Source organism: Halococcus thailandensis JCM 13552 (assembly GCF_000336715.1).
Lineage (GTDB): Archaea > Halobacteriota > Halobacteria > Halobacteriales > Halococcaceae > Halococcus > Halococcus thailandensis.
On record NZ_AOMF01000119.1, the window covers coordinates 1 to 57,403 of the forward strand.

50 protein-coding genes and 5 pseudogenes are annotated in these 57,403 nt (G+C 55.6%); 25 read left to right on the forward strand and 30 right to left on the reverse strand.

Translation table 11 applies throughout. The features are described 5' to 3' along the window. Window positions 1–297: 297 nt before the first annotated feature. The 3 genes from C451_RS05380 to C451_RS23130 all read right to left on the reverse strand — a co-directional run bounded on the left by C451_RS05380 (window position 298) and on the right by C451_RS23130 (window position 3,935). The gene (locus C451_RS05380; protein WP_007738526.1) at window positions 298–3,105 is read right to left on the reverse strand and encodes a Hachiman antiphage defense system protein HamA; all 2,808 of its coding nucleotides are present in this window, start codon (window positions 3,103–3,105) and stop codon (window positions 298–300) included. 73 nt (window positions 3,106–3,178) lie between these two features. Then, the gene (locus C451_RS05385) at window positions 3,179–3,649 is read right to left on the reverse strand and encodes an HVO_A0114 family putative DNA-binding protein (protein WP_007738528.1); all 471 of its coding nucleotides are present in this window, start codon (window positions 3,647–3,649) and stop codon (window positions 3,179–3,181) included. Beyond that, on the reverse strand, window positions 3,642–3,935 hold the full coding sequence (locus C451_RS23130) for a toxin-antitoxin system TumE family protein (protein ID WP_007738530.1): 294 nt from the start codon (window positions 3,933–3,935) through the stop codon (window positions 3,642–3,644). The genes C451_RS05385 and C451_RS23130 overlap by 8 nt, the downstream gene beginning before the upstream one ends. 140 nt (window positions 3,936–4,075) lie before the next feature. Here C451_RS23130 and C451_RS05395 point away from each other — a divergent pair, with 140 nt between their 5' ends. Next, entirely contained in the window at window positions 4,076–4,918 is an 843-nt protein-coding gene (locus C451_RS05395; RefSeq protein WP_007738532.1) for an ABC transporter permease subunit, read from the forward strand. A gap of 74 nt (window positions 4,919–4,992) precedes the next feature. Here the strand turns inward: C451_RS05395 and C451_RS05400 are convergent, their stop codons facing one another. Beyond that, a complete protein-coding gene (locus C451_RS05400) occupies window positions 4,993–5,229 on the reverse strand; it encodes an ATP synthase subunit K (protein WP_049912988.1) in 237 nt (78 codons plus the stop codon). A 175-nt stretch (window positions 5,230–5,404) separates the two neighbouring features. On the opposite strand from C451_RS05400, the gene C451_RS05405 reads away from it, so the two are divergent. Next, the gene (locus C451_RS05405; protein WP_007738536.1) at window positions 5,405–6,244 is read left to right on the forward strand and encodes an ABC transporter permease subunit; all 840 of its coding nucleotides are present in this window, start codon (window positions 5,405–5,407) and stop codon (window positions 6,242–6,244) included. A gap of 92 nt (window positions 6,245–6,336) precedes the next feature. Here the strand turns inward: C451_RS05405 and C451_RS05410 are convergent, their stop codons facing one another. From C451_RS05410 to C451_RS05470, 15 genes are all read right to left on the reverse strand, one after another. Beyond that, window positions 6,337–7,167 carry an IS5 family transposase gene (locus C451_RS05410; protein WP_007738541.1) on the reverse strand — a complete coding sequence of 277 codons (831 nt, stop codon included), beginning with the start codon at window positions 7,165–7,167 and terminating at the stop codon, window positions 6,337–6,339. A 428-nt stretch (window positions 7,168–7,595) separates the two neighbouring features. Then, window positions 7,596–8,813: an IS701 family transposase gene (locus C451_RS05415; RefSeq protein ID WP_007738543.1), complete on the reverse strand. Its 1,218-nt coding sequence runs from the start codon at window positions 8,811–8,813 to the stop codon at window positions 7,596–7,598. A gap of 107 nt (window positions 8,814–8,920) precedes the next feature. Next, complete coding sequence (locus C451_RS05420) at window positions 8,921–10,822, reverse strand: transposase (RefSeq protein WP_049912989.1); 1,902 nt, start codon at window positions 10,820–10,822, stop codon at window positions 8,921–8,923. Window positions 10,823–11,152: 330 nt separating this feature from the next. Continuing rightward, window positions 11,153–11,908 carry a recombinase family protein gene (locus C451_RS20950; RefSeq protein WP_080503512.1) on the reverse strand — a complete coding sequence of 252 codons (756 nt, stop codon included), beginning with the start codon at window positions 11,906–11,908 and terminating at the stop codon, window positions 11,153–11,155. A 135-nt stretch (window positions 11,909–12,043) separates the two neighbouring features. Continuing rightward, entirely contained in the window at window positions 12,044–13,129 is a 1,086-nt protein-coding gene (locus tag C451_RS05430) for a DHH family phosphoesterase (RefSeq protein ID WP_193788303.1), read from the reverse strand. Then, window positions 13,126–13,602: an Lrp/AsnC family transcriptional regulator gene (locus tag C451_RS05435; RefSeq protein WP_007738553.1), complete on the reverse strand. Its 477-nt coding sequence runs from the start codon at window positions 13,600–13,602 to the stop codon at window positions 13,126–13,128. The genes C451_RS05430 and C451_RS05435 overlap by 4 nt, the downstream gene beginning before the upstream one ends. 301 nt (window positions 13,603–13,903) lie before the next feature. Continuing rightward, window positions 13,904–14,563: a potassium channel family protein gene (locus C451_RS05440; RefSeq protein ID WP_007738556.1), complete on the reverse strand. Its 660-nt coding sequence runs from the start codon at window positions 14,561–14,563 to the stop codon at window positions 13,904–13,906. An 8-nt stretch (window positions 14,564–14,571) separates the two neighbouring features. Next, complete coding sequence (locus tag C451_RS24585) at window positions 14,572–14,733, reverse strand: DUF7563 family protein (protein ID WP_449271508.1); 162 nt, start codon at window positions 14,731–14,733, stop codon at window positions 14,572–14,574. Window positions 14,734–14,740: 7 nt separating this feature from the next. Next, complete coding sequence (locus tag C451_RS05445; RefSeq protein WP_007738557.1) at window positions 14,741–15,559, reverse strand: universal stress protein; 819 nt, start codon at window positions 15,557–15,559, stop codon at window positions 14,741–14,743. Further along, entirely contained in the window at window positions 15,559–16,209 is a 651-nt protein-coding gene (kdpC, locus tag C451_RS05450; RefSeq protein WP_007738558.1) for a K(+)-transporting ATPase subunit C, read from the reverse strand. The genes C451_RS05445 and kdpC overlap by 1 nt, the downstream gene beginning before the upstream one ends. After that, on the reverse strand, window positions 16,209–18,479 hold the full coding sequence (gene kdpB, locus C451_RS05455; RefSeq protein ID WP_007738559.1) for a potassium-transporting ATPase subunit KdpB: 2,271 nt from the start codon (window positions 18,477–18,479) through the stop codon (window positions 16,209–16,211). The genes kdpC and kdpB overlap by 1 nt, the downstream gene beginning before the upstream one ends. Before the next feature lies 1 nt (window position 18,480). Then, window positions 18,481–20,241: a potassium-transporting ATPase subunit KdpA gene (locus C451_RS05460; RefSeq protein WP_007738560.1), complete on the reverse strand. Its 1,761-nt coding sequence runs from the start codon at window positions 20,239–20,241 to the stop codon at window positions 18,481–18,483. 3 nt (window positions 20,242–20,244) lie between these two features. Then, a complete protein-coding gene (locus C451_RS24355) occupies window positions 20,245–20,334 on the reverse strand; it encodes a potassium-transporting ATPase subunit F (RefSeq protein ID WP_080503513.1) in 90 nt (29 codons plus the stop codon). 389 nt (window positions 20,335–20,723) lie between these two features. Continuing rightward, entirely contained in the window at window positions 20,724–21,779 is a 1,056-nt protein-coding gene (locus tag C451_RS05465) for a universal stress protein (protein WP_007738561.1), read from the reverse strand. A 441-nt stretch (window positions 21,780–22,220) separates the two neighbouring features. Continuing rightward, window positions 22,221–22,442: a hypothetical protein gene (locus C451_RS05470; protein WP_007738562.1), complete on the reverse strand. Its 222-nt coding sequence runs from the start codon at window positions 22,440–22,442 to the stop codon at window positions 22,221–22,223. A gap of 169 nt (window positions 22,443–22,611) precedes the next feature. Here C451_RS05470 and C451_RS05475 point away from each other — a divergent pair, with 169 nt between their 5' ends. Further along, a complete protein-coding gene (locus tag C451_RS05475; RefSeq protein WP_007738563.1) occupies window positions 22,612–23,406 on the forward strand; it encodes a MarR family transcriptional regulator in 795 nt (264 codons plus the stop codon). Between the two features lie 54 nt (window positions 23,407–23,460). Here the strand turns inward: C451_RS05475 and C451_RS05480 are convergent, their stop codons facing one another. Beyond that, window positions 23,461–24,129 (reverse strand): potassium channel family protein, encoded by a 669-nt coding sequence (locus tag C451_RS05480; protein WP_007738565.1) that lies wholly within the window; start codon window positions 24,127–24,129, stop codon window positions 23,461–23,463. A gap of 252 nt (window positions 24,130–24,381) precedes the next feature. Here C451_RS05480 and C451_RS05485 point away from each other — a divergent pair, with 252 nt between their 5' ends. From C451_RS05485 to C451_RS05520, 7 genes and pseudogenes are all read left to right on the forward strand, one after another. Next, the gene (locus tag C451_RS05485) at window positions 24,382–25,383 is read left to right on the forward strand and encodes a universal stress protein (RefSeq protein ID WP_007738567.1); all 1,002 of its coding nucleotides are present in this window, start codon (window positions 24,382–24,384) and stop codon (window positions 25,381–25,383) included. An 876-nt stretch (window positions 25,384–26,259) separates the two neighbouring features. Beyond that, window positions 26,260–28,671, forward strand: a complete 2,412-nt coding sequence (locus C451_RS05495; protein ID WP_049912985.1) for an amino acid permease — start codon at window positions 26,260–26,262, stop codon at window positions 28,669–28,671. Window positions 28,672–28,695: 24 nt separating this feature from the next. Continuing rightward, window positions 28,696–29,052, forward strand: a complete 357-nt coding sequence (locus C451_RS05500; RefSeq protein WP_007738570.1) for a hypothetical protein — start codon at window positions 28,696–28,698, stop codon at window positions 29,050–29,052. Then, a complete protein-coding gene (locus tag C451_RS05505) occupies window positions 29,040–29,750 on the forward strand; it encodes a potassium channel family protein (protein ID WP_007738571.1) in 711 nt (236 codons plus the stop codon). Before C451_RS05500 ends, C451_RS05505 begins: the two co-directional genes overlap by 13 nt. A 1-nt stretch (window position 29,751) precedes the next feature. Further along, window positions 29,752–31,496: pseudogene (locus C451_RS05510) on the forward strand (TrkH family potassium uptake protein). A gap of 125 nt (window positions 31,497–31,621) precedes the next feature. Further along, window positions 31,622–32,778 (forward strand): annotated as a pseudogene (locus tag C451_RS05515) (site-specific integrase); the annotation flags it as partial. A gap of 1,428 nt (window positions 32,779–34,206) precedes the next feature. After that, complete coding sequence (locus C451_RS05520; RefSeq protein ID WP_007738573.1) at window positions 34,207–35,964, forward strand: DUF262 domain-containing protein; 1,758 nt, start codon at window positions 34,207–34,209, stop codon at window positions 35,962–35,964. 18 nt (window positions 35,965–35,982) lie between these two features. Here the strand turns inward: C451_RS05520 and C451_RS05525 are convergent, their stop codons facing one another. Together C451_RS05525 and C451_RS05530 are read right to left on the reverse strand one after the other, a co-directional pair. Then, a complete protein-coding gene (locus C451_RS05525) occupies window positions 35,983–36,675 on the reverse strand; it encodes a DUF6338 family protein (protein ID WP_007738575.1) in 693 nt (230 codons plus the stop codon). A gap of 17 nt (window positions 36,676–36,692) precedes the next feature. Continuing rightward, window positions 36,693–37,286, reverse strand: coding sequence for a hypothetical protein (locus C451_RS05530; RefSeq protein ID WP_007738577.1), 594 nt, complete (start codon window positions 37,284–37,286; stop codon window positions 36,693–36,695). Between the two features lie 49 nt (window positions 37,287–37,335). Between C451_RS05530 and C451_RS20960 the strand changes: the two genes are divergently transcribed. After that, a complete protein-coding gene (locus C451_RS20960; RefSeq protein ID WP_080503514.1) occupies window positions 37,336–37,650 on the forward strand; it encodes a hypothetical protein in 315 nt (104 codons plus the stop codon). 22 nt (window positions 37,651–37,672) lie between these two features. On the opposite strand, the gene C451_RS20965 is transcribed toward C451_RS20960, so the two are convergent. Then, complete coding sequence (locus C451_RS20965; RefSeq protein WP_080503515.1) at window positions 37,673–38,635, reverse strand: DUF2971 domain-containing protein; 963 nt, start codon at window positions 38,633–38,635, stop codon at window positions 37,673–37,675. A gap of 54 nt (window positions 38,636–38,689) precedes the next feature. Further along, window positions 38,690–38,786: pseudogene (locus tag C451_RS21950) on the reverse strand (IS6 family transposase); the annotation flags it as partial. A 135-nt stretch (window positions 38,787–38,921) separates the two neighbouring features. On the opposite strand from C451_RS21950, the gene C451_RS05540 reads away from it, so the two are divergent. Beyond that, window positions 38,922–40,028 carry an IS630 family transposase gene (locus C451_RS05540; RefSeq protein WP_007738580.1) on the forward strand — a complete coding sequence of 369 codons (1,107 nt, stop codon included), beginning with the start codon at window positions 38,922–38,924 and terminating at the stop codon, window positions 40,026–40,028. Between the two features lie 78 nt (window positions 40,029–40,106). On the opposite strand, the pseudogene C451_RS05545 reads toward C451_RS05540, so the two are convergent. Beyond that, a pseudogene (locus tag C451_RS05545) lies at window positions 40,107–40,768 on the reverse strand (IS6 family transposase); the annotation flags it as partial. Window positions 40,769–40,864: 96 nt separating this feature from the next. On the opposite strand from C451_RS05545, the gene C451_RS05550 reads away from it, so the two are divergent. The 3 genes from C451_RS05550 to arcD all read left to right on the forward strand — a co-directional run bounded on the left by C451_RS05550 (window position 40,865) and on the right by arcD (window position 45,030). Continuing rightward, complete coding sequence (locus C451_RS05550; RefSeq protein WP_007738581.1) at window positions 40,865–41,632, forward strand: SDR family NAD(P)-dependent oxidoreductase; 768 nt, start codon at window positions 40,865–40,867, stop codon at window positions 41,630–41,632. 301 nt (window positions 41,633–41,933) lie between these two features. After that, complete coding sequence (locus C451_RS05555; RefSeq protein WP_049912992.1) at window positions 41,934–43,172, forward strand: site-specific integrase; 1,239 nt, start codon at window positions 41,934–41,936, stop codon at window positions 43,170–43,172. A gap of 337 nt (window positions 43,173–43,509) precedes the next feature. Beyond that, on the forward strand, window positions 43,510–45,030 hold the full coding sequence (gene arcD / locus C451_RS05560) for an arginine/ornithine antiporter ArcD (protein WP_275039320.1): 1,521 nt from the start codon (window positions 43,510–43,512) through the stop codon (window positions 45,028–45,030). An 88-nt stretch (window positions 45,031–45,118) separates the two neighbouring features. On the opposite strand, the gene C451_RS05565 is transcribed toward arcD, so the two are convergent. Further along, entirely contained in the window at window positions 45,119–45,763 is a 645-nt protein-coding gene (locus C451_RS05565; RefSeq protein ID WP_007738584.1) for a helix-turn-helix domain-containing protein, read from the reverse strand. Between the two features lie 206 nt (window positions 45,764–45,969). On the opposite strand from C451_RS05565, the gene C451_RS05570 reads away from it, so the two are divergent. The 4 genes from C451_RS05570 to C451_RS05585 all read left to right on the forward strand — a co-directional run bounded on the left by C451_RS05570 (window position 45,970) and on the right by C451_RS05585 (window position 48,850). After that, window positions 45,970–47,355 (forward strand): aromatic ring-hydroxylating oxygenase subunit alpha, encoded by a 1,386-nt coding sequence (locus C451_RS05570; protein ID WP_007738586.1) that lies wholly within the window; start codon window positions 45,970–45,972, stop codon window positions 47,353–47,355. A gap of 1 nt (window position 47,356) precedes the next feature. After that, window positions 47,357–47,869 (forward strand): aromatic-ring-hydroxylating dioxygenase subunit beta, encoded by a 513-nt coding sequence (locus C451_RS05575; protein ID WP_007738588.1) that lies wholly within the window; start codon window positions 47,357–47,359, stop codon window positions 47,867–47,869. Between the two features lie 17 nt (window positions 47,870–47,886). Further along, window positions 47,887–48,321, forward strand: a complete 435-nt coding sequence (locus C451_RS05580) for a hypothetical protein (protein WP_007738590.1) — start codon at window positions 47,887–47,889, stop codon at window positions 48,319–48,321. 109 nt (window positions 48,322–48,430) lie between these two features. Continuing rightward, window positions 48,431–48,850 (forward strand): GlcG/HbpS family heme-binding protein, encoded by a 420-nt coding sequence (locus tag C451_RS05585; RefSeq protein ID WP_049912993.1) that lies wholly within the window; start codon window positions 48,431–48,433, stop codon window positions 48,848–48,850. Window positions 48,851–49,197: 347 nt separating this feature from the next. On the opposite strand, the gene C451_RS05590 is transcribed toward C451_RS05585, so the two are convergent. Both C451_RS05590 and C451_RS05595 read right to left on the reverse strand, forming a co-directional pair. Further along, the gene (locus C451_RS05590; RefSeq protein WP_007738595.1) at window positions 49,198–49,656 is read right to left on the reverse strand and encodes a hypothetical protein; all 459 of its coding nucleotides are present in this window, start codon (window positions 49,654–49,656) and stop codon (window positions 49,198–49,200) included. Further along, window positions 49,653–50,657, reverse strand: a complete 1,005-nt coding sequence (locus C451_RS05595; protein WP_007738597.1) for a hypothetical protein — start codon at window positions 50,655–50,657, stop codon at window positions 49,653–49,655. The genes C451_RS05590 and C451_RS05595 overlap by 4 nt, the downstream gene beginning before the upstream one ends. Before the next feature lie 622 nt (window positions 50,658–51,279). On the opposite strand from C451_RS05595, the pseudogene C451_RS24590 reads away from it, so the two are divergent. Both C451_RS24590 and C451_RS24360 read left to right on the forward strand, forming a co-directional pair. Further along, a pseudogene (locus tag C451_RS24590) lies at window positions 51,280–51,369 on the forward strand (IS6 family transposase); the annotation flags it as partial. Continuing rightward, window positions 51,370–51,615: a hypothetical protein gene (locus C451_RS24360; protein WP_394295064.1), complete on the forward strand. Its 246-nt coding sequence runs from the start codon at window positions 51,370–51,372 to the stop codon at window positions 51,613–51,615. It abuts the pseudogene before it with no gap. Window positions 51,616–51,727: 112 nt separating this feature from the next. On the opposite strand, the gene C451_RS22870 is transcribed toward C451_RS24360, so the two are convergent. Continuing rightward, complete coding sequence (locus C451_RS22870) at window positions 51,728–51,898, reverse strand: hypothetical protein (RefSeq protein WP_007738602.1); 171 nt, start codon at window positions 51,896–51,898, stop codon at window positions 51,728–51,730. A gap of 547 nt (window positions 51,899–52,445) precedes the next feature. On the opposite strand from C451_RS22870, the gene bioB reads away from it, so the two are divergent. The 4 genes from bioB to bioD are packed head-to-tail and all read left to right on the forward strand — an operon-like array spanning window position 52,446 to window position 56,503. After that, window positions 52,446–53,561 (forward strand): biotin synthase BioB, encoded by a 1,116-nt coding sequence (bioB, locus tag C451_RS05610; RefSeq protein WP_007738604.1) that lies wholly within the window; start codon window positions 52,446–52,448, stop codon window positions 53,559–53,561. Window positions 53,562–53,582: 21 nt separating this feature from the next. Beyond that, on the forward strand, window positions 53,583–54,629 hold the full coding sequence (locus C451_RS05615; protein ID WP_007738606.1) for a hypothetical protein: 1,047 nt from the start codon (window positions 53,583–53,585) through the stop codon (window positions 54,627–54,629). Window positions 54,630–54,644: 15 nt separating this feature from the next. Then, complete coding sequence (locus C451_RS05620; RefSeq protein ID WP_007738607.1) at window positions 54,645–55,847, forward strand: aminotransferase class I/II-fold pyridoxal phosphate-dependent enzyme; 1,203 nt, start codon at window positions 54,645–54,647, stop codon at window positions 55,845–55,847. Further along, the gene (bioD, locus tag C451_RS05625; RefSeq protein ID WP_007738608.1) at window positions 55,844–56,503 is read left to right on the forward strand and encodes a dethiobiotin synthase; all 660 of its coding nucleotides are present in this window, start codon (window positions 55,844–55,846) and stop codon (window positions 56,501–56,503) included. The genes C451_RS05620 and bioD overlap by 4 nt, the downstream gene beginning before the upstream one ends. Window positions 56,504–56,739: 236 nt before the next feature. On the opposite strand, the gene C451_RS05630 is transcribed toward bioD, so the two are convergent. Next, window positions 56,740–57,403: TenA family protein (locus tag C451_RS05630; protein WP_007738610.1), on the reverse strand; the 664-nt coding region annotated here is incomplete at its 5' end.

A 57,403-nucleotide genomic window follows, 5' to 3' on the forward strand; every position in this document is an offset into this window, starting at 1 on the left:
TCACCCGCTCAACCAAAACAACCATGAGCTGTGACCTCACAGTCGAGGCTACCAGAGGCAAAGTCTAGAGGACTTTGCGACGCGACCCATGGATTGTTTGAAACAGCCTCCTGTATTAAAGTACAGCCACACGAGCACAAGATCGTGCTATAGAGACTAACACTGGCCATTGGCTTTCCATGCCACAAACACATTGTCTATTGGAATCACCGTGTAGAGAGCGTATGTCAATTATGCAATATGCTAAAACACACAATGGACGATCGAATTTTCCAGGACAATCTGAGCAAACCGTAATCAAAGGACACCTTGCGCTTCTAAATGTCGAACGTAGAAATTTGGGATCCGTCCTTTCCGACTTTGTAAGTAATCATATACATCGTCTACGTTAGGAGGAATCTTCAGCTCAAGCGCGACTGAACGATCCACTCCCTGAGACATAAGGCGCAATTCTGCAGAGTTCATTGATCCCATCTCTAACATCCGATCAAAGTTTGTCGTCCATTGTTCTGCCTCGTGATCTGACTCTTCGAGCATGTCTGAGAGCATACCATAGTACTTGACCAAAACGAACCGAACATCATCATTAATCAAATCAAGAACGCTGCGTATGGACGTTCCAATGGATTCGTCAGGCACATTAGGGGAATCACGTCGAGATTGGATCATTGAACGATACGAATTGCCACACAACCACTGATCTGCAACAACTACAATAGGGGAAATCGCACCATGTTTGGTTTCTCGATTCGCGGGGTCAATCCCGAGCTCGTTGTCCTTTGTAAATTTGAAAATCTGATTCAACCGCTGAGTAACGTCCAGAAGTCGGTTGTACGAATATTCCCCTTGGTTGTTTGCAACGACCCAATGTTCTGGTTTATCGATCACTAAACTATATAATTGATCTTGTTTGAGAGGGTCAACTGTCGGATTGCGCCTCAGTAGCCGCTCCGGAATATCCACATTTGCAAGACTCTGTTGGAGTTCAGACTTCATAGAAGTTATCTCGTCATCTGAAACACCTTTTTCATTGAGGTAAGATTCTACATCATAGTCAGATTTGAGATGTCGAGATCGCAGTAAGACAGACGTATAGCGGAGTGAATCGTCCTCCACCTGTCGAATGTCGTCACTTTCAAGCGCTCTCAAAAGTTCATCCGGACGACTTGTCGCCTTACTAGTTGATGGTTCTACAGTTTCTTCCACCTCATCCTCTAGCTTGTCATCAACCCACTCATCATCCTCAGCCTCAACACAGTAAATTGCACCATATAATCGCGAATCTATTCGGCCCACACGTCCGACTAGGTTTTGGAAATCCAGTTCTGACAACTTCTCATTCCCACGATAGGCACTAGTGAGAAAAATTTTCTCAGCAGGGAGATTCACGCCTTCAAGCAGTGTTGAAGTACAAACAATTGTGTCTAAACCTTCTTTGTCTCGGTACAATTCTTCAATCTCTTCACGTGCAATTTTTGGAACACGACCGTGATGAAATGCTACACCTTTCCTTAGATAATCAATCAAAGGATAATCCTCGTGAATAGCATTTGCCAAGAATTTACACAAATCATCAACCCGAGACGATGTCACAACTCGATCTCGATCCTCAGCAATCACTTCAGCTCGTTCTTCGGCGTGATTTGTTCGACCAGCATAGACCAAATTCTGACTGTCTTTTCCATATTCACTCAATAAAACATTCAGCGCCCGTTTCTTGCTAGTTTTGGCCACCGTATAATTGACATCATCAGGCTCTGGAATTGTGAATCGTAGTTTATCTCCAGTTGGTGAATGTAAAACAACATCTATTTTCCGTTGGCTTTGGAGTTGGTTTTCGGATTTTTTGAACCGAAGGATGACTTTCATCTGTAATATAGGGGTGAAAGCAGATTTTATTTCAGCCACTTTTCGATGAGATATCAAATTGAGCGTAGTAGAGGGGTTCTTCAAATACGGGCCAGCAGCGATGATCTGTGTGTCGTGCCATGTATCACTCAGCAATTGGATAATATCTTCAAAAAGGACACCTCGCTCGCCATCTTGAACGTTTTGAATTTCATCGAAGAAAATCAGTTTCGGATCAATTCTTGATCGATTTTCTTGTTCAATTAGTCGCAGGCATCGTTCAGGAGTTACAACAAGAAAAGTGTGACCAGTATCCTCATCATCGTCTTGACTGTCAAAATAGGCCCCTGTTTTCACAGTTACATCTTCGTGAAGGTTGCTAAGTTTTTTGCTAACTTCCGATATTAATGCGCGTGTTGGAACAACATATATAGCCTCAAAGACCTCTCCATGTTCTAATTCACTTTCGATAAATAAGACAATTGATTTCAAATCAGTCTTTGAAATGTGTTCCCGTATACGCTCTATTAGCTCTTCATCGGAGAGAGGGTCTGTCTGCAATTCGCTCAAATCTGGATCATCATAGCCTACAAAGATGGGATGTATAATCTGATAATCACGTTCCTGCGAAACGAATAAAGAAGCCAATTGTTCAATTTTCTCAGATGAAAGGTTTTCGCTCAGATTTCCTGCAGCAACTCCTAATTCATGCTGGTTTCTGATTTGGCTTCCATCGCCATGGAAACGATCCGTACTATCAAGCGATTCTTCAATACCGCTACCGAGCTCCCCATACATTTTCGCTTCTCCGATTGCAAGACTGGGATCGCCGTTAAAATTTCCGAAGAAAAGCCCATCAGAACCTTTGATTTGGGTCACTGGGTTTTGCTTCCAACCAAGCTTGTGAGATACCATTGGGATGTCAAGAACGCCGTCTACAAGTAAGAATAGAATCAGCTCCCCCCACTTACCATCATAGCGCGCGTCATCAGTATAATCAGAGAGTTTCTGTGCACGATGCATTGGACGGTCGAATTCTTCCACTTCTTCCTCCGAAAACGCGAAGTACGGATATTTCTTCCCCAAATATTGTATGAAACTACTATAATCAAGTGTACCGTAGTTTGGTTTCACGATATAGGAATTAACCTGAACCTTGCTCTCCTGCCATTGATCGCCTTCTTGAATATAGTCAATAAGCTCTTTTCCATCGATCACCGTGTGCTCTGACCAAGGTACATCAAATTCCTCCTCCATCTTTCAACTGTTGAGTTACACATCCAATAGGAGGATAATAAGCTTACCTCCGGAATGTGTGAATCAGCTCTGTTCACCCGGATGCAACCGCGGGGTCAGTCTCATCGGTTCCACCTGCGAGCTCAACATCAAGGCGGATCCTGCGGTACGGAACGTAGGGACGTTTCGTCTGACCCTCGTCGACGATGAAGATGAGACCATACTGGTCGAGCACTCCCACATCGTCGTGAACTGGACGATAGTCACGATCGAGAGCGTCCGCGAGTGCGGTGATGCTCTCGGCCGCACCGTCAATGGCGATCAGCAGGCGCAGAAGTTCGATGCGGCGCTCGGTGAGGATTTTCCGCAGATCGTCGATGCTCGCAAACGAGACGACTGCGGGCGTCGATTCATCGTCTTCGACAGTGCGTGCTGCTGCAACCGTTTCCTCACGTGCTTGCTCGAACGGTTCGACCGTGATCCGAAGTGTCTCGGGATGAGGCCGGTCACGCGGGTCGCGATATTCGGCGGGCCAGCCGTCGTCGGTGGGGTCGTTGTCAGTCATTTTGTGTCTCCTCGATGATGCGCGCTATTTCAGTGAAGAACAGGCTCACGTGCGCGACAAGGCTCTGAAATCCGAGAGCAGTATTCTCGCCGTCGGCGACGTGTCGGTGGTGATTGCCGAGTGTTTCATCGTCATGAGCGTTGTCGTAGCGCAAGATTTCGCCTTCTTCAGGGTGGTAGTACTGGAAGCGATAGAACCACCCGCCGGGATAGCCTGCGTCGAGAATCGCGAATATCTCGACACGTCCACCCGGGACAGCACGGTTGAGTTCGAGTGGTCCTGACATCTCGTGCGCCTACTATGACCTATAACCTCATAGGCCATAAAGGCTGTGAGGATCTACACTTTGTGCAGACCACTCGGACTCTGATGAATCGCAACGGTAATCAGCATCATTAAGTGGGAAATGGATCAACAGACAAAACAATGAGTTTGGTTGCCGTTACGCGAAAAGAGTATCTCGATTCAATACGTTCGTACACACTCATTGGACTCGTCGGCCTGTTCGTGACGTTCACGGTCTTCTTAGCGGGAATCCAATGGATACCCAACCTACCAGGTGTTAGTGTGAGTGGTGATACAAACACACTAGCGCTCTTGAACAGTATGAGGCAACCCTCGCTCTATCTGGTACCACTGGTCGGGATCATGGTCGGATACAAAGCGATTGCTGGCGAACGTTCCAGCGGCAGTATCAGGCTCATTCTCGGACTCCCGAACACTCGCGGAGAGATCTTCTTTGGAAAATTGCTCGGCCAGACTGCTGTGGTCTCGACAGCAATTCTGGTTGGATACGGTGCGGCTGCCCTCGTGGCGTTGATTTCGTACGACTCGTTTGCACTTGTCGAATTCGGGCTTTATACCCTGCTCACACTACTATATGCTCTGGCTTGTGTTTCCATCGCGCTCGGCTTCTCAGCAAGCACGCGATCGCGGACGCGCGCACTTGCGGGTGCAATAACTGTATACTCCGTGATTCTGATATTCTGGGACGGAATCACAGCACTCCTACAGACGGCAACAGTCGGTTATACAGTCCCGGCAGGGGAACAACCAGCTTGGCTATCAGTTGTCTATGGTCTCAATCCTTCAACAGCGTTCGCCAACGCCGCAAGAGCAGTCCTCCCTGAATACCGTGAAATTACTAGGTTTACATACATAGAAACGAATATCTGGGTCGATTGGTATGGCTTCATTGTCCTTGGTCTGTGGATCGTTATTCCGATAGCTATTGGGTATTTTTGTTTCAGCAAATCTGACATAGAATAGTCGAGAACAGCAGTTTGAAATTCCGTAATTCATCGAATATCCCCTGAGAAGACTGTAGAAGAGAATTTTCGACCCTATGCGCCGACGACGAAGACGACCACCAGCGTGATGATCGCGAGCGTCTCCGGAAGGACGGTCATCACCAGTGCTACACCAAACGAAACCGAATCTTCGGCGAGAGCGCCCAGCGCCGCAGCACCGATTCCCCGTTCAGCAATTCCTGCGCCGAGTGCTGCAATTCCGACGGCAAGTGCAGCGACAGCATCCGCGATGTTGCCCGTTATTTGAATCGGTCCACTGCTCCCGGCCATCTCGAAGCCAAGGGCCAGCATTGGGTGCATATGTTCGTTCGTGTCGGTGGGTAATAGTAACTTCGCCAAAATCTATATTAGATAGAGCCGAGAAGCTCTCTAGACCCCATATGTGGATAATCCATCACGGAGAATATCGCCATATCTAAATATCAATTAGACCGATCTTGATAGAATGAGCTTGGTTGCAGTCACCAAAAAAGAGTTTCTCGATTCGATCCGCTCATACACACTCCTCGGGCTTATCGGACTCTCGGTGGTCTTGTCGGGGTTTTGGTCAGCTATTCAGTGGATTCCTGAGATGTCTCAGCCAGTCAATGGTAATCTGGACATGCTGGCGCTCTTGAATAGTATGAGACAACCGGCGCTGTATCTCATACCTATGATTGGGATCGTGGTTGGATACAAAGCAATCGCTGGTGAGCGTGATAGTGGGAGTATCAAGCTTCTTCTTGCACTCCCGAACACACGGAGAGAGGTTTTTCTTGGAAAGGTTATCGGTCAAACTGCCGTAGTATCGGTTGCCATACTCACAGCGTACGGCACCGCTGCGACTATCGCTTTCTTCACATACGATTCGTTTTCTCTTTCAGTATTTGTAGCGTATACACTTCTTTCAGCGCTCTATGCGCTGGTTTGTGTGTCAATTGCGGTCTCGTTCTCGGCAGTTGCAGAAACGATGCAGTGGGCGCTCTTTGGAGCGATTTCAGCATATCTCGTGATATTGGTTGTTTGGGACGCGATTGGATCACTACTCACGGTAGCATTTGTCGGCTACCCAATAGAGGTGGGAGAGCTCCCGAGCTGGATCGCGGTATTTCTCTATATGAATCCTTCAACGGCATTCGCTCAAGCCACACGGGCAGCTATCCCAGTAACTCGTGAGATAACGTCGTTTGCTTTCTTGAAGGCGAATTTCTGGGTTGACTGGTATGGGTTCATTGTCATGGGATTATGGATTGTTGTCCCGCTCGCTCTTAGCTATCTGATATTCAGGCGAACAGACATAGAGTGAACATCTATCAGCAATACACTAGCGACGGTACATAACTGAGGTCAGGCATTCTCAATGCATGGCTCAATTGAAGCCGCGAATATCTGCGGTGTTCACGCATCTATCGCCCGTTCTATGTTGTGAACGCCAGCAATGAGAGCTATCTCTCTGAACTGGCGTAACCAGTCACGCGCTCGCACGGCGGAGCCGTGTGAGCGCTTGAGTGAGGAGTTCACGCTCTCGGTCGTCGAGCGCTGGTGATAGCGCTCGTCGTCGATGCGGGCGTTGTGCGCGTGGTCGTACGGTGCGAACACGCGGTGTTTGATGAGCGGTCGGACGCCGACCGCTCGAAGGGCTTCGCGGAAGCTCATGTCGTCGTAGCCCTTGTCAGCGGCGAGGCTTCGAAGGTCGCCTGCGTTCCGCAGGGCGACCTTCGGACCGATTCGCATCCCACTCGGCCACTTCGTGCTGCAGTGAAGATCCAGGATCGCTCCCTCGGTAGTGTCGACCAGAAACGTCGCTTGAATCGTTCGTATCGAGCGTCCTGTCCGCTTGAGGTAATGAGCCGATGCCTGTTGGCGATCGAAATAGGTGGCATCGATCGCAGCGTGGCCGTTCTGATCGAGCAGCTCCGCCGAGCGGCGGAGCAGCTCTCGCCAGACACTCATTGGAGCCCGCTTGAACGCCTTGCACAGCGTCGAAGGCGCGGGAAACTTCCCGCGCCGGAGACCCAACAGAAACCGAATACGCTCCATTTCCTCGGCCCAATCGATGATCTCCTCGTACTCGGCGTCCATGTGCTCGCAGAGGTAGAGCAACACGGCGTGCTTCCAGCCGGCAAACCCGTTGCCGGCTGGATCGCTGAGCTGCATGAGCACCGCGTCAGTAAGCTTTTGAGCGAGTGAAGCCACCTGCTTCACGAAGCGGAAGAGCGTCTTCTGCATAACAGCACTCTCCCGCTTCAACTCCGTGATTCTGGCGGCCTATCCCGCTGCCGTCTGCGGATTCAACTGAGCCCAATGCATAGAAAATGCAGCTGATTTGGAATGGTTGATCTCAGATTGAGATTCACCCAGATCGAACAGTAGGCATCCGCAATCCATATAGGATACACAGGAGTCCGGCGATCTGACTGACCTCTCCAAGCACGCCATAGATGAATTGGCCGACTATTGGTGCGAGATATGGGCCAATGAGAAGCAAAACTGGTGTCCAGCTGATGTCGGCTAGCTAGATTTGTCATGCATAGACTGGCCATTCATTCTAACGTGCTCTTACGTGTAGTAAATGAGCGGCAGTCTCCATCACTTTCTCATCTGAGAATCGAACCAGAACAGCATGAAATAAAGCGGCATGACTCAGCTTTGCACGTTCAGAGATACCACCCTTTTGAACCGTCTGAGCCGTCCGAGTGAAGGAAGAGATGCTCGATTTCTTCCATCAATTCGTCAAGAGCCTGTTTTGGATGGTCTCGCACCCACGAAAACAGGTTATACACAGCTTCCTTCAGAGCGTATTCCAGCTGGACTTGGATCGACGACGCTTTCGAGCACTGCGTTCCCGAGGCGCTCGATTCAGGACCAAGCCGCAGCAGACTGTAGGCCAGCATCTGGAGGTGCCAGTGCCGACTGGCACCTCCCTCATCCCGTACCTCGCAGTCTCCAAAGCCCAGATCCTGCTTCGAATCCTCGAAGAACACCTCTACCGGCCATCTGAATGAGTACGACCGGATCAAATGCTCAGACGGTGCGCCGATCTTGTTCGAGGCGAAATACCTTAGCGGATTCTCGTCGTCCTCCTCTGTGACTTTCTCCGCGATGAGGAGTCGTACCTCGCCCAATTCCGAGACAGACCGCTTCTGTGTCCAGATTTTGTAGGTTTCATCGTCGATCTCTCGCTCAACCGTGTCGATGCGCTCTGCCAGCGCATCGACGCGGATCTCCTCGCCACCGTAGGTCACTTGCCGATTGCTGCGAAGCGGGCCGATCCAGTCCTTGTCGTATGATTCGATGTGGTCGATGAGATTCGAATCGTGAGTGAACCACGAATCCATGAGGTAGGTGTCCGCCGGGACACCTACCTCGTCTTCGAGTTCCGTGATGATCTCTCTGGCAAGATCGTACTTCGTGCGGTCGTCGTCATCATCGTAGAGCCGGAAAGCGAGCGGGTAGGCGGTCTTTTCGTCAGCGTAGAAGGCGTAGACGAGATTCTGTCCCCAAACAGTCTCGCCTTCGGCGTGATCGTAGAATCTGCCGACACCGGGAAGTTCCTTCCCGGTTTTGTGGTTCACCGAGTCATCGAGGATGATGTAGCCATCCTGTGACCAGCGCGTTTCACCGTGTTTCTGCAACTCTTCGAGGCGTTCGTGATTTACCTGATCCTCGTCCCAATCGTACTCGGTGAGGAACTTGTTGACTGCTCGTTTGCCCTGTGCGGGAATGACCTCGCGTGCGATCCCAGCCACGGTCTTGTTGCTGGCGGCAACAAGACCTGTGGTGTAGGTTTTCGCGTGATGCTGTTGCTCGGGCGACAGTGACTCGAACTCGTCGATTGGCTCCGTACACGACAGAAGATCTGTGATTGGCAGCATCGTCCGCTACCCTCGCCTACAACGCGGCGCTACTTAACGTGCAAAGCTGAGGCGGCATGAAACAGCGCCGCCGCTCACGAATCGGGCGAACACGAGAGAGATCGGCGTCAGTCGGGTGGATCGAGACCGTAGAACTGCTTGGCGACGGTCAAGAACTGGTTCGCATCCACCCGTGGCTTGTACGACCGATTCTTGCCGTCGATGGCGAGCTTCACGAGGAGATCGACGAGTCGCCAGACGTTATAGAGGACGCACGCGAACGCGAAATTGAAGAACCGATAGTCGCTCTCGGTCGAAGTGGTTCTCACCATGAAGTGTTTCTGCTTCTTAAACCCGTTCTCAATACCCCAACGACGCCGATACCAGCGGATCACCCGCTCGATCATGTGGATGAATTCCTTTCCGCTCATCTGCTGACCGGCGACGTCGCGGGTGGTCACATACGGGTGGTTCGTCTCAAACACCACTGTCTCGGATGTGTCCACGTCTCCGTTCTGCGCTTTCTGCTTGCGATCTTCGACTTCCTCTTCGCGTTGGATGTCCGCGAGCAGCCGTGAGAACGACATCCGCCCGCTTGGTTCGCCCTCCACGTCCTCGAACTCCCACTCGCCGCACAGTTCCGTCCACACTTCCGAGAGACTGTCGTCTTCGTCATCGTCGTCATCGCCCGAACTCGACTGCTGCGGGAGATAGATTTGCTTGCGTGTCGGCGTGTCGTCATCGGATTCCTCTTCGGTAACGTGGAAGCGTTTGCCGTTGCGGTACATCCACGCGATGGTCTCGGCTTCGTCACTGCCTTCGAAAATGCGCGTCGGATTCAGGAAGTGGACGCCGTACTCTTCGCAGGTTTCCTTGACCGGACCGCTGTCGAACTCGCGGTCCATCATCACGAGATCGAGATTCACCATCTCGGTCGTGTGTTCGAGCAGTTTCTCCACGATCTCATCCTTCGATTGGCCTCGTTCGCGCGGGATAGCGTCGAGGACGAGCGGCACGTCCATCCCGACGATTTTGAGCACCGCCCACTGGTAGTAATCGCTGCCGTCCTTGTACCCGAGGATGTCGTCTTCGTGGTCCTCTACGTCGCCAGTAAACGGAAATCCCTTCGTCACGTCGATGGCCGCCCAGAGCTTGCCTGTGAGTTCGCCGTTCTGTCGGGCGCGGGCGATGATCATCCGCGTGGTGCTCCGCAGCATTGAGCGAATTTCACCGACCGAGTGCTTCCCGATCTGGTAGCGGTGGGTCGATCCAGTTGGAATACGTTCGCGCGTGGTATCAAGCGAAAACGAGGCCGGACCGCTGCGCGCGTACATATCCTCACGCATTCCCATGTAGGCGTGCTGTTCCCAGAAAGCGTTCTCGTGAATTTCCCAGTTTGGTCCCCGATCGAGCGCGAACGCATCGGTGACGAACGGTTTGGCTTGCTGCCACACCTCGTCGGTTTTCTGTGCGAGCAGTTGGCGTTCCGGACAATCAACGGTGTCTGGTTCGTCTTCGTCGCCGGTGTCGATTCGTTCGGGCAGGGAAACATCGCAGGCGCGTGCGGCCTTCACAATCGCCTCAGCACACTCCTGTACGGCGTCGCGGAGGGCCTCGCTGAAACGGTGATTCCATGCTCGCCAGAACGTCGATTGATTCGGCAGCGACTCGAAGCCGAGCCTGCGGAGGAGAGATGAGTTTGCTCGGAGGTGGTCGTGGAGAGCGGTCTCGTCCCAGCCGTTGATTTCCTCGACGAGAAACGCTCGCACCAGTAGCGCCATCGGGTACGGTCCCGAGTACGGCGCTAACGAATCGTGCGCGGCGAACGTGAGATAGTCAATCGGGAGCCGAGAAACCAGCATTTCGATGTCGGCGTAGTCCGTCGCGCGTTCGCATTGGGACTGCACGATAGTCGTGACATCCACGACGAATCCGTCGAGAGCATCGTCCGTCCCGTCGAGTTCGTCTTCGAAAAACCGGGTCTGTCCGTGATAATCGGTCGCGTCGGCGACGAGAGCCGCTGCAACCATCTCCGCCGTGTCGTTCAGCCGGTTCGCGGCGGGTGATTTCGCGTCGATACGCGCGGTCGTGTCGGGTGAATCCGCGTCCGACTCTGATTGTGAGTTCACTCCCATGACATCTGTCTCACCCGCCACCACGAGTCACCCAACAAGCAGACGGAAGGGCAGTGTCGCCCGTTCGATTACGTCCTGTGGTGCGGTGAGTGCTGTGCCATAGGTTTTGTCGGGTATACCGACCGTACCGCTGATGGGTAGTTAATCGGTCCGGTTTCCACCCGTGCCCTCACCGGATCTGTGCTCAAACGAACGTCGTCGGTCACTATCCGTTCATACTGCGGATCACTCCGTCGATATCCTCGCAGATGGAGGCTGTTGTTCGCTTCGAGCGTCAAGCGGCGGGAGTTCCTTCTCACCGGCGTCAACCTTCGCCCGTTCGAGTCGCCACTGGTCGTTATCGAACGGGACATCGTAGTTTGCTTCGGCCCGCGCGAGGATGCTCTGGACCGCGGAACCAGGGATCTCGAAGAACGACGCGGTGGCGTGTTTCTCACGACCCTTACGCACCTCGCGGATGAAGCTCTGCGCGCGAACGTACTCCGAGGGGATTTGCTGGAGGAATCCATCCTCAACCGTGTAGCCGAACGGTGGTCGTCCAACACGCTTGCCATCGGCAATCGCGGCGTCGATGCCCTCTTGGACGCGCGAACGAATCATCTTCCGTTCGGCGTCGGCGAACACCATCATCATGTTCAACATCATTTCGGCCATCCAGTCGTCCTCGCCGACCGTCCCGATAGGTTGGTTCACGAGGTCGATGTCGACGCCCTTCTCACGGAGATCCTCGACGAAGCCCGCGAGGTCGGCGAATGATCGCCCGAACCGGTCGAGTTCGTGTGCGACCACCACATCGTACTCCGCGACGGACTCGCGGAGGCGTTGGTACTCCTGCCGCGAGGTCGATGCCCCGCTCTCACCGAGGTCGCAATGCCACTCGATCTGGTTATCCTGCTCATCATACTTCTCGCGGATCGCGCGCATCTGTCGCTGTTCGTTCTGGTCGTCGGTCGAGATGCGGACGTAGGCGGCGATTTGCATGGTGAGTTCGGACACCCTATTCGTACCGAGATTCAATATATAAAGAACGGGGGTTTTCGTATCGATACGAAAAACACCAGTTTTTCGTATCGCTTATACGGATCTCTGTTCGAGGATCGGGCGTTCGTGACAGATTTAGCACCACTCTTGGAGCGCGTCAAATGCGCGGGAGTACACCGCCTCGGACACGATTCCCTCGACCGTCTCATCCGCCTCACTGGGCGTGAACGGGCCTAGTGGAACGACACCACCTGCCATTTCCCGATGCCCGCCGGCACTTCCGTCGTCATCGAACGCCTCCTCGATTACTTCGCCGATGTGGACGTGGGTATTGCGAGTACGTGCGCTCAGATGGATCGAATCGTCGATGAATCCGAATACAACGGTCGTGCTCACGCCTTCGAGATTCAGCAGGTAGTCCGCCGCTTGTGGCAGCGCGTCCCGCTCAGACGTCCGGCCCGCGGAAGCGACGAGACACGACCCGCGCACTCGTCGGTTGAGGACCGCCTGCCCGATTGCGTCGAGAGTGATACCGGTGAACAGCGAATCGGCAAGCGTCCGCAGAGTGTCTTTGTCGGCCTCGGCGTGGAGATACTGAGCAGCCGCGTACTCGGCTTCCGTCACTCCACGCATGAATCCGAGCGTCTCTCGTCGAATACCGAATAGTAGTGCCGTTGCAAGCTGCTCGTCAAGAGCGAGATCCAACGCACGCAGGTACTCGACCATGATCGTCGCTGTCGCGCCACTGTCCGGCTGATGATCGAGATACTGAGCGTCTACGTCATCTGCCGGGTGGTGATCAATGACGATATCAATCGGTGTTTCGGCAGACACCTCGTTATTACGGCCAGGAACCCCATGATCGACGAACGCGAGGAGATCGGATTCGCTAGGAGTCGCGTCGGCGTATGGCTCAGTGGGTATATCAAGGAGGTTGACCATCGCTCGATTTTGCTGGTGAGTGATTTCCCCGCCATGGTAGATGTCGACGTGTTCGACACCTGCCTCTTCGGCGATGTGGTCGAGAGCGAGCGCGCTCGCTAGACAGTCCGGATCGGGATTATTGTGGCAGATGATTGCGAGCGACTGGTTTGCATGAAGAATATCAAGGAGCGCATCGGCTCGTGTCGCTACGTCCACGGCATCGTTATCGACTCTCCCGGAGCCATTCCCCCGCAGTGATTGATTCATTGCGCCCGTATCGCCGGTCTCTCCTGTCATGGGCTAACCTCCTCTTCGGGACCGAACGGCTGGTACGGACGGAAGAACTCCTGCTGGATCATCCTCCCGTGCTCGATCTCGAGTCCGAGTTTCGAGAGTGCCGTGGCAATACGCATCAACTCGTTCGTATTTGTTCCGACTGCCTCCACATGGAAATTCTCTCGCCCGGGCATAAGGTCTCGTACGTTAACTACTCCTGGCACGTCGAGAGCCCGCAGAATGTGTGTTTTCGATTCGAGAACCGAAGCACTACAAACAAACAAGCAGATCAGCATTCCATCGATCTGTTCATAGTCAATATGTGCGTGGTAGCCCCTGATGATGTCCTCGTCTTCTAGGCGCTGAATGCGGTTGCGGATCGTTCCGTCCGAGACATCTGTTTCGTCAGCAATCGTCGGAGCAGACACGTTCCGTGCATCTTTCATTAGATGGTAAATGACTCGTTTGTCGATGTCGTCGATGGAGCACACCATGATTTCACCACCCTGATTTGATTTGTTTGTGATAATTCGATAAACTACGGACGTTCTTCGCGTGTGCCACAGTGAAATAGTCGGTAGAGGAACTGCTGTTGTGCGCTTCTTCTGTCGATTATCATGAGTCTGTTAATGTCCCAGTTCGGTATATGCCTTCCGGTGCAACACACGTAGCGATCACACAAAGTCAGTATACCATCGGATCGCCGGATTAGAGTGGCGACACAGGAACGACAGACAGCGGGGACGGTCTGGATCGCTGATCCACCGTCCCGACGCAGGAATGGCAACCGGAAACTCAGTCGGGGGAATGGAACCGTTCGAGCGCGTCCCTAACGGCATCGTTCCGGCCGATTAGCGTGATACGGTCTCCAATTTGAAGCTCGAAGTCTCCACCGGGAGCCGTATTCTCGCCGTCGCGGCTGACGAGCGCGATCAGGCATCCCTCGGGGATGACGGTGGCGAGGTTGGCGATGGTCCTGCCGGCGACATCCCCGGCGGTGATCTCGAATTCCTGGATGTCGCCCGATTGGCCGAGTTCGGTCATCCAGTTCCAGAGCGCCGGGCGTCCGATCTGATTGTCGATGGCCCACGAAGTGGCGTTGGTCGAAGAGATCGTCTCGACATCCAACTCCCCGAAAGCGTCGGTGTTCTTGGGCTGATCCACCCGTGAGATGACCTGCTCGGTGTCGAACGTCGTGGCAGCCAGCTGTGCCACGAGGAGGTTAACGCTGTCGTTACCGGTCGTCGCCACGATTCGCGAGGCGTTCTCAGCTCCCGCGGTGCGCAGCACGTCGCTGTCGCTTCCGTCACCGATGTGGACAGTGAATCCGGCTTCTCGGTTGGTCTTGGCAATGGATTCGTCGTTCTCGATGATGACGACGTTCTCGCCGCGGGCTTCGAACCGGGTTGCGAGATCTCTGCCGACCTTGCCACCGCCGACGATGAGTACATGCATCAATTTAATCAACCGGAGTGTCGCGGTGAACGTGCCTCTCGAACCTCGGCCCCCTCGCGCAACTTGTCTTCGCAGTAGGGGCAGACCCGAACAGTATCCATCCCATCAGGAGCGAACACGCGGACGTACTGGTCGGACACGAATGACTCACAGTTACGACAGTGTGGCATACAGGTTTCACTCCGGCGGGACTTCTCCCTGCCACTTGTGCATGAGGATCGAACACTGCGCCGTCTCGGCGATCTCGTCGGTTTTCCGGCCGAACAACGACTGACGGAGCCACCACCCACGCGACGTACCGATAACCATGATATCGTGATCCGCCGAGAGTTCACCGAGTTTCCCGATCACGTCGTTGCCGTTGACGAGTTCAGTTTCAGCCTGAACGCCGAACGCTTCCAGCCCGGTTGCGGATTTTTCGAGGACCTCCCAGCCGTCCTCTTCGGTGTTCTCGTTCCCGACCACGTACGCGAACGTGACGGGCGCTTCCGAACGCTGGCTGAGGATCGCAGTCATCCGGAGACGGTTTTCGTCCGGAGGGATGACGACTGGTACGAACAGTGATTCCGCGTTCGTCGGATCCGCGTCGCCCCTGAAGACGAGGACGTCACAGTCTGCTTTGCGGAGCAGTTGCTCGACGATCCGCGAAACAGCGTCCGTATCGGTCCATCCGATGAGGATGGCGTCGGCATCGTATTCCTCGGCCTCTTCGAGGATGCCGGCGACCGCGTTGCGCGCAGTCCGAATCGATCCCGTGCTCTCGATACCCTGTTGTCTGAGCTGGTGTTGACTCTGGGCAACGCTCTCCGAGCCCGTGCGCCACGCCTCCTGTGACCCGACGAAGCTCCGATCAGTCGTCACATGAACGAACTGCACCGCGCCGTGTCGCGGGTCAACGAGGAGACTTGCGAGCTCGGTCAGGTTGTTCGGGTCAGACTTGTCGCCGACTGGGACGAGTACCCGCTCGTAGCCGGTCTGTTGTGCTGTTTCATCCATCAATGATCACCACGCTCGAATTGGTTGTGTTCAGTCCCTATGCGCTGACTACTCGCGTTCTGCTGGTTTTGCTGGAGTTCTTCTCGCACCATGAGATTGAGTTCGAGGACGTTCACAGCTTCGTGGCCCCAGACCCCGAGCCACGGCTCCGCCGTCGCCTGCTGGATCATTCCGCGCAGTTGTTCCGCGGAGATGCCGGTTTGATTGGCGACCCGCGGCACCTGATACTGAGCGGCGGCCGGCGAGATCTCCGCGTCGTATCCCGATCCCGATTCGGCGACGAGGTTGACCGGCACAGTACTATCGGGCGTCTCGTACTGCGAAATGTTGCGTAAATCCCCCCGGACGCGCTTGGAGAGCGCGGGATTGGTCGGTCCGAGGTTTGCACTCCCCGACTGCATCGCGTCGTAGTTGATCGAGGACGGCCGTGACCAGAAGTACTGCGCGTCGCCCGGATCGTTGGGGCGGAAGTCCTGGCCGATTTCGGCTGATCCAACCACCTGCCCATCGACAGTGACGGGGCTTCCGGCCGCGTTGTTCGGGAAGACTGCCGTGCCAATGACTGCTAGCGACCCCTGGTAGAGCAGCCCGCAGATGAGCAGGCCCACGCCCAGCAGTCGCAGCGGCACGAGGACATCGCGTCGTTCCATTATTGGAACACCCCCAGAGCGACGAACAGCACGTCGATCGCCTTGATGAAGATGAACGGAGCGATGAGTCCACCACCACCGTAGACGACGAGATTTTTCCGGAGCAGTTGCGCGCCGCTCTGAGCCTCGTAGTCGACGCCGCGCAGCGCGAGCGGGATCAGTAACGGGATGATGAACGCGTTGTACATCAACGTCGCCGTGACCGCGCTCGCCGGCGTCGAGAGATTCAGGATATCGATCGCCGCCAGTCCCGGAACCGCTGCTGCGAGGATCGCGGGAAGCAGCACGAAGTACTTCGCCACGTCGTTGGCGACCGAGAACGTNTCGATCGCCGCCAGTCCCGGAACCGCTGCTGCGAGGATCGCGGGAAGCAGCACGAAGTACTTCGCCACGTCGTTGGCGACCGAGAACGTCGTCAACGAGCCACGCGTCATCAACAACTGCTTGCCGATACCGACGACTTCGATGATTTTCGACGGGTTCGAATCGAGGTCGACCATGTTCCCGGCCTCCTTGGCAGCGTTGGTCCCGGCGTTCATCGCAAGGCCGACGTTAGCTTGCGCGAGCGCGGGCGCGTCGTTCGTGCCGTCGCCGGTCATGCCGACGAGTTTGCCTTCGTTCTGGACCTCTTCGACGAGGTCGATCTTCTCTTCGGGGTCGAATTCCGCGTAGTGGCGGTCGATCCCGACCTGTTCTGCAACCCACGCGGCTGTGCGCGGATTGTCTCCCGTTGCCATGATGGTTTCGACACCCATTTCCTGAATTTGTGCGATCCGGCTTGCGATACCGGGTTTGAGTTCGTCCTGTAGCTCGATGATTCCAACAACGCGCTTGTCAACCGCGATGGCGAGCGGCGTCCCTCCGTTCTCGCTGATCTCGTTCGAAACGCTGCGAAGCTTACCGGGTACGGAGTCAGCGTACTCCTCTACCGCGTCGACCGCTCCCTTGCGGATTTCGGTGTCATCAGGCAGGTCGATACCGCTCATTCGCGTCTCCGCCGAGAACGGGACGAAGGTGTCCTCGGAGAGGTCGCCCTTCTCGTAATCGAGTTTCTCGCGGAGTGCTGCCGGGTTGGGGTTGCCCCCGAGGCGCTTTTCAGCCAGCTCGACAATGGACCGTCCCTCGGTCGTCTCATCGAAGTACGACGACTGGAGTGCTGCGGTCGTGACGGTTTCTTCGTCTGTATCGCCCAACGAGTGGAAATCCTGGACAACGCGCTCACCGGTCGTGATCGTCCCGGTTTTGTCGAGGATGAGGGCATCGAGATCGCCCGCGGCCTCGACTGCCCGGCCCGATTTGGCGATGACGTTCCGTCGGGTGACGCGGGTCATCCCGGCGACGCGGATCGCCGCGAGCAGCGCGCCGATGGTAGTCGGCATGAGCGCGACCAACAGCGCCACGAGTTCGACGATATCGAGACCCGCGAATCCAGTGACAAACGTTGCCAGATACTGGCCGAAGAAGTACATCGTCGCGACGGCCACGACGAACACCAATGTGAGACCACTCAACAGGATCGTCATGGCGATCTCATTCGGTGTCTTCTGCCGCTGGGCGTTCTCGACGAGACCGATCATCTCGTCGAGGAACGACTCGCCCGCCTCGGTCGTCACCTCGACCTTGATTTGGTCGGAGAGGACTTCGGTCCCACCGACGACCGACGTCCGATCGCCGCCGGATTGGCGGATGACCGGATCTGATTCGCCCGTGATGGCGGACTCGTCGACCGAAGCACTTCCTTCGACGACGGTTCCGTCACGGGGGATCATGTCACCCTCATCGATGAACAGGGTCTCACCCTCTTCGACCGTGTCACTCTCGACAACCTCGTAGTCGTCTTCGGTGATGTCTTCGAGCGGTGTGTCGTCGTTCAGGAGCCGTTTGCCNCTCTCGACAACCTCGTAGTCGTCTTCGGTGATGTCTTCGAGCGGTGTGTCGTCGTTCAGGAGCCGTTTGCCCTTGGTTTCGGTCTGTAACGCGCGTAGGCTGTCCGCCTGCGCCTCACCTTCGAGCTCGGCATAGGCCTCTGCGTAGTTGGCGAACAGCACCGTGAGTCCGAGCAACGCGGTGATGACTCCATAGTAGACGCGCGACCCCGCCGCGTTGAACAGTGGCGGGTAGATCGTCAACAGCAGCGCGACTACTGTCCCGAGTTCGACCACGAACAGCACTGGATTCGTGACCAGATACCGCGGGTCGAGTTTGCTGAACGAGTCGGTGATCGCCTGCTTCTGTTGGTCAGTATCGATGGTGATCTGGATTTCTGCCATGTCAGATGCCTCCACTCAGGAATTCGCCGATGGGACCGAACACCAGCGCCGGCAGGAACACCAGCGCACTCACGATGATGATGACCCCGATCAGCAGGGTGAGGAACGCGGGCGTCTCGGTATCGAGCGAGCCGCGCGATTTGGGACTGATTTCCTTGTTTGCGAGGTAGCCGGCGATGGCCAATTGTGCGGTGATCGGCACATACCGGGCCAGCAGGACCTGGAACCCGTTGACGAGATTGAAGTACAGCGTTCCGTCGCCGAGACCCTCGAACCCACTTCCGTTGTTCACCGAGGCCGAGAAGAACTCGTAGAGTACCTCGGAGAATCCGCGGAATCCGGCGTTGTTCATCGCGTTGATGGCCCCCTGGAAGATGGACGCGTGGGCCATCGGGATCAACACCAGCAGCGGGAGCACGAGAATAACGACAAAGACGTAGCGCATCTCGTGCCATTCCAGTTTCTTCCCGAGGTATTGGGGCCGTCGGCCGATCATCAACGCGCCGATGAAGGCAGTGAGGATGACGAACATCAGGATGTTCAACAGTCCTGTGCCCACGCCGTTGCTGATGTTGTTCGTGGCGAACGCGAACAGCAGGGAGAACGCCCCCAGCGCGTTCCAGCTATTGTGCATACTGTTCACACCGCCGTTCGTCGTCGCTGTCGTGGAGAGACCCCAGATGGCGCTATCAGTCGGCCCGAAGCGGGTCTCTTTACCCTCCATGTTGCCGGCTGACTGGTCAACGCTCAGGCCGCCAGCCGAGACATCCATGCCAGGGTTGGCACCCGTCTCACCGACGATCGCGACGCCAGCGAGCGCGGCAAAGATGACCAAAAACCCTGCGATGAGCACGATACCATGCGAGCGTTTGCCGACCCACGCACCANACGCCGTGGCGGCGTTCGCGCCGTTGATGCCGCCGCCGTTCGTCCCGAACATCTTGATCGCCTCGATGCCGGCGTGGGGACCGATCCGCATGTTCTGAATCCCCATGGTGAACGTGTCAGCGGTCAGTTTTCCGCTCGTGATTGTCTGGACGGAGCCCTCTGCGATCAGGATAAGTGCGATGAGGAACGCGATCGGGAGCAAGAATCGTACCAGCCCCCGCACGACGTTCTCGTAGAAGTTGCCGAGGTCCGAGTTCTCTCGGTTGGTGAACCCCCGTACGAACGCTGGCATCACGCCGAGGCCCGTCGCGGGAGTAAGGAACATTGCAACCCCGATCCCGAAGGTGTGCGCAAACACCGAGAGGTTCTCACCGATGTAGTGTTGCTGGTTCGTGTTCGAGGTGAACGAGCTCGCCGTGTGGAAGGCNCCGAAGGTGTGCGCAAACACCGAGAGGTTCTCACCGATGTAGTGTTGCTGGTTCGTGTTCGAGGTGAACGAGCTCGCCGTGTGGAAGGCGAGATCCCAGCTCTCCCCATCCACACCGGCGTAGTTCATCGGCAGCACGTCCTGGAAGGACAGAACGAGCCACAACAAGGCCCAGATGAACCCGTTGAAGATCAAGACGGCAACGGCGAACTGTTTCCAGTTCATCCGACGGGTAGGATCGATACCGCTCACCCGATAGATGGCGTTTTCGATAGACGAGAACACCCCATCCAGCCGCTCGAACCACTGAAAGTGGCGCGGCAGGCTAAAATCGCTGTTCGCTTGGTCGTGGTAGACCCATGCGAGGTACTCGCCGACCACGTAGATGAGGGGGATGAGTATGGCGAAGAACACCACGTACTCGACGAGAGGGCTTGGGTTTGCCATCGGTCAGAACCTCGTCGGATTCAGCATCACGTACGAGAGGTACGCGAGCACGGCGAGAGTGAGGATACCTAATCCAGCAGTTCCGATCAACATGTCTCAGACTCCTGTGATGCCGGTGAAGATGAGCGATCCTGCGGGTGGATGCGCAAGTCATTCTGTCTGATCACCCAGCCACTGCGTCTATTACACCGAGATGAAATTTCTATGCGTATTTTATGATGGATGGATGCTATCGGCGAACGTATCCCACCCAGTCCAGCCGAATCTTTCGTCGGTGGTTGCGACTGATGTTCCCGTCTCTCTTCGCTGCACATCATTTGTGATCCACACATGACCATCACAACTACCATAATCACACGCCGCTATAAGCATGTCGAAACGACGATTTGCGGGGATTGAGCCAGTACAGTGGTTTACGCTCGGGTATTGCAATTCATGATGCATACCTAACATAGCATTTGATCGGTAGACTACTCCAGCGATTACTCGTCAGTGGCCGTCCCGCTTTGTTCGATGGCGTGTTTCCATCGGTAGTAGACCGACGATGGAGTGCCGCCCCCTTGTCTTGCGACTAATACCGTCCCTGAGGCTCGCTGACCGACAGCGTCCGGTGTCGAACCGAACAGAAATCGCCTGAGTGTGTTCTTGGTCGGTGCCCCGAGGATAGTCACGTCGTATGCGTCTGACCGCTTGATTATCTCAGCTGCTGCGTCCTTCGCCTCGACGATCTCTGTTGTAACCCCTTCCAGATCGGCCAAAACCGGCGAAATGAAATCCAGCACTCGCCGTGCTTCTGCACGATCTTCGCCGCCAGCGTCCGGGTCGAGCACGTGGATCACGTCAATATCAGCAGTAGATTTCAGTGCAAGCGCGCGAGCGGCTACCGCTGCGAGACCGGTGTGTGGGCCGCTCCCCGCTGCGAGCAGTATGCGTCCGTGCTCGCCCACCCTTGATCTCGGATTCTCGACGAACACGTCACAATCGGCGTCGGCAAGCATGGTTTCGACGGCACCCTGATCGAACCTCCATCGAAAGCGCGACCTCGTACTTTGGGTCATCAGGACGCTGTCACAGTGGTATCGTGCAGCGGTGTGGCGGATCGCTGCGGCCATTCGGTGATCGGCGCAGAGTAGCCCGTGTGCTGTCGCATCGATGCGGGACCGTGCGATAGCTTCGAGCAACGATTCGACGTGCTCTTGTGCTCTGCTGTATGTCTGCTGCGCTTCTGTTTCGAGCCGTTCCCGACCGTCGTCATCGATCCATCGTTTGATTCGTGCAAGCGAGCGCTGTCCCGATACAGTAGTTACTCCCAAGAGGAGAACCGACCCGTGATGTTCGTGAGCGAGTGCTTCGGCACTGGCTAAAACCGGCTCGATGGGTCCCGGATCATCTTCTGTAATCACCTGTTCGGGAACCGGAACGAGGATTCGGTACCGATTCGTGAATTGATTCTGCGTGGAAACCTGAAGGTACGGCTCGGTCTCTTCGGTCGAGTCGTCGTCAAAGACATCGATAGAATATTCGACGGAGCCATTCATCGGACCATTGCCACCTTCACGCTGGTTACCAACCTCTCGATTTGCTGTACAAAGCACAGAATTCTACGACGGCGCATCACGACCTTTGTCCCACACTAGTACGGCCTTCGATTTTCCCGATGAGCTCTCGCTGTCTGTGATCGTCTCCATCATCACATATGATACGATATAGATATAATCCGTTTGGGCAATCTTCACAGTCATCGTTACAAGGAAGCGCCTCCTTCATCGCTAATCGATCATCGTTCTCGTTTCGACGGATCCGATCTTGCCTCTCGTGCAGTTCACGTCGATACTGATTGTCGTGTCGCAAACGGAGTAACGAACGGCTGTACTCGAAGGCCGCGCGAAGTTCGGCCTCATCCAAGTCCTCAAACTGTCCTGCGAGCGCACGTGGAAGTGATTCGGGTACAGCGGGGACGGCCTCCGCTTCTGTTTCCCTCATGCACTCCACTCCAGACATCCATCGCCGGGGATCCATCGTAAGTCGTAGTTCCTCTCGAACAGTGAGCGTGGAAGGCCCACTTGCCCGGCCGCTCGCTGGACGGTAATGCCGGTGCTGTCGATCACAGCCACCACGACGTGCTCCTGACACTGGTAGTCGTAGAGAGCAGTTCCGCTGTCCAGTTCGACGGGAACTGCCGACGTGCATGTCGATATCATGGGTGGACGGTTTCGGCCGGTGGACGACTTCGACGTTCCATTCGGTGTGCCGAAGTAGATGGTCCTTACCGGTCGATTACTGGCTCGGTAAACGGGTACTGTATAAACATGTGTTGATCACATATGGGGAAGAAACGTACATGGCACACATCCGGTGGACATAAGAGTAATGGAGTCGGGTGACGAAGGACTGTACATGAAACTCATCAAACCGACGGACTTCGACATTCTTCAGGAGGTGAGCGATGGTGAGCGCCACATCGCGCCGAATCTGGCCGAATTGCTCGATCGAGACCGTCAGTACATCAACAATCGACTGGCCGAATTGACCGGAAAGGGTCTCCTGGAAAAAGTGGGACCATCGGAACGTTCGAACCAGTACACGATTACGGATAAGGGGCTGATCACCTTTCAGCTCCGCTCAGAATACGACCACGTGACGGCCAGCGAGTTCGGCGAGCGAGTCATGGAGCGATTGTTGGAAGCACGACAAACGGAAGGGGAGGACCACAGCCCGATCACGCTTGATGACCTCTATATCCTCCAAGTGCTCGCCAAACACAACGGCGAAGCCGATTCGTCCACGATCACCGACGAGCTCGATTTGCGCGAACCGTACGTTCTTCAACGGCTCCATATCCTAGCGGACCTCGACTTGTTAGTGACGATACCAGCCGAACGCGGAGGCGGCTGGCGACTGAACTTCAAATCGCTTGATCTGCTCTCTGGCGAGATAGCGATCGACGACCTCCGCTCGGCACAGCTAGACGGGGACTTGCTCGATGCGGAGGAACTCCCTGACGAGCCGCTGACGAGCGAGCGACTGGTCGACGTGCTCTTGGACTCCGAGGAACTCCTCGAAGAACTCGTGGAGTCGGAACAGTTTCGTGCAGCACTTTTGCAGTCGGAACGGTTTCGCACGGCGCTTCAGGAACAAACCACTAAAGAGACGTGGGTCCAGTGACCGAACGCCCCTGATTTACGACGAAGAATCGGTGCTATGACAGCCCAATTCGGATTACTCGCCGGTGAACGGTGTTACGACCTGTGAGGTCGCTCCTTCTCGCGAGAACACCGTGACGAGATCTCCTCGCTTGATCACCGTGTCACCCTCGGGGATGAGCAACTCACCGTCGCGGTCGATCGCAACTACGATCGTCTCATCAGGGATCAACCCCCCTTCGTTGGCCTCCTGAAGCGTTTTGTCCCCGACGGGAGCATTCACTGTGATCGGAATCTCGAAGATTTCAGCACCTTCACCGAGTCTCATGAAATCCCGTATCGAGGGTCGCTGGATCGAGTGGACGAGGTACTGCGCTGTGAGACGCTGTGGATTCTGGATGACGTTGACTCCGAGCTCACGAAAGAGACTGAGATGACCGGGGTCTTGAACCGCGCTCACGAGCGAGGACGCGCCAAGCTCGCGTCCGAGCATCATCACTGTGAGATTAACTGAATCGTCGTCGGTGGTGCTGATCAACGCATCTGCCTCTGGAACGCTTGCCTCAGTGAGCACCTCCCGAGAGGTCGCATCGCCGTTGATCATAAGACAGTCATACTTCTCGCTGACCGTCTCGGCCGTCTCAGGGGCTTTTTCGATGATGATTACGTCGTGTTCCTGTTCGCGTGTGGTCAGCTCAATCGCGTGACTCCCAATACGGCCGGCACCAACAACGACGATGTTCATGAGAGCTTCTCGAAACCCAAGGACAAATGCCCTCTGCTACGATTAGAGTGGCTCGCTCGTAGCGAGTCGTCTCGACGCACGATTCGGAAACGAACGACTGAACCCGGTACAGACGCAGATGAATGAAGGCACGCTCTTCCATCGCTAATGCCATTCCGATATTATAACATCCAGGTACTGCGAATGGCATAGGTTTGTGATACCTGTGAAGCACACATTTATGTGACGCGGGGTTGTAGAGGCTGAACAACCATGTCAAGCAAACAAAACGGAGCGAGCACGGAGAGCGACGCGACCAACGCGACTGAGAGTTCGTACCGAATACTCGTCCCAATCCTCGATTCCGACATCGAGCGTCGTATGGAGGGCGATGTCGAACGGCTACTCCAGACGGCGCGGGCTATTGCTCGTAACCGTGACGGTGAGATCTTGATACGGAATATCCTTCACATTCCGGAGCAGACACCACTATCCCTCGTCGAAAACGATGCGGTAGCCGAACAAGCGCGTCAAGAAGTCGACCAATTCGTCACATATACTGAACAGTTGGGAAAGAATATTCCCGTTAGTGGGGGAATCTGCATCACCCACGACGAAGTCAGTGCGATCCTCGACTTGACCAGTCACCACGATTGTAGCGCCGTCCTATTGGGTGTGCGGGACGAATCCTCACAACGTCGTCGGCTTCTTTCGGGTGATACCGTCGAAAAACTCGCCGCACGGGCCGAAGGTGACGTCTTCGTTCAACGGTTCGGGAGAGATTCACCACAGGATAGCGTCGGTTTACCACCCGAACAGCCACAGCGAATCCTCCTCGCAGCTGCCGAAGGACCTCATTCCGGGCTCGCTTCCGAAATCGCCGAGGCACTTGCTGCGGAAGCCGACGCACAAGTGGACGTGGTTCACGGGGTGGCAGAAGATGCGACGGACGGCGAACGCGTCGACGCCGAAAACGTCGTCGAGGCAGCGGCGCACGCACTCAATATGGTAGATGATGTCGAAACCACCATCGTCGAGACGGACACCATCGCTGAAGAGATCATCGAACGCTCGGACGAGTACGATGTGACGGTCATCGGCGCACCGACACAGGGTCTGTTGGAGCAGTTCGTCTACGGATCGGATCCGGAACGGGTGAGGAGCGGTGCGGACGAGACAGTCTTGATGGCGAAAGAAAACACGCCCGCCCGTACGTCCCTCTACTATCGCTGGCTGAAAGGCGATGACGTACGAGCGAACTCTGGCTCCGAATAGTTGACTGGAAGGACCGTGAGAGATCCTATGCAGTCGGACGAGGAACTCACAGCCTACCCAGAGCGTTCGCTGAGTAGTCGAATAGTGACCTGGCTTGAGCGTGGATGTACTCTCGGTGTACGACTATCGCTCGCGCTCTTGTTTGTTCTCGTCGGCATTTTTTTGCTATACGTAGTTGGAGGACTGCTTTTCATCACTGTCGGACTTTGGAACCCACAGTATCAGTTTTTGTCATTCACGTCGGACCTGTATTTCACAACACTCGGACTCACTTTCGGTTTCACCATTTGTATTGAAACTTCTTCGTTGATTGTCCTTCACTTACTCAATGGAGTCGACGGTGTTCGGAACCAGATATCGCTGTTGGCAGCGTTTGTTGGTTTTGGCTTGGGGGCAGCTCTCGTCCGGATAACCGCACTAACAGTCTTACACGGCTACTGGTCCTAGCCATGATTCTACAGCATCCCAAATATGTTCACCACAGGTAGCGTATAAACCTCTCTTCTGCATTTGCTAATAACACAAGGCTCATGTGGATAGCTATCTGACGATGCTCATGAACCCTGTCAGTCACCATGATTGCGGCGCTCGAATTGCGGTTCGAGGGGGTATCTGTCTATGATTCACAAAATCAGCCAAGCAAGAGAGCGCGCAGCTAGCAAATTCCTCGGGCTATGAATACCGATGAAAATCACACATCCGACGAAACGTGGTGGTGATGACCCAACGCGACACCGGCAGCACGTCGGTGTACGACCGGTGGATTGCGGGCGATCCGATCGAATGACGCTCGCGGACAGTTCCGATGAGACGAATGAACTGAGTGCTGGGACAATCCACCATCTGCTTCCGAGACATAATGTCCACCGTTGAACGATGACTGACCCTACTCAAGAGACGAATTCACCCGGAGATGGGTCGGGAACTGTGGAGACGGAGCTCTCCCGAGACATGAGTCTCACCGACATTACGATGATCGGTGTCGGTGCGATGATCGGTGCTGGTGTGTTCGCACTCACCGGGTTCGCTGCTGGCATCGCCGGTCCCGCGATTACGATAGCATTCGTCCTTAATGGAATCGTTGCGTTGTTCATTGCCATCTCGTACGCCGAACTCGGCGCGGCGTTCCCCGAAGCCGGCGGCGGCTATCTCTGGGTCAAAGAGGCATTAGTCGACCCGAATGGCTTCTATGCGGGGTGGATGAGCTGGTTTGCGCACGCCGTCGCGTGTGCATTATACGCCGTGACCTTCGGTGTGTTCCTCACCGAGTTTTTCGTCGTTTTCAGTGATCTCGGGCGCGAATTCGTCTTCTTTGGTTTCATTACTCGCCACGTCCTCGAAAAGGCGATCGCAGTGGTGGTCATCGCTGCGTTTGCCTACATCAACTATCGCGGCGCGGAGGAGACCGGTAGCGCAGAACTCGTTGTCGTTGCTATTAAGCTCGTGATTCTCGGGTTGTTCATCCTCTTCGGTGCCCTCGCTACGTTCAGCAACCCGAACTGGCCGGCAACGTTCCTGTCACAGCCTTCATTTGCGCCTGCCGGCATCGCCGGTATCATCGGCGCGATGGGCTTTACGTTCATCGCGTTCGAGGGCTACGAGATCATCGTCCAATCCGGCGAGGAAGTCGTCAATCCGGGTGAAAACGTCCCCAAGGCGGTGTTCTACTCGCTGCTCATCGTCGTTCCGGTCTACGTGCTCGTCGCGTTTGCCCTGATTGGAGGGCTCAATATAACGCCGGAAATCCTCGAGATTGCGGGGATCAGTCGGCCACCGGACCAAGTATTCGTCTGGCAAGTCCTCCAGAACCTCGGTGAACTCGGGCTGATTCGTGCAGCCGAACAGTTCCTCCCGTATGGTGCTCTGCTCTTGATCGTCGCCGGACTAGCTTCGACCACGAGCGCGCTCAACGCGACGGTGTACTCCTCCAGCCGGGTGTCGTTTGCGATGGGACGCGACCGCGTGCTGCCGGGGATGTTCAACAATATCCATCCCGAGAAGAAGACGCCACACGTCGCAATCATCGTCTCGATGGTGCTCATCATGGCTATGGCGGTCGCACTACCTATCGAGAGCGTCGCCGCCGCAGCGGACATCATGTTCATTCTCCTGTTCTTGCAGGTGAACTGGACGGTCATCAAGATGCGGAGTACCCACCCGGACCTCCCGCGCACTTTCGAAATTCCGTACATGCCGTGGCCGCCGATCATCGGGATCGTTCTCCTACTCATCCTGTTGCCGTTCATCATCTACGAACTCGGGCTGGAGGCCATCGGCATCGGGACCAGCAATGAGGGACTCATCGCCCTCGGTGTGACGACGATCTGGATGGCTCTCGGACTCGTCATCTACTACGGCTATTCGGCAGAGAAAGAGGACGAAAAGCTCGAAGAGGAGACTCCGACACTCACCACCGAACAGACGCCTGCCGACCGCGACTCTCAGCTTGTCGTCCCGGTTGCCAATCCTGAGAGTGCGGAGCCGTTGATGCTGAGCGCCATCGATATCGCCCGCGATATGGACGCCGAAATTCACGTCATCAGCGTCGTGACGGTCCCCCAGCAGACGCCGCTCGATGAGGGACGGGAATTTGTTGACGACGAACGCGAGACGCTTGAGGAAGCGATGTCAATTGCGGAGGAAGCTGACGTTCCAGTAAGAGGGACGATCCGGATTGGCCACGACGTTGCTCCTGCTATTTTGAACACGGTCGAACAGCACGACAGCGATGCGATTCTCATGGGGTGGCGGGGTCGTGGCCGCCGCACCGACTTCGTTCTCGGCAGCAACGTCGATCAGGTCGTGACGCAAGCCAAATGCAACGTACTCGTCGAGCGAATCAGTCCCGCCGAAGACGTCAACTCGATACTACTGCCGACGGCAGGCGGCCCTCACGCTGAGTACGCCGCGGAGATCGCACGTGCGATCGCTCGTCCACAGGATGCGCGTATCAACGTTGTGTACGTGATCGAGCCGGAAGCCGACGAGGACGAGCGCGAGAACGCCCGCGAGCGGCTGGAGTCAGCCACCAATGTCATCGACGACTATGATCGAGTCGAAAGTTCGCTTCTCGAAGGGACGGATATTGCCGAGCGTATCGTCGAAGAGAGCGACAACCACGATCATACCGTTATCGGAGCCACGAGGGAAGGCCTACTACAGCAGATCGTCTTCGGTGGCATCCCCGAGGAAGTCGGTCGACGGGCGAAGCACACGGTGATCATGGCGAAGCGCCATCAGGGGATCACGTCCCGCCTGACGCGCTGGTTCAAAAGTCAACAGCAGTAGTGAGTGAACAGACGAGGATCTACAATGAACAACAACACCGACCCGACGCCACCGGATGCAGTGCCGCCATCGATAGCGACCGAACTCGGCCAGCTCGATGGTGAATCACTCCGCGCTGTTCTCGATTATGGGCAGGCTCTCCTGAACTCTCGCATCGATCCAGCTGCGAGAATCGAGGCCGGACCGAACGAGGAAATCGTCTCGGTCGAAGATCATGGGACCCATACAACCGTGATCAAGCGTCAGGACTGCGCCGATGGGTGCGACGAGTGCCCGCATGGCCCGTATCTGTATCACGTGCGATCGGAGAGATACGTTACTGGTGAGGAAGATCTCCACTGGGCCTATATCGGGAAGGTGGTGGATGAATGTACATCGTGATCGTCGGAGCGGGCGACATCGGCACCCCACTGATCGAGGTCGCTACCGCTGGCGGCAACGAGGTGGTCGTCATCGAACGTGACGAGTCGAAGGCCGAGGCGGCCGCTGCTGCATACGACTGTCTCGTACTCAACGATAATGCCACGATCAAGGATACGCTCGAAGACGCCGGAGCCGACCGCGCGGATGCGCTGATCTCGACGACCGAACGCGATGCGACCAACATCATGGTTTGCCTGCTCGCCCAGGAACTCGACGTTCCTAACGTCGTCTCGGTCGTCCACGATCCCGAACACCTGAACGTCTTCCGGCAGATCGGCGTCAACGGGATGGAGAACCCCCAGCGACTGATCGCCGAGTATCTCTATCGCGCCGTGAAACGGCCATCGATCGTCGATTTCATGCGTGTCGGTGAACGCGCAGAGATTTTCGAAATCACCGTTGGCGAGGAGGCCCCGATTGCCGATCAAACGGTCGCCGAGGCCGACACAGACGGATTGCTGCCTGCGGAAACGCTCATTGTCGCCATCGACCGCAACGGTGAGGAACCGATCACTCCTCGTGGTGACACGCGTATCGAGGCAGGCGACTTGCTTGTGATATACTCGGCCGAAGGCGCGGTTCCCGGCGTCACAGACGTTTTCGGCCACTACGAAGACCACGCTGGAGCCCTCCGAAACAACCACCAGCGACGCTGAAATGCGTCAAGGACATACTATCGCCGGGCTCCCGGCTGATCTCGCTACGATCGTTCGTGACGTTGGTTCATTGCTCCTGATGGAGTCGGCGCTCATGGGTGGCTCCGCGCTGGTCGGACTCGCGTTCGGGGAGTACGGCGTCGCGCTCGCGTTTTTCCTCGCCGCTATCCTTACTCTCGCGGTCGGCGGGATCGCCAGACGCGTCTTCGCCGCCGCGCCCGCTCCGCGGATGAAACACGGGATGATCATCGCCGCCGCCGGCTGGCTGCTCACCGCTGTCTTCGGTGCGCTGCCCTTCTTCCTCTCGGCGCACCTGCTCTCGCCGGCCGCCGCGGCCGCCTACGTCCCCGAGGGGGCGAGCTACACCGCATCGAGCCTCCGGTATTTCGCAAATCCGCTCCATGCGATCTTCGAGTCGATGTCGGGCTGGACCGGTAGCGGACTGACGATGGCGGTTCACGAGCCGTCGCTGCCGCGCGCGCTGCTGTGGTGGCGCTCGCTGATGCAGTGGGTCGGCGGCGTCGGCGTGATCGTGCTCACCGTGTCGATCCTTTCGCGGCCCGGCAGCGGGAGCTACACGCTCTATCGCAGCGAGGCCCGCAGGGAGCGCATCCATCCGAGCATCGTCTCCACAGTGCGGACGGTCTGGAAGATCTTCCTCGGCTACACAGTTCTGGCCGTCGTTGCCCTCTTCGGGGCGCTGCTTGTGAGCGAACCCCTCCCGCCGGCCGAGGCTGCCTGGCAAGCGCTCAACCACGCGATGACCGGACTCGCTACGGGTGGGTTCTCGGTGACGGACAACTCGATCGCGACCTACGACTCGCCGCTGGTTGAGACCGTCCTCCTTCCCATTATGACCCTCGGCGCGATCGCTTTCCCGATCCACTACGCCGTCCTCAAAAATCGCGATCTCCGTGAGCTGTTCGACGACCTCCAGACGCGCTGGCTGTTCATCCTGCTTGGAGCGGGAATCGCGGTCTTGACTCTCCAGAACCTNGACGACCTCCAGACGCGCTGGCTGTTCATCCTGCTTGGAGCGGGAATCGCGGTCTTGACTCTCCAGAACCTCCAGACGTTCGCCCCGGCGCTCTCACTGCGCGATTCGGCCTTCCAGTTCGTCAGTGCGCTCTCCTGCACGGGGTTTCAGTCCTCGCCGGTCGGTCGGTGGAGTGCAGGTGGGAAACTTATCACGTCAGGAGCGATGGTACTCGGTGGAGCGGCCGGCTCGACGGTCGGAGGTATCAAGATAATCCGCGGCTATACTATCGTACGCGGCATCCGCTGGCAGTTCTCCCGGGTGTTCCTGCCTGGAAGTGCCGTTGTAAGCACCCACATCGGTGATCGGCAACTCGACAGAGAAGGGATGGAACGCGAGTTCAGCGAGGCTGCTATTGTGAGTTTGCTCTGGGTACTTGTTCTGATTGGAGGTAGCGTGATCCTCTCGAATCTGGTTGGACCGGGATTCAGCTATGCGGATGCCCTGTTCGAGGTCGCGAGNGGGTACTTGTTCTGATTGGAGGTAGCGTGATCCTCTCGAATCTGGTTGGACCGGGATTCAGCTATGCGGATGCCCTGTTCGAGGTCGCGAGCGCACAGGGTAACGTCGGTCTCTCGACAGGGATCACTGGCCCATCGATGCACCCGATCGCGGAGGGTATGCTCGTGATCAACATGTGGATCGGGCGACTCGAAATCATTCCCGTCCTCGTGTTTGCTCGATCGCTGATCTACGGAGTCAATCCGTAGCTCATTGCTATCGAAGTATATGAGATTGGCTGGGTTGATCTCGATGAGCGTAGTTTAGCAAGCTATTCTGACAGGAGATAATTACGCGGGTAGCCGTGCATGACGAATCCACCTAGCCGACCTCAGTGACGGACAAAGGCAAAGGCCAGGGTGGCGAGAGCGGCAACTATCGCCAGGACGCGGGCCGAGAGCTCGATCGATTCGTCGGCTTCCTTTCCAGTCACGAGGACAGTCCGACGACGTTCGACGAGTTGGAATCGGGTCATCTTCGCGAATACGCCCGTCACCTGACTCGTCAAGGCTGGACTGCGGGCACAGTACGGACCTACTACGCGTATATCTCTGCGTTCTGTGGCTGGGCCGTTCGCGAAGGCCACCTCGCCGAGAACGTTGCTCAGCGCCGTAATGCGACCGAGCCCATCCCCGACGACGGCGGTCACAAGAGTGGCGACCAGCAGGCATGGTCCGCCGAAGATCGCCAGCAACTCACCACCTTCGTCGACGAGCAGGCTAGTGCTGCCATCGACAATGTTGGTGAGGACCGGGAAGCAGCGATCAAAGCTTGCCGCGATCGGGCGCTCGTCTACCTACTGTCGTACTCCGGTGTACGAGGTGCGGAGATCCTTCGAGACCGGAGCGACGAGCGACGTCAGGGGCTTCGGTGGGAAGATGTTCACCTCGAAGATCGCTATGCGACGGTCTTCGCGAAAAAGCAGCGTCTCGACGATCGGGGGCTTCCTCAGCCGGTAATTCATCCCCTGCAGATGTACCAGAAAGTGCTGGATGCACCGAGCGAGAGCTGGCCGGTGTTTCCCTCGTTTCATCGCCCGACGCTCTCTCAGCAGGTGACAGATGAGTTGGACCATCGTGGATATACCAACACGGAGATCGAGGAGATGCGTACCGACCATTCGTTGATCGAACTCTGCGTCGAGTATGACATCGAANGGAGATCGAGGAGATGCGTACCGACCATTCGTTGATCGAACTCTGCGTCGAGTATGACATCGAACCACCGTCGATAACGACCGACGCCGGCCGGCACGTCCTCAAACGTCTCTGTGAGGAAGCAGATATAGAACTCAACGACGGCGAGGAATACCTGATGCCTCATGGTGCCCGGCGCGGTGCTGGTGAAGTTCTCGTGCGGACGTCAGGGCACGCGGCTGCTGCCCGAGCGCTCGACAACTCTGAAGAAGTCGTTCGCGAGCACTACTCGCATATCGAAGCTGGTGATCTTGCCGATCAGATGACCAGCGCCTTCGAAGAAGCCGATCAGAACGCGGGACTCAGCGCAGAGCGAGTGAATCCTCTTGTGAATTGCGCAGTGGACTCGGATCGAATGACACGTTGCTTAGCACCGCTTCAATATGTTCCTGCCTCTCTGCCTGAACTCATCGACGTTACCAGGTAAGGGTGTTCTTGGGACTTCGCTCAATATCCGACCGTCGCCCGCGTCAGCGGCGCGATTGATTAAATGAACCATACAGTCAGAAAGCAATTCGCCAGATTCAACCAAACTCCGGAAAGTCTCCAGGACGTTGGATAACATACGCCGGCTGGCGAGAATAATTCTCGTCGACATGTCCCGCCCCAGAGATCTTTCGCAGCTCCGATTGGGAAAATGGGTCAGCGAGCCGCCGTCCTCCAGTCACGATGAAAGTGGTTGTATCCAGTTCATCATTGTAATCGCCNCTTTCGCAGCTCCGATTGGGAAAATGGGTCAGCGAGCCGCCGTCCTCCAGTCACGATGAAAGTGGTTGTATCCAGTTCATCATTGTAATCGCCGTAGTCGTCAGTACTACTGATGTGTTCGAGGAATTCTTTGGCCGCAGCTTCATTCTCATTTGGATTGAGAATAATTCGCGAGATGTATCCGACATGGGTAACGAGCCCATCTAATCGATAATAAATCGGCATACGACCATGTGCATCAACGCCGACCCCCGCGGACGTCCATCGTTTGCCGGATCGATGGGTTATGGCATCATTATCTACCATCTCTTGAAGTCGCTGCTCGTGGTTGCTCGCTAAGACAGCGCAATCTGTGCGTTCCCGGATTGTCCGCTGCAACGGTGTGCCACTACTTCGCGATTTTGACGACGAGCGCGCGGATCGTTCCTGATACCGTTCTTTCGCACTCTCCATATGAACAAACATATCCGGAATAGAGTTATCGGAATCAGCGGCTGATACAGGTTCATCATCCATAGATCATCTATGCAATGGTTTGTTATATTAGTTGCCCCACTTCGACCCGATAGAAGTTCTTGCTCGCTAACGTGGTTGAAATGCGTCATGTACTTCGCTCGATTTGGACTCCCCGCCCGAGAGCTAATTTCGCTCACCCGTCCTTAGTTCTCTAGCTCCGAGTACACTCGTCCTGCATCGACTCTCAATGAAAACCACAAGACAGCGGGAGGTGGATTTGAACCACCGATTTGCGGGATATGGATCCGCCGGAACGCTGGCTAACCGGGTTAAATTGGTCAGAAGGTTCCGTGAGTTCTGAGAACTCGCAGTGATGTGTGTCGTCTATAACATCAAGCGTACCGTGAAACAGCGAATCCTGTCATTTTATACTACATATATTATCAAACCCTTTGAAGATACAGGCCGAATTCTGGCGGTCTCATAGTCCCTCTCGCTGTCTGTGATCTCCACCAGCAATGAGTACAGTACTAAAGTCCCGAGAGTATACCACAGAAATATGGATGCTTCCCAGATCGATGCACAAGAAGAATATCTCACAACCCTCTTTGACGACTATCGATACCAGATCCCGAAATTCCAACGCCCGTTCTCATGGACTGAAGAACACTTTCGCGATCTGATTGACGACCTAACGGACTCCTATGACGTAGGCCGTGAAGCACACTCAGAATTACTGGATGAAAGTGGCAGCTTGCAGATGGCCACGAAAGATCAGTATGAACCCTACTTCCTCGGGAGCATCATTCTAAATGCTGGAGAGGCTTCTGGCGAACGGTATGATATCATCGACGGTCAACAACGCATCACCTCGTTATCCATCCTCATCGCTGTTCTACGCGATATGATAGAAGGTACAAACACCCTAGGTGGGATGGTTCATCAGGCAGGCGACCCTTACCACGGAAAAGAAGAAACCATCCGACTGGAAGTACGGCAGCGCGATATGGATTTCTTCCGGGAAAATGTCCTTGAGGAGGGGGCAACTATAGATGCGCCGTCACCCGAGAAGGGCGAAACAGAACCAGAGGAAAACATCCTGCAAGCAATCCACGTCTTTCGAAACGCACTACAGGAGTGGCAGGAGGAAGAGGACGGTACTTTAGCCGACTTCGGTGTATTCCTTACACTACGGGTGGTAATGGTCCGCATCACCACGAACTCCCTTAGTTCTGCATTTCGGCTCTTCAACGTCACGAACGCTCGTGGAATGCCGCTGAACAATGCCGACCTGCTGAAAAGCGAGAATCTGAGCGCGATCGAGGATGATGAGAAACGCGAGCAGTACCAGCGGACATGGGAGGACATGGAAGAAGAGGTCGGCAATGAAGGCCTAGAACGGTTTATCGGCTTTATGCGGCACCTCCTCGTAAAGGAGAAGTCACGGAAATCAGTATACGACGAGTTCAAGCAGCGTGTGTTTGGCCAAAATGACAAATTCAAAGGCGAGAAATTCGTCAAGTATCTCGAAAGGGTGTTTGAAACCCATCGGAAACGCGTTTACAATGCCGAGCTAAATACAAATAGCCAAGAAGTGAACGTGTACTATCACAACCTAGTTTCGTTGATGCGTGATTTCTATCCCTCTGACGAATGGATTGTCGCACTCATCCGGTTTGACGACAAGTTTGAAGACGAAATGGCCCTGTCCTCGTTTGTTCAACGACTCGAAAAGCGGCTAACAGTAGACTGGCTTACCGGCGGGTCGTTCAATGATCGCTATAACCGTGTCTACGACCTTCTCGATGAAATCGAAGCTGCTGATAGCCCAGATGAAGTCCTTGATCTACCAGTCCTCAACGAGGAAATTCATGGCAGGAAAGACGACTTCAAAAGCAGTCTCAACATCAACAATTTCTATCGGAAAGGGCGGTATCAGTGGCCCCGATACATCCTCATGCGGCTCAACATCGAACGGTTCGACAACCGCAACAGAAAGGTAGAATATGGGAGTAACGTATCGATCGAACACATCCTTCCTCAGACGCCGACAGACGAATACTGGACCTCTCGCTTCGATGATGAGCGGATGCGCGACGACTGGGCCGACCGAATGGGTAATTTAGTGCCTCTCGATGGCCGGAAAAACTACCAAGCCAGCAACAAGCCATTCCCAGAAAAGTACGATGACTATTTCGCCAAAAAGAGCGACTTCCCGCTTGTAACGGAGCTTGAAGATTACGGTGAATGGACTCCAGAGCATCTAAGAGACCGACATGAAAAGCTGAGGCAAGAGGCTCTCGATATCTGGATGTAACCAAGCACTTCTCGACCTCTACGCCTCCGAACGTTCGGGCTCCTGCTCAGGTTCCTCACTGTCATCTTCCCACTTATCCTGCTTCGCTTTCTCGCTGTCCTCAGAGCGCATCAACACCCGATCAATATCATCATCCATGAACAGCATATCCTCCCGGCCCACCGGCTCGTAGCCATGAGTACCGGAATCATATCGCTGTGGATTTTGAACACGGACCTCGCGGTCGCGTCCAGCGCGACTGTATTCAGCTACATCACCGGTATAGAGTTCATTATCCTGAGTCTTGATGCGAATCGACCCAGCGTCACGCATGAAATTTTGCCAAGGCTGCCGAGGATTGTACGTGATGTTCGACTGTAATTGCAGGACTCTTCGTAAGCGGCCCTGCAAGTCCAGTAGGATGCCTCCACTGTAGATAATGCCGACGAGAACAGAGAAGCCGAAGATACAGGCGATGTAGTCATATCGGAAAGCCGGGGTAAACAGGACGGACGGCAGCTCGGTGAAGGCTGTAATCGGATCGTTGAAGTGTTGGTAGATAGCGAGGAACACAGTGTCAATCAGTAAGCTGGATACAAGGCTCCACACCAACAGCACAAATTGGGAGTGATCGTCTTCAAGGGCAGCGAGGCTAATGGCGGTCATCACCGCAACGAAGCCGGGTGCGACTAAAACAGCGTAGAAGGCGATCGTTCCGCTTGGAGAGGGCATTAAGACGTATAGTCGGGTTATTCGTCGGATCCGCTGGAATCGCTGCTACTGGCGCTATCCGAGGGTGAGGCCTCAGCGTCAACGCTGTTCGGAATGCTTTCGCCCTCGGCACTGGGTGAGACGTTTCCCTGCGGGTCTTTTCCACCGCTTTTCTGTGAGGTGTCGTCACCAATCTCTTTGGTGCCAGCGTTCCCACGAATGTCGGTGGTGCGTGAACGCTTCTTCGCAGAATGTTCTGTCTCAATCCGTTTGCCTTTGGACGAACTACTTTTTGAAGATTCAGAACCGGAATCGTCGCTTGAGTCGTCTCCCATTGCACGTTGATACATATTCGGTAGCAGAAAAACACCGCGATAGCAGGGTGGAAGTGAAAGAGAAGCCTCCCTGACTAGGAGCGCGGCACATGAAATTTGGTCGCGTTGACCGGAACGCGCGAAGATCTCTATGCTGAAATCAAAGAGCGTCGGCAGATCCGTGATCGGGCACGTGAGCACTTCCGCGAAGAGGAGCGTGCTCGGGAACGTGAGCGGGAGCGAGAACACCAGCAGGAGCGTGAGAAAGAGCGTGATCGCGAGAGTGGATTCGGTCGTGGTCGGTAGATAAGCGTCCATTGGCGGGCGTCTACCGTAGTTCTATGAGTGAGTATGCAGAAGTGCGCATATGCCTCGGATCACCGCAACCGTTGATGAAGAACATGTGGCGTTGATAGAAGAATTATCGAGTGACGACGGGCGGTATGCATCGAAGTCAGAAGCTGTGCAAGAGTGCATACAAGCGTATGAGCGGGTGGCTGAGTTGGAAACGGAGAACGATCGGGTCCGCCGCGAGAAACGTGCAGTCATCAACCAGCGTGACGAGCATCGTGAGCTTGTTGAATACGTTGACGGTGAACGTGAATTGCAGCGGATGGAACGAGAACGTCGTAACGCTTCGATATGGCAACGAGCCAAATGGATGATATTGGGACGGAAATAGGGGTGATGCGCAAAGAATATTCTCAGTCTTCTGAGTCTTCTAATTCTTCTTCCGGAACTGCGTTGACTAGTCTCTCGAATTGGTATGGCCCCATGTCAAAATCTGGATCGCCCGGAATTGTTGTTGGTTCTAATCGACTACTTGAGATTGGTATGGAAGAGTCGCCATCTAATACACCTGATAAGGATTCTTTGACTGTCTTAGATGATTCTGGAGCCATGTGGATTGTTTCTATCAACTCGGCGATGTCGACAGTTGTGTTGAATCCATCTGTTGCTGGTACATCATTTGGGAAATGGTCGCTATCTTTAGTATCGTATGGGAGTGGTCCAGAAGGAGTAAAGGCGTCTTCGTCGCTCTCATCTGCTGGCTCTCCAATAATGTCTGTTGATTGGTATATTATCCTGAGTTCTTGTTCGTGACTGAAACTCTTCTCTTTTAGTTGGTACAAATCGGTCATCTTCGGTGGGCGTTGGCGTGAAAATAGCGTTTCTAATGATTCTCTTGATTGGCGGTCAAGATCGTCAGGACTTGCGTTGTAATCAGCGTAGAGAACTGGCGCAATGTATGTTGTCCCACCATTTGGCTCTTTGACAGCAGATGATAGCTTGCCAACAGTGCTCTGTATTGCGACTGATTTGTTTGACCTACCATATAAATCCCACATAGCCATAGATTCGCCTTCGTTGATGTGCCAGCAGCTCAGGAAGGTGGCTTCTCTCATTCCTTCAGCATACGCTTTCATCATTTCCTCTGGGTCTGTATCGCTACTATCTTCGGGAGTGTCTGCAAGAATTTCTCCGTAATTCTTGTCTGATATTTCCGTGAGGGCAGTGGGAACTGATCCCTCTAGTGAGTCATCAAAGCAGTCGGATCGGTGTAGGTGTATTTGGTTGGTCTGAAGAGTCCATATAAGGCTTTCATAGTCCATATACCGCCAAATCTTGGTATCGTTGGTCAGGAGATGGGATGTGAGACGTTCCATGTAAATGCCAGGACGTCAGGGCTCGATATAATACTTCTCAAATTGTGGTAGTGTCTAGTTGAGAACCTCCTCGGCGGGTGTTCGTCCATCGAGCGCCTGATTCGGTCGGTCATGGTTGTAGTGATGCTTGGAATCGTCGCAGCCAGCGCCGTAGTCCCTAGCGAAAGTTATGAAGATCGCGTGAGACAGCGATCTCATGAGTGGAGATCGTCGCAAGGAGATCGTCCGACATCTCAGTGANTAGTCCCTAGCGAAAGTTATGAAGATCGCGTGAGACAGCGATCTCATGAGTGGAGATCGTCGCAAGGAGATCGTCCGACATCTCAGTGAAGACGATCTCGATCGACTACTCGCCGAAACCGACGACGGAAAAGTTAGCAAGCGACTGACGTTCGTCAAGCGACTCTACAAAGGCGCAACTCTTGAGGACGCTGCCGACGACGTCGGCAGGTCCTCTGCGACTGCGACTCGCTGGGTACGACGATGGAATGAGGGGGGACTCGGTCTCCTCACGCCGAACTTCGGGGGCGGCAGGCCCCCGAAGCTCGGCGAGGACGAGCAGGAACAGTTGCTCGAACTCTTGCGAGAGGGTCAACCCTGGAAATCACAGGAGATCCAGTACCTCCTCAACGAAGAGTTCGACGTTGAGTACCATCCAGCTCACCTTGGAAGATTTCTCAAAAAGCTTGGTCTCTCACGTGCGATTCCACGAACACAGCGTCCCTCTCAACCTGAGAACGCCGAGGGGATCCTCGAAGAACGCGTCGGAGACGCGTTCGACGAGGACGCCGATGAGCCACACAACAAACAGGACAGTGATGATGAGGAAGGCTGGGTCGTTGACGACGATATCTGTACGGACGGCGGTACTATCCTCGGATTCTTCGATACATCCCATCCACAGCCGTGGGACAATTCACAGCGGATGTACTACGTCGATGATCCCCACATCACTCGACCGCTGGTTCGTCACGACGAACCAACGGTCGGCTTCTACGCACTCAACGGCGAGAGCGTGGTGAGCTTCCCCGAAAATCAGGAGAAAGAACAGATCTGTGCGTGTCTCGAACGGATCCGCGAGCAGAATCCGGGCAAGCGGATTCTGCTCGTCTTGGACAACTTCTCCTCGCACATCTGTCCGTACACGCGTAGGCGCGCGCATCAGCTAGGAATCGATTTGGTGTTCCTTCCGGTTGGCTCGCCGGATTTGAACCCGATCGAGCCGGTTTGGAAGAGTCTGCGCTGGGAAGCCTCGCCACTGATCGTCGAGAGCGCGGAGGAATTCCGCGCTCTCGTCACCGATCTGTTCGACCGCCTCACTGATCGGCTGAGTTTCGCCGTTTCATGGATCGAGAAATTCCTCGCTCCGTATCTTCAGAAGTTATCTAAATGACTATGNGTTCGACCGCCTCACTGATCGGCTGAGTTTCGCCGTTTCATGGATCGAGAAATTCCTCGCTCCGTATCTTCAGAAGTTATCTAAATGACTATGTGCGCTGGCTGGACTCCTCCGCCAGAACAAGTGAAAGCTGTCGATTCGAATTGTTACGGTCTGGAACAGCTTCTCGATCAGATTCCGTTCGCTGTAGTCGAGATGACCGCTCAACTCTCGCCGAGCGAGAGCGGTCAGATACCCACCGGCGTCAACGAGAAATTCGGTATCTGAGACGTTGTGTGTGGTAGTGAGTCGATGAAGGAACGCCGACGCGGGATCGGTCCCGCGTCGGCTGAATACTTCGATATCGAGGAGCAGTTTCGAATCGGTGTCGACAGCGGCATAGAGCCACTTTTTCTCGCCGTCGACGGTGATCTGTTTCTCGTCGACGGCGACCCGCGACGGCTCCGCCATCCTCAGAACGCTTCGCGTTCTGATGTGCTGCACGAGAGCTTTGCTCTCGTGAACGTCGGCGGGTCAGCCTGAGTCTCTGAGAGCGTGTGCGTCCAGTTCCAAATCGCTCCGTGGGAACGGTCAACGCCAAGCCAGTCGAGCACTGCAACGATCTCCCGCAGCGACAGCCCCATCGAATGGAGACGCACCCCGACACCCGTCAGGGTGTTCGGGGTGTGCTCATTCTGCCAAACCTCATCACAATCCACGTTCAACGTCTCTCTGAGTAGGTCCGCGAGTTTCATGGATAGTGCTCGCTACTGCCTGCTCATTCCTCAAGCCACCTTAGCTAGACACTGCCTCGTGCAGCATTTTTAAAACTTGTAACCATTAGTCAGAATATGGAATCGTTCACAGACGATGTCGCAATCGTAACGGGTGCTGGCTCCGGTATTGGAAGACAGACCGCGATTGCGTTTGCCGACCGCGGTGCACGTCTCGTCATTGCTGATCTTGATGTCGAAGGTGGGGAGGAAACCGTCGAGGAAATCGAATCCGACGGTGGTGAAGCACTCTTCATCGAAACGGATGTGACCGACGCCGAAGAGGCAGAGAAGATGGTCGAAGCGGCCGTTTCTGAGTTCGGTCGCCTGGACTACGCATTCAACAACGCCGGCATTAGTGGTGAATCGGCCCCGCTCGCTGACTACGATCCGGATCAATGGGAAGCTGTCATCAGCGTCAACCTCACTGGTGTCTTCAACTGCTTGCGGGCAGAGCTGGCACAGATGCAGGAGCAAGAAGACGGCGGTGTCGTGGTCAATAATTCGTCGGTACTCGGGAAGGTCGGTTTCGAAACCGGCGGGGCGTACTCCTCAGCTAAACACGGCGTACTCGGGATGACCAAAACCGCAGCACTCGAAAATGGTGAAACGGACGTGCGTGTGAATGCAGTGTGTCCAGGTTTCATCTCGACACCCATGATCGACGACTCAGATGATCTCGCAGAGGGGTCCGAGGCCCGTACGGAAATCGAACAACGTCACGCAATGAATCGTCTCGGAACACCTGCAGAGGTTGCAAACGCGGTTTGCTGGCTGTGCAGTGAGAACGCATCCTTCGTTACTGGCGAAGCACTCGGGGTTGAAGGTGGCTACCTGAGTCGCTAAATCGGCACGAGAGACGAACCCCGACGACGGTAACAACGCGATGCTCAACAGTGGTCGACTGAGATTCCATGATCCAGCATATAGCGTATAGACGATAATATTGGCTCTGGATAGACTGGAGTAGCTGTAATCGGCGGAATTAGCGGTTTCGCCGTTTACTCGTGCTTAGCTTAGTAAGGGCATGTAGATTTATCCACCTCCCCGCCCTCACCCATAGCGAACACGATGCCACGACCCAGAACCACGGTTACTCATCGCGAGAGCAGTGCTCGAGCCAGCGAACGCAACGGAGGCGCGTAGCGTGGTACGGATCGATGCAGTCACCGAGGACTTCCTAACGGACAAGGGCAAAGGCCAGGGTGGCGAGAGCGGTAATTACCGCCAGGACGCGGGCCGAGAGCTCGATCGATTCGTCGGCTTCCTTTCCAGTCACGAGGACAGTCCGACGACGTTCGACGAGTTGGAATCGGGTNGAGAGCTCGATCGATTCGTCGGCTTCCTTTCCAGTCACGAGGACAGTCCGACGACGTTCGACGAGTTGGAATCGGGTCATCTTCGCGAATATGCCCGTCACCTCACTCGACAGGGCTGGACTGCAGGTACGGTGCGCACGTACTACGCGTATATCTCTGCGTTCTGCGGCTGGGCTGTTCGCGAAGGCCACCTCGCCGAGAACGTTGCCCAGCGCCGTAATGCGACTGAACCGATACCCGATGACGGCGGTCATAAGAGCGGTGACCAGCAGGCATGGTCCGCCAAGGATCGTCAGCAGCTCACTACCTTCGTCGACGAACAGGCTAGCACCGCGATCGACGACATTGGTGAGGATCGAGAAGCAGCGATCAAAGCCTGCCGTGACCGCGCTCTGGTCTACTTGTTGTCGTATTCCGGCGTTCGAGGTGCTGAGATCCTTCGAGACCGGAGCGACGAGCGACGCCAGGGGCTTCGGTGGGAAGATGTTCACCTCGAAGATCGCTATGCGACAGTCTTCGCGAAAAAGCAGCGCCTCGACGATCGAGGCCTTCCCAACCCAGTGATTCATCCACTACAGATGTACCAGAAAGTGCTGGATGCACCGAGCGAGAGCTGGCCAGTGTTCCCCTCGTTTCATCGCCCGACGCTCTCTCAGCAGGTGACAGATGCGCTGGACCATCATGGATATACCAACACGGAGATCGAGGAGATACGTACCGACCATTCGTTGATCGAACTCTGCGTCGAGTACGACATCGAACCACCGTCGATAACGACCGACGCTGGCCGGCACGTTCTCAAACGTCTCTGCGAGGAAGCAGATATAGAACTCAACGATGGCGAAGAATATCTGATGCCTCACGGTGCCCGGCGCGGTGCCGGCGAGGTCCTCGTCCGTACGTCAGGGCATGCCGCTGCTGCCCGTGCACTCGATAACTCCGAGGAAGTCGTCCGCGAACACTACTCGCATATCGAAGCCGGTGATCTTGCCGACCAGATGACTAACGCTTTCGAAGAAGCTGATCAGCAAGCCGAATCCAGTAAGGATGTATCTGGCCATCATTAGATAAGAATCGGTAGTTTGGCGAGATTGGGCTCACAGCTGGTGTCAACAACGTCGAACAGACAACAGAACGGTGAATGCTCCGGATATTCATGAATTTGATTGACCCGCCCGAAGTGCGCTGAGTGAGTTGTTCGACCCTGGCGACGAGTTAGATCTCACGCTTGGGCGACGTTTTGCATCGAAAGAGCAGCGTTTGACCCGATTGCGATGCAACGCCCGACCATCCAATCGCCAACATCAGCATTGCTTATAAATGGTTGTCCACGCGGAATACACGAATATTGGCTGTTGTATATCATGGTAGTTCGTGCATGGCACAGACACCCACTGGCACGGGATCAGACCCAGGTATTCGCATGTACAGACAAAGCGGGGAAACGGACGAATGGTAGAATTCGAACCACGTTTATTTGAAGAGATTCCAGTAGTGGATCGGCCGTCGCTTGCCGAATCGCTCGTACCGATCGTTGGAATGGTTGTCTTCCTCAGCGTCGGCATCGTTGGGTTCGGACTGGGACCGCAGTTTCCGCTGCTCTGGGGGATTGCCTTCACGGGCCTGTTTGCCTGGTATCGTCTCGGCACGTCGTGGGAGGATCTGTACGACGGCATCACGGAAAGCCTTCTCATGGGGATGCAGGCGATCCTCATTATCTTCCTCGCCTACACGCTTGTCTCGACACTGATCCAAGCAGGGACGATTCCGACCCTCATGTACTACGGCGTCGAGTTGCTCACGCCGATGGTGTTCCTCCCGCTGACCGCGATTCTCGTCGCGGTCATCACGGTCGCAATCGGTTCCTCGTGGACGGCGGTCGGGGCCCTTGGCGTCGCGTTCATCGGAGTCGGTTCGGGTCTCGGAATCCCCGCGCCGATGACCGCCGGTGCGATCCTGTCGGGAGCGTACACCGGCGACAAACTTTCCCCACTGTCGGATACGACGAACCTTGCAGCCGCGGTGACGGACACCGATCTCTATACACATATCAGCGCGATGCGCCCCGGGTCGATGCTCGCGTTAGGAATATCGCTCGTGCTGTACGGTGTACTCGGACTGAGTGTTTCGGGAAACATCCCCGCCGGGCGCATCGCTGAGATTCAGACGGCTATCGAAGGATCATATTCCGTGACACCACTCGTCTTCGTGCCACTAATTGTGATCTTCGGCCTTGCCATCTACGGAATTCCGGCACTTCCCACGCTCGGGGCGGGCATCTTCGTTAGCGCTCTCACATCCATCGTCGTACAAGGAACTGGATTTGCCAGTGCGTGGTCGGCAGCTCTGTCCGGAACAGCTCCCGAGACGGGGATGAAACTCGTCAACGGGCTTCTGGAGAGTGGGGGGATGACCGACGCTGCGTGGGCCATCACCATCGTCATGGCCGCGCTCGCGCTCGGCGGACTGTTCGAGCGGACCGGCATTCTCGCGGTACTCGCCCACCACTTGGCACGCCTGTGTCACGGCACCGGCAGTACGACCGGCGTGACGGCACTTTCGGCGATTTCGATGAACGTACTTGCGGCCGAGCAGTACATCAGCATCGTCGTTCCGGGGATGTCGCTGCGAAACCTCTACAGCGAGCAAGGCCTCGAATCACAGAATCTCTCACGCGCCGTTGAGGCTGCCGGAACGACAACGAGCGCACTCGTTCCCTGGACCAGCGGTGCCGTCTACATGTCCGGCGTGCTTGGTGTCCCGACGATGCAGTACGCTCCTTTCTACTTCTTCGGCTTCCTCTCGCCGCTCGTGTTGCTGTTCATGGGCGCGACCGGCTGGCGCATTGTCTACAAGGACTCGGTCGAATCTACCGATGCTGCGCCGGCCGATGACGGACCCGTCTCGGTCGCCGGAGAAGACTGAACGAATCTCGTTTTCACTTATCAGCTCGACGAACTGCTTGCATGGTTCTCGTTGTCCACACCTCGTTCCGCTGCGGGCTAGCGGCGGATCAGAGATGGGCGGCAAACAGGTCGGCGAACTTCTCCTCGGCGCGTCTGAGATGATCTTCGACCGTTCGTCGACCGATCCCGACCGCGTCCGCGATTTCGGTCGTCGTCGTATCCCGCGGAATCTCGTAGTATCCCTGCTCGTAGGCGATGAGAAACACCTCCCGCTGGCGGTCGGTGAGCGTCGGAAACTGTGATCGCATCGAGAACACCGGCGTCTCAGACTCTACTTTCGTCAGCTTCCGTTTGGATTCGACGTCGACAGTATATTCGGATGAGATATCCCGGTAGAACGACGAGAGGTTCGCAGGATCAAGTGCGAGCACGCGCACCACTTTCGTCCCGTTTTCGTACTGCCACGGCGGGAAGAGCAGACAGTTGTTGGCGACGAGATACGGTCTGATGTAATCGCCCGCCTGTTCGGCCAGACAATCTTCAGTGATGACGAACTGGCCGCTATCGTCTTCAAGCTGTTCGTCCACCCCGACCTCGGATCGGACGTGACCGATCACGTCGTCCTGCCGTTCACCGGTCACATAGAGTAGATCGCAGTGATCGTTACACCAGAGTTTGATCTCCGTGTCGGTACCGGACGTCGACTGCGAATACGGGCTGTCCCCGTCAATCCGGAACACGGCTTTGTGCATGACGGCCAACTCGTCGCCACGAGGTTAAACCGATCGACCGTCTGGGTCCGTTTTCGTGTCATCTCACGGGACTAGACAATCGGCGAAACCCTCGTGAAACGATGACGATCCGTTGGGTATGAGCAACTGCGTGTCCCACGCAGGGTATAAATAGCGTTCCATACGGAATAAGCAATGCTACGCGACACGATACCGAACAGCAATATATGGCAACGGACCTCACTCAGGACGGTGTCTCGGAGCAGATACAGTCCGTTATCGATGAGGTTGGACAGATCTCGGAAACCGGTGAGATCCCGACCCGAATTCACAACGACCAAGAAATCTACGAGCTGGAACGAGAACGTGTGTTCGGCGGGAGTTGGGTGTTCATCGGCCACGAATCGGAGATCCCAGAACCCGGCGACTATGCCAAACGCTACATCGCCGATAGCCCCGTGATCTTCGTCCGTGATGAAGACGACGAGATCCGGGTGCTGTTCGACTCCTGTCGACATCGTGGTACGACCGTTGTGCGGGCCGAACAGGGCAATACGACCCATTTCCGCTGTCCATACCACAACTGGACATACAAAAACACTGGCGAGCTCGTCGGCGTTCCACACAAAGAACAGTGCTACCAAGAGTTGGATACCTGTGAATACGCCCTCCAATCCCCGGCGCAGGTCGATAGCTACGCAGGCCTCGTCTTCGCATGTCTCTCCGAGGAGACACCACCACTCGACGAGTATCTCGGCGATTTCGAGTGGTATCTCGACCCCGCTGTCGATTTCGCCGAAGAAGGGCTAGAGGTCGTCGGCGAGCCGATTCGCTGGGAAGCCGATACGAGCTGGAAGATCGCTGCGGATAACTTCACCGGCGATGCCTACCACGTGCCAGCGGCCCATAAATCGACGATGGATCTCGACATTTTCCCCTCGGATCTGACCGCGCTCGCGGGTAATCGGACCTCACTCGATGTGTTCGATTGTAGTGGCCATTCGTGTTCGTTCTCGTACTTCGAGGAAAGTCCCGGCGGCTACCCCGAGGAAATCTATCGCGACGACCACCTCACCGAACTCCAATCCAAGATCGCCAAAAATCACGTTTCGATCGTCGGGACCGTCTTCCCGAACCTCTCGTTCAACAACACGCTGAAAAACGCCGATCCGGACAATCGGGAGCTGACGAAGTTCCTGACGATCCGCAAATGGCAGCCGATCGGTCCGGACAGAACCCAGATCTGGAACTGGATTCTCGTCCCGAAAACTGCCTCCGAGGAGTTCAAAGAGCGAGCCTACGACACCGGCATCACCACTTTCAGCGTCTCAGGGAATTTCGAGGTCGATGATTTCGCCGTCTGGGACGGTATCACCGAGGCAGCAGGGAGTTCGTTCGTCCGCAAAACCAATCGTACGTCGAATTACCAAATGGGGATGGGAGAGATGGGCGACGCTGAAGACATCTCCGACGAATGGGATGGCCCAGGAACGGTCGTCAACTCTGCTTTCGAGGACGGCACGATGCGAACGTTCTACCAGAGCTGGTATCGCACCATGACTGGCCAGCGCATCGACGGATCGGGGGACAAGGCGGCGCAACGGAGTGATTAAGATGACGAACCACGAGCTGCGACTCGACTGTGAAGACTTCCTCCACCACGAGGCTGAGCTGTTAGACGACAAGCGTCTCCATGACTGGTTCGACCTCCTCACCGAAGATATCGAGTACAAGGTCCCGCGGCGGGTGACACGCGAGCGAAGCTCCGAACGCTCGGAGTTCAGTGGCAAGGGCTTTCTCTACCGTGACGACCACGGCACACTCGCGACCCGCGTCGAACGCTTCGATAACGACTACGCGTGGGCGGAGAACCCGCCATCCCGGACGCGCCGGTTCGTCTCGAACATTCGAGTGAACGAGCTCCCAAATGACGACAAAGACGATGTGACGGTGAAGAGTAACTTGATGTTTTACCGAAGTCAGGGCGATACCGCTGATCACGACCTCATCGTCGGCGAGCGGGAGGACCGACTTCGTCGTGTCGACGACGGATTCAAACTCGCGGACCGAACGGTGTATCTCGACCAGACAGTTCTCGCGAGCCGAAACATGTCGTTTTTCCTCTGAATCGGAGGTACATTCCCATGAACCACATCCCACTCACCGAACTGACGGCAGACAGTCACACAATCGAACTCAGTCGCGTTGAGACTCCAAAAGGCGAACGCCTCGAGATCAAAACGCCAACCTCGTCAATCCGGTTGGATGCGGTCGCGCTGGAGGCACTCACTTGGCAAGATAACGAGACGCTTGCTACTCTTCCAGATGCTGGCACTGATCAGGTGACATCTGTGCCCGATGCGCCCGAGCAGGGTGAACGAACCCAACTGACGGTCATCTCGAACGAGTTCGGCTTCGTTGTCGTCTACGAAACTTTGACGGAAATGAGCGTTCGCATCGACTTAGAAGCCGAAAAACAGGATGAATCGATTCAGTTGTGTCCAAGCGAACTCAAAACTCTCGCTCAACAGGAACAGAATCTCTTCACTCAGTGGGTACAAACTGATCTGAACGAATGAATCCTCTGCTAAAACCTATATTATAGGAATATTTGCTATTACTCTGTCTATTATTAACCATATGGAGCATTCATCTTTTTGTGTGCGCTATCCGAACGAATGGATGACGATGGTAGCGACGATCCCACTCGAGCAAGCGACTACAGTGATCGAAGCGGCCGAACAGCACGCTGAAGAGATCGGTGTCCCATCGGTTCTCACGGTATCGAATTCAGAGGGGAATCTCGTTGCCCAACACCGGATGGATGGCGCGTGGCTGCCGAGCGTCACTATTTCTCGGAACAAGGCCTACACGGCCGCCGGGCTGAAAATGCCGACCCACGAACTCGCTGACGTGACACAACCCGGCGAAACGTTGTATGGGCTTCAGACGGTCGACGAGGGTCGTATCGTCATTTTCGGTGGAGGATTCCCACTCGAAAACGACGGCGAAATCGTCGGAGCCGTAGGCTCAAGCGGTGGAATGCCCGATGAGGATGTCGAGATCGCAGAGGCTGCTGTCGAAAAGTTCCAAGAACTAGCCGAATAGCGCCACTCAGGACATTCGTAAATCACGCGTACAGGGATTTTGATGGCGGGCAGTCGATTGATCTATCGTAGAGCAGATTCAACAATATTGTTGCAACTTACTCATGCTTAGTTTGGTATATCTGTACTTTTACCTACCACCCCGCTCTCTCCCACAGCGACCACCATGCCACGGCCTAAAACCACGGTTACTCGTCCTGAGAACGGCAATCAAGCCAGTGGATGGAGCGGAGGTTCGTAGCGTGGTTCGCATCGAAGCGGTCGCCGAGGACTTCCTGACGTGCTCACAGTGCGATTCGACGAGACCACACATTACCAATCACTAGTTATAACGACACAAAACACCAATCAGCGGCAGACAGGACAGGAGGAATTATTCGTTCCTTCCTTGACAGCGTACCGAAACCCACAGTTAGCACAAACTGTCTCATCGATTTTGATACCGAGGTCTGGAGACGGAGGGGCCCGATGCCCGAAATCAGTCTTATCAGTGTTTGTCTCTACCTCAAGAAAATCACTTGAACCCATATCGCTGAACGCGTCTTCGAGCGCACCACCGAGTTCTTCCTCTAGCATCCGTCTTGCCTCGTTCTCCGCGACTGCTTCCCCATACGCGGCTTGTTCTTCTGTAAGGTATTCATCGAACTCCGCGATCCACTCACAATACGGACAGCGAATATTTAGATAATGCTCCTCTTCGTAAGTATCCCCCTCGATAGTGAACTGTCCCTCGCAGTTCGGGCATTGCCGTGGAAGCATCCCTTCGGCGTCCGTCGATAAATCGATGCTCACTACACGTTCCGTCATACAATCCCACTCCCATTCTTCCAGGCATCCGTGAACTGGGAGACAATCGATTCGCGATTAATCGGTCGCAGCTCCGAGGCGGTATGCTGGGTGTCACCTGCATCATGAAACGAATGCCCCCATGCCCATCCATCCTCTCGGTCTCGGATAACATATCGGTCATGAAAATCCCAATTGCTGTTTGATAGGCTTCGTACCTCGATATCCGAGTGCTGCTGCGAAAACTGATTAACGAGGTTCTGATAGTCATCCCCTGTTACCGTGTTTGATGTCATGACCTTGATGTCGACTCCCTGAGGAACGTGCTGCAGCAGATCGTACAACCCCTCACGTGCATACCTATCAATGACAATGAGTTCCTCTTGTGAGAGTTCAACGATATCGCGAAACAAGTTCTCCGCCTTTTCAGACTCATTTGGTCCGATTGAGGCCTGACGCAGCGATTGGTGGGTTCTTGTCCGTGGAATCCCCACCCCGTCTTGTCTGTACGATTCGAACCGATCAATGCCCCGATCAGTGATGTTCGCACTGTGATAGAAGAGACCGCCACCACCCCCATGTGTTTCGACGAGCCGCTTTTCCTTCAAATACCAAATATTCTGATCGACAATCGGCTCGTCACCTAGCTCACCAATAAGTTCGTCCCGTCCCGCAAACACGAGTCCCGCGTTCTCTCGATCGATTTGATATAACTTCTTCAATAGTTCATACCTCATGTCGCTCTCAAGAATCGTCTCGTAACCGTCTTTCTGGAGCTTTTCGATACCAGTAGGGCTGATTTGAATCGTACTGACCCGCTGCCCGATCGCTCCTCTCACCTCGGCATACTCCTCATCTATCCGCTCGGCAACATAGGCCACGTGATCCTGATCAAATTCATCCAGTTCCTCGTAGAGATCCTCACCCGTCACTCCATGGTACTGCACGTCCTCGAACTGATTGTACGACACTTTCAGAATCTCTCTCGCAATCTTCTCGTCCTGTTGATTTAAAGACGGCATTATTATTTGTCATATTTCTCAAGCCATATATCTCTTGCTCCAAGGCATCCGTGAGTAGCAATGCATGTAACCGTGCTCATGATTCACGCGATACGGTACTGTTGACTTAGTCGGCTGAAGTAGGTGGAGTTCCTTCGTACATGACCGGCTCATGATAGAGGAACTTCGGTTGGCAGATGAGGACACCAGCACTGTACCGTTTTTGCACGGGGAGCGCACGCCAGCCGGATCAGGCCGGCTGGCGTGCGCGTTGCATGCCTCAGCGCTTCACTTACCGAAATCCGCGACATGCTCGGCTGGTTCGGCGTTGACCGCAGCCGCCCCGCTATTCGCAACTGGTGTCAGTCGTTCGCCAAGTCTCACGAGCAAACATTCACCGCCGAACCTGATCGCGTTGCGGTTGACGAAAAATAGGTTCAGCTGGCCGAAGAGCGCGAAATGTGGCTGTACGCAGCGATCGATATCGACTCGAAAGTCGTGCTGGAGTGGTCTGCGTAAGAACTGAATGTTGGTCAGCGAGGGGCCCAGTAAGCCCACTGCTGTCACTAGGTTTCCGCTTGCTGAAATACCGACGCCCCCTCAACATTCAAACGTTGTGCCAATCACTCGCGCACGACTTTCTGAACATCGTGGAACCGACCCAGCAACGTCGTTTCTCCGCGAGTTGAAAGAGAAACACCGCGTCTCCGACGCAGAATTTCTCGTCGATGGCATGGACTACCTGACCGCCCTCGCAAAGACCGATCTGGGTAATCATCTCGACTACACCGACCGAAACATCGTCGAGAAGCTGTTTCAGACGTTCACAATGCGGATTGAACGATTTCATGAAACATGGAACGGCAGTCAGCCAAGCGCCGAGCGCTGGCTGACTGCCTACACCTATTACTACAATCACCTCCGAAGTCACCGATCCCTTGACAATCAACCGCCGGTCGAAGCTGCCGGCCTAAGTTAACAGTGCCACTCGTGCTTAGCACTCTAATCCCGAGTAGACTTTCCCGAAAGCCCCGGTTCTCGAGTGATCAAAGAGAGTGCCGTCGGAACGATCAATACGCCCGACTGCTAGATCAGTTCGCAATTAGACGTGCGATCCAGACAATGGGAATCACCGGGATCGCTAGTCCAGTGACGAGGAGAACGATCGCGATGATGATTTTCTCACCACGGCTGGCATCACCCCAGATCGACTGCCACATCTCATCAATCGCTGTCGCGGTTCGCTGTATGAGTCCAGCCATATGGGTCCGTTTCAGTAGAGCGATTGTAAACCTTCGCGCTGCAGTAAAATCATGTTGTGGACGGAATCGTCTGCTGACATCCATATTGGACGAAGATTCAATACCCGCCCCGTCGCAGACGACAGCACAGATAACCCGGTGTGCTTCTTCGTCTTTTGCGCAGCGGTGTCCTAACGATGGAATCAGGCATCCATCCAGAGATACGGAGTCGTTGTGAGGCCACTATGACGGTCAAGGCACACAACGCGGGCTCGAGACGAATCATCAGTATTTGTCGGTGACGATAGTACTCTCCTTGGTGTTGCGGCCGTCTATCTGGTCTCCCATACCGATCTCGTGGCATCTACGTGTCGCGTTCGACCTCGGGATTGCTGTCCTGCTTATCCGCGATGCCGTCCAATCCGATAGGCGCTACCGTGAATTCCGCGGGATTGTCCTGATGTGTCACATCGACAATGTCAAACAGACGCAGCCTGCTGATTCCAACTCCCTATGGCGATTCAATGGAAGCCCAAGATTTATAATCTCGTCAACTGAGTGAGCTAGCGTGGTTTACGAGACAGGGTGCCGCACCGTTGACGACGCTGTCGCCTGTATACTCGACGGCGAGACGCTCGATCGCCGGGATGGGCTCGCACTGATGGCCCAGCCGGTCAAGCCCCTCGCCGAGGGAGCCGATTACGTCCGCTCCCAACTTGGCGACGATACCGTCGACGCGTGCTCTATCGTGAACGCGAAGGCGGGCAACTGCGCAGAGAACTGTGGGTTCTGTGCGCAGTCTGTTCACTTCGACACTGGTATCGACACATACGGCTTTCTCGACCCCAAAGAAATCCTCAAGGCGGCCAAGCAGGCCGAACGCGATGGTGCCCAGCGCTTTGGCATCGTCGTCGCCGAGAAAGGCGTCTCCAAAGAAAAACGCCCCGACGAGTGGAATGAAGTCATCCGCGCCATCCGATTAGTACGAGACGAAACTGATGTCGAAGTCGACGCCTCTCTTGGGATTCTTACCGAAGAGGAGGCCGCGATTCTCGCGGATGAAGGCCTCAACCACTACAATCACAACATCGAAACCTCGCCGCGTTTCTTCCCCGAAATCGTCGGGACACATGACTTTGAAGATCGCGTGAAGACACTCGAAGTCGCCAAGGATGCTGGCATGGACCTCTGTGCCGGCGTTATCCTAGGCATGGGCGAAGCACCCACTGACCGTGTAGACGCGGCCATCGCGCTTCAGGATCTCGAAGTCTCCTCGCTTCCCGTCAACATCCTCAACCCGGTCGCCGGGACGATGTTCGACAACCGGGAGACAGCACTCATCTCTACGGCGGAAATCATCAAGACAATCGCGGTTTACCGGCTTCTCCACCCGCATGCGCGGGTTCGACTCACCGGTGGCCGCGAGGTCAACTTCGCCGAGGACGAGCAACACCTCCCCTTCGAAGCCGGCGCGGATGGCATCCTTACCGGGGACTACCTCACCACTGAGGGCCAGTCACCCGGCGACGATATCGAGATGATGGAACAAGCTGGCATGAAGCCTAATACCAAAGTCAACGATTTCGATCCGGAAGAAGTGAAATCCCGTGGTGATGACTTGGCCGAACCTGTGGGCACAACGGTTGGGACGGCCACGAGCAAGACGGAGCCGTCTGATGATTAACCCAGATATACAGCAACAGTCATGAACGACATCAACTTCGCCATTCTCGGCACTGGTGGTATCGGCCGTCGCGCACTCGAAGTCTCCGTGGCAAAAGACGAACTCATGCCCATTGCAGCCTGCGACCGCCACGGGATCGCCGTCGATCACGGTGGTCTCGACGTGGATGAACTGCTGGCTGCAACCGAGGGGAACATCGCTTCCGACGGCGGGACTGCCATCGAGTCTAGCGGTGACGGCATCAAAGAACACGGCGACGACAAGGGCGTCGTTACCTCAAGGCAGGCAGTATCGACTGAGACGCCGATCGAAGATATTATCGCCGAACACGAAGCCATCGACGCGGTACTCATTGCGCTTCCGAACCTCGAACACGACTTCATCCCGAACATCGCCGAGCGCTTCGCGGACGCAGGCTACGAGGGTGTCCTCGTCGACGTACTCAAGCGTTCGCGTGTCATCGGTATGCTCGACGAGCGCGAGGAACAACTGGAAGAATCGGGTATCACGTTCGTCTGCGGTGCGGGCGCGACACCCGGCCTCCTTACGGGCGCGGCGGCACTCGCTTCCCAGTCGTTCGTCGAGATCGAAGAGATAGAAATCTGGTGGGGTGTCGGCCTCAAATCCGGCTATGAGGACAACCGTGGTACCGTACGCGAAGACATTGCCCACCTCCCCGACTACGATATCGAGTCAGCACGCGACCTTTCAGATGAAGACATCGAAGAAATCGTTGACGCCCACGACGGCGTCATCAAGTTCAACGATATGGAGCATGCCGACGATGTCCTCCTCGAACGGGCAGGTATCTGCGACACTGAAGACGTGACCGTCGGTGGCATTCTCGATCTCAGAAACGATCAAAAGCCAACCACTACGACCGTCAAAGTCACGGGCCGTACGTTCGATGGCGATGTCGGTACCAATACGTTCGAACTCGACGACGACACGAGCATGGAAGCCAACGTGAACGGTCCCGCACTCGGCTACCTGAAAGCCGCTGTTCGCCGCAACCGGACCGATGATTACGGCGTCTATGGCCCGGCCGAGCTCATGCCCGGGTTTTGAACCGTGCAGTGGCAGATGGGTCGAGGATTCGACCTCGAAGCACGCCTCCAGTCCCGGGAAGAGCGTGGGCTCCGCCGCGAGCTTGCACCTGTCGACCGTATCGGGCCGACGGCTCGCCGAGTACCCGACCCGGGTGCCGACGTGCCAGCTTTCGACGCCAATGCCGAGGGGCTGCTGGTGTTCGCGACCAACGACTACCTCGGGCTCGCAGGCGACGACAGATTGGCCGAAGCAGCCGCCCGGATTGCCCATGAATTCAGTACTGGCGCGGGTGCCAGCCGGCTAGTCGTAGGGGATACATTCGTTCACCGCGATCTCGAACACGCACTCGCCAAATCGAAAGAGACCAAGCGTGCGCTGGTGTTTTCCTCGGGGTACGCCGCCAACATCGGGACGATTACGGCACTCGCTCCCGACGTGGTTTTCTCCGATGAACTCAATCATGCCTCCATTATCGACGGCTGCCGGCTCTCCGATGCCGAGATCAAGGTGTACGATCACTGTAGTGCTACTGACCTCCGGGCAGCTATGGACCGTCGTGCCTGCGAATCAGATGAAGAGGAATCCTGGCTGGTCGTAACAGATTCGGTGTTCAGCATGGATGGTGACATCGCTCCACTCAGCACGATATGCTCGGCCGCCGAGCACTACGGCGCGTGGATGATGGTCGACGAAGCCCACGCGACAGGCGTGTACGACGGTGGCGTGGTCGGGCAGCTGGGACTCGAAGACCGCGTCCACATCCAGTTGGGAACCCTCTCGAAGGCGCTCGGTTCTCAGGGCGGGTTCGTCGCCGGGAACGAGACGCTTATCGAGTATATAGCGAATACGGCCCGCTCGTTTGTCTTCTCTACCGGGCTCGCTCCACCTGCGGCGGGTGCCGCACAGGAGGCGCTACGTATCGCACAGATGACGGATCGCCCGCGTACGCTTCAGGACCGCGCTGATCACCTCCGGTCGGGGCTCAAGGACCTCGGCTTCGAGGTGCTCGGCGAAACCCATATCCTGCCCGTGCTGATCGGGGATCGGGAGAATGCGGTCGCGCTCGACGAAGCACTCCGCGACCGTGGAGTGCTCGCCCCTGCCATCCGCCCGCCGACTGTCCCTGAAGGGATGTCACGGCTGCGCGTTGCCCCCACAGCAACGCACACAAGCGAGCAACTCGACCGTTGTCTCGACGCGTTTGAGGCCGCTGGTGAGGAGGTAGGGCTGCGATGAGTCTCTTTGTGCTCGGCACCGGTACAGATGTCGGCAAGACCGTCATCACTGCCGGCCTCGTTGGATGGCTTCGTGACCGCGGTCGCGATGCGGTCGGTATCAAGCCTGTACAGACTGGCTATCCACCCGACGACGATGTTGGCTTCGTCACCGAGGCTACGAACAGCGAGGACGCCGGTGTCTGCCTTCGCTATCTTGAACCCGCACTTGCCCCGGCAGTTGCCGCAGACGTGGAAGACACCGATCTCTCCTACAACGAGATACTACAGGGCTGTCGGCACAAACTCAAAGCTGCCAATCCGGGTGTCGTCGAAGGGATTGGTGGTCTCCGGGTACCGCTCGCTGAGGAGATGGAGGTCATCGATCTGGCCGCCGATCTCGGATTACCAATGTTCGTGGTCGCACGCTCGGGACTCGGTACGCTCAATCACAGTGCGCTGACCGTTGAAGCTCTCGAACGGCGCGGTCTCGACGTCTGGGGTGTCGTGCTTAATGATTACGCCGGCGAAACGCTCGCTGAGCGGACGAATACGAACGTACTCGAATCAATGATCGACCCGCCGGTATACACAATGCCAGCACTTGACTTGGTAACGCCAGACGAGGCGGTAACAGCGGTAAGGGAAAACCTCCCGTCAAGCGTGCTGCCTGAATAGCGGTACGACGGATGCAGGAAGTGCATCCCCCCCCCCCCTTACGTGTGATACTACGGGGCCTGTACAGCTTCACTGATGCTGTCGGAATGGTTGATTTGCATCAGCGCGGCGTCAGTACGTTTTCATGCTATCGAGGCGGCTTGTTTGATGAAGCAGAAAAGAGTCTTCTGCACAAAGACGCTTCTTCCGCACCATCTCGATCGTTCTGACGACTTACAGCGACGCCGTTCGTGGATTCATAGAGCCTGGTCGTCAGTTGTTTCCGCTGTATACGCCATATCGAAGAAGGCAGCTTCCAACTCAACGGCCCGCCTGAAGAGAGTGTCAATACGAGATTGTCTTTCTGCAGAGAGTTTTGGACCGTACTGGTCCATCTGATCGCAAAGCCAACTGACGTAATCTTCGAATTCTGGGTTCGCGTGGATCTCAACCCATTCGTCAAGATAGAAGCGCGATGGAGACTGGCTATCGACGTGGGTTGCCCACGAAAAGTACACCCATTCAGCAGCGAGCGTCACGGCCAGCGTCTCTTCGTATCCCCCTTCGAGTGCTGCTCGCAGCATCACTTCCCGAAACTCTTGCATGGTTGGTGTGAGCTCTGTATCGGACAGCTCCGTCTTGGAAACCTCTAAGGCATCAAATGACCGTTCGAAGTAGTCGTTCTCACTGCCGGTCAACACTGAAAGCGCGTCAGTCAACTCGGCTTTCTCATCCAACGTATGAGCCTGCCCAACCGCATAGCCAACCACACTGGCCCCCGTTTCGAGAAACGCGTAATCCTGAATGAGATACCGTCGGAAAACCTCATCATCCCACTCGTTATCGCTTAAGGATTCGTCCGGATCAGCAGGCGCTACTGTCTCCCGCGTCAGCCGGAACTCATGGATCGATGGCTCCATA

Excerpts from the sequence above, each read along its gene's own strand:
- C451_RS20950 (WP_080503512.1), bottom strand. The coding sequence starts at position 11,908 with ATGCAAATCGCCGCCTACGTCCGCATCTCGACCGACGACCAGAACGAA.
- C451_RS22870 (WP_007738602.1), bottom strand. The coding sequence starts at position 51,898 with ATGGCTGGACTCATACAGCGAACCGCGACAGCGATTGATGAGATGTGG.
- C451_RS05500 (WP_007738570.1), top strand. The coding sequence starts at position 28,696 with ATGAACAACAACACCGACCCGACGCCACCGGATGCAGTGCCGCCATCG.
- C451_RS05590 (WP_007738595.1), bottom strand. The coding sequence starts at position 49,656 with ATGACGGAACGTGTAGTGAGCATCGATTTATCGACGGACGCCGAAGGG.
- C451_RS24585 (WP_449271508.1), bottom strand. The coding sequence starts at position 14,733 with ATGCCACACTGTCGTAACTGTGAGTCATTCGTGTCCGACCAGTACGTC.
- C451_RS05465 (WP_007738561.1), bottom strand. The coding sequence starts at position 21,779 with ATGAATGGCTCCGTCGAATATTCTATCGATGTCTTTGACGACGACTCG.
- C451_RS05410 (WP_007738541.1), bottom strand. The coding sequence starts at position 7,167 with ATGCAGAAGACGCTCTTCCGCTTCGTGAAGCAGGTGGCTTCACTCGCT.
- C451_RS05395 (WP_007738532.1), top strand. The coding sequence starts at position 4,076 with ATGAGTTTGGTTGCCGTTACGCGAAAAGAGTATCTCGATTCAATACGT.
- C451_RS05480 (WP_007738565.1), bottom strand. The coding sequence starts at position 24,129 with ATGAACATCGTCGTTGTTGGTGCCGGCCGTATTGGGAGTCACGCGATT.
- C451_RS05440 (WP_007738556.1), bottom strand. The coding sequence starts at position 14,563 with ATGCATGTACTCATCGTCGGCGGTGGCAAGGTCGGCAGAGATCTCGCA.
- C451_RS05405 (WP_007738536.1), top strand. The coding sequence starts at position 5,405 with ATGAGCTTGGTTGCAGTCACCAAAAAAGAGTTTCTCGATTCGATCCGC.
- C451_RS24360 (WP_394295064.1), top strand. The coding sequence starts at position 51,370 with ATGGACTACCTGACCGCCCTCGCAAAGACCGATCTGGGTAATCATCTC.
- C451_RS05420 (WP_049912989.1), bottom strand. The coding sequence starts at position 10,822 with ATGGTTGCAGCGGCTCTCGTCGCCGACGCGACCGATTATCACGGACAG.
- C451_RS05495 (WP_049912985.1), top strand. The coding sequence starts at position 26,260 with ATGACTGACCCTACTCAAGAGACGAATTCACCCGGAGATGGGTCGGGA.
- C451_RS05530 (WP_007738577.1), bottom strand. The coding sequence starts at position 37,286 with ATGGACGCTTATCTACCGACCACGACCGAATCCACTCTCGCGATCACG.
- C451_RS05540 (WP_007738580.1), top strand. The coding sequence starts at position 38,922 with ATGAGTGGAGATCGTCGCAAGGAGATCGTCCGACATCTCAGTGAAGAC.
- C451_RS23130 (WP_007738530.1), bottom strand. The coding sequence starts at position 3,935 with ATGTCAGGACCACTCGAACTCAACCGTGCTGTCCCGGGTGGACGTGTC.
- C451_RS05435 (WP_007738553.1), bottom strand. The coding sequence starts at position 13,602 with ATGGTGTGCTCCATCGACGACATCGACAAACGAGTCATTTACCATCTA.
- C451_RS20965 (WP_080503515.1), bottom strand. The coding sequence starts at position 38,635 with ATGGAACGTCTCACATCCCATCTCCTGACCAACGATACCAAGATTTGG.
- C451_RS05620 (WP_007738607.1), top strand. The coding sequence starts at position 54,645 with ATGGGTCGAGGATTCGACCTCGAAGCACGCCTCCAGTCCCGGGAAGAG.
- C451_RS05445 (WP_007738557.1), bottom strand. The coding sequence starts at position 15,559 with ATGGATGAAACAGCACAACAGACCGGCTACGAGCGGGTACTCGTCCCA.
- C451_RS05415 (WP_007738543.1), bottom strand. The coding sequence starts at position 8,813 with ATGCTGCCAATCACAGATCTTCTGTCGTGTACGGAGCCAATCGACGAG.
- C451_RS24355 (WP_080503513.1), bottom strand. The coding sequence starts at position 20,334 with ATGTTGATCGGAACTGCTGGATTAGGTATCCTCACTCTCGCCGTGCTC.
- C451_RS05385 (WP_007738528.1), bottom strand. The coding sequence starts at position 3,649 with ATGACTGACAACGACCCCACCGACGACGGCTGGCCCGCCGAATATCGC.
- C451_RS05595 (WP_007738597.1), bottom strand. The coding sequence starts at position 50,657 with ATGCCGTCTTTAAATCAACAGGACGAGAAGATTGCGAGAGAGATTCTG.
- C451_RS05400 (WP_049912988.1), bottom strand. The coding sequence starts at position 5,229 with ATGGCCGGGAGCAGTGGACCGATTCAAATAACGGGCAACATCGCGGAT.
- C451_RS05565 (WP_007738584.1), bottom strand. The coding sequence starts at position 45,763 with ATGCACAAAGCCGTGTTCCGGATTGACGGGGACAGCCCGTATTCGCAG.
- C451_RS05615 (WP_007738606.1), top strand. The coding sequence starts at position 53,583 with ATGAACGACATCAACTTCGCCATTCTCGGCACTGGTGGTATCGGCCGT.
- C451_RS05430 (WP_193788303.1), bottom strand. The coding sequence starts at position 13,129 with ATGACAGGAGAGACCGGCGATACGGGCGCAATGAATCAATCACTGCGG.
- C451_RS20960 (WP_080503514.1), top strand. The coding sequence starts at position 37,336 with ATGCCTCGGATCACCGCAACCGTTGATGAAGAACATGTGGCGTTGATA.
- C451_RS05485 (WP_007738567.1), top strand. The coding sequence starts at position 24,382 with ATGTCAAGCAAACAAAACGGAGCGAGCACGGAGAGCGACGCGACCAAC.
- C451_RS05475 (WP_007738563.1), top strand. The coding sequence starts at position 22,612 with ATGGAGTCGGGTGACGAAGGACTGTACATGAAACTCATCAAACCGACG.
- C451_RS05585 (WP_049912993.1), top strand. The coding sequence starts at position 48,431 with ATGGTAGCGACGATCCCACTCGAGCAAGCGACTACAGTGATCGAAGCG.
- C451_RS05525 (WP_007738575.1), bottom strand. The coding sequence starts at position 36,675 with ATGCCCTCTCCAAGCGGAACGATCGCCTTCTACGCTGTTTTAGTCGCA.
- C451_RS05520 (WP_007738573.1), top strand. The coding sequence starts at position 34,207 with ATGGATGCTTCCCAGATCGATGCACAAGAAGAATATCTCACAACCCTC.
- C451_RS05570 (WP_007738586.1), top strand. The coding sequence starts at position 45,970 with ATGGCAACGGACCTCACTCAGGACGGTGTCTCGGAGCAGATACAGTCC.
- C451_RS05580 (WP_007738590.1), top strand. The coding sequence starts at position 47,887 with ATGAACCACATCCCACTCACCGAACTGACGGCAGACAGTCACACAATC.
- kdpC (WP_007738558.1), bottom strand. The coding sequence starts at position 16,209 with ATGGAACGACGCGATGTCCTCGTGCCGCTGCGACTGCTGGGCGTGGGC.
- C451_RS05380 (WP_007738526.1), bottom strand. The coding sequence starts at position 3,105 with ATGGAGGAGGAATTTGATGTACCTTGGTCAGAGCACACGGTGATCGAT.
- bioD (WP_007738608.1), top strand. The coding sequence starts at position 55,844 with ATGAGTCTCTTTGTGCTCGGCACCGGTACAGATGTCGGCAAGACCGTC.
- C451_RS05550 (WP_007738581.1), top strand. The coding sequence starts at position 40,865 with ATGGAATCGTTCACAGACGATGTCGCAATCGTAACGGGTGCTGGCTCC.
- C451_RS05505 (WP_007738571.1), top strand. The coding sequence starts at position 29,040 with ATGTACATCGTGATCGTCGGAGCGGGCGACATCGGCACCCCACTGATC.
- C451_RS05470 (WP_007738562.1), bottom strand. The coding sequence starts at position 22,442 with ATGATATCGACATGCACGTCGGCAGTTCCCGTCGAACTGGACAGCGGA.
- C451_RS05575 (WP_007738588.1), top strand. The coding sequence starts at position 47,357 with ATGACGAACCACGAGCTGCGACTCGACTGTGAAGACTTCCTCCACCAC.